A 57671-nucleotide genomic window follows, 5' to 3' on the forward strand; every position below is an offset into this window, starting at 1 on the left:
ACATATGGATGCAAGCGATCCGATCACCTCAAAAGCTCTTGTGCCACGGGGGCCGTCCACATATGGGTCCCGCTTTCGCGGGGACGACAATCGTAGGATGGGTAGAGCGCAGCGAAACCCATCATTCGCGCCGCTTGCTCCATGGCGATGGGTTTCGCTGCGCTCTCCCCGTCCCACGGACTGCGGACACAGCGCTGCACTTTGAAAGTGTTCTAATTGCCTCGGCAACGGTTGAGAGGCAGATAGACTCAAGGTTCGCTGGCCGGCTCCAGGCAAAGGACGTGACGCACATTTATCATCGCATCTTCGATCAGTTCCGCGTCCTCGATTCCGAGGGTGCATCAAGGGAGGACGACTTCGCGGAGACCGCGCGATGGCTCGAATTTCCCGGCTGCTTGTTCCAGCGAAACAATTTCATCCTTGATCGCATCATACGCAGCGAAGGCGTGATCAAGGCCGGATTGTTCGCCACCATCGTGTTGAAGGGCTCGGGGCAGGGAGGTCCGCACCGCGATGTCACGCGGTTCCGCTACTCGGAAAATTCGATTGTCGTGATGGCCTTGCGAAAGCCGCAGCTCTGGACCGGCGAGACGTCCGGCGGCGGGCGCATGTTCGCCGCTGGCCTGGCGTTTCCCAAGGCATCGATCGATCGCCTCGGCCTGCAGCGCGAGTTCCTCGAGCTGTTTTCCTCGGCGGAATCGGATGAATTCGTGGTCACGCTGAAGGCGCCGCCACGCATTCTTGCGATGGCAACCGAAATGCTGTCTCCGACACTGGATGGACGCGCCGAAGAGCTGCTGCTGTCCGCGCATGCCATGGAGATCCTCGCGCGGGTCATATCGATCGCGGGCAAGCGCGCGAGCATGGAGATGGCGGGCGATCACAAGCAGCGGCGGCTGCGCGCGATCCGCGATGCGATCGACGCGGATCTGCGGCGTCCGTGGAAAGTTTCCCAATTGGCGCGCGAGGCAGGCATCAGCCGCCGCTCCTTCAACACCCACTTTCGACGGGCGTTTGGCGTCAGCGCCTCCGAATATCTGCGGACGCGTCGGCTCGAATCGGCGCGCGATGCGATCATCGAGCAGGGCGTATCGATCAACGAGGCGGCCTATCTCGCGGGTTATGGTAACCCCGCCAACTTCGCGACCGCGTTTCGCAAGCACTTCGGATATGCCCCCAGTCGCTGCCGTCCACCGAATTAGAATAAGAATAATTCTACACAGCGGGCCAGACGATCGCGACGTGTGCACCAATCTAGCGGAGCGTGTACTGCGACGGAACGTCTCGACGGAAGTCTGGAGCTTGTCGACAACAGATCAAAGAGTTTTTGCGCAATCGCAAAGGCGTGAGCTTCGCAATTCTTGCACTCAATCCCCTGAGTCTGCGGGCGTTCCGCGACGGGGGATGAAGCGATGGAATTCAAGCGAAAGAGCGAGTGGGGACTCGCCCTGATGACGATTTGTGGGATCGCCGCGGTGGCACTCACGGACACGCCGGCACTGGCGCAGAGTCCGTCCGGCGCGGAGCAGCCGAGATCGAACAGCGAATTGCCGCCGGTCACGGTCGATGCGCCACGCCAGCAGCGCAGCCGCGTGGCTCCGGTGCGATCGACGCGGGCGGCGCGATCCGGCCGCAACGTCGCGCGGCGGACGCCGGCTCCAGTGACGCAGGAAGCCGCCGCGCCGGGCGGAGCAGCGGGACGCTCGACCGGGGAGAGGGGCACTGGTCCGGTGGTCGGCTATCTCGCCAAGCAAAGCGTGAGCGCGACCAAGACGGACACGGCGATCCTGGAGACGCCGCAGTCGATTTCGATCGTCACCCAGGACCAGATCCAGGCGCAGGGCGCGCAGAACGTCGCGGAAGCCTTGCGCTATACGCCTGGTGTCACGGTGCAGAGTTTCGGCGCCAACGCCTTCTTCGACAATTTCAAGCTGAGGGGGTTCGATGCGCCCAGATATCTGGATGGCCTAAGGCTGCCGCAGGACAATACGACCTTCGCCGTGCCGCGGATCGAGACCTACGGATTGGAGCGGATCGAAGTGCTGAAGGGGCCCTCTTCGGTGGTCTATGGCCAGTCGGATCCGGGCGGTCTGCTCAACATGGTCAGCAGGCGGCCGACAGCCACGCCGCAATACACGATCGAGGGTACGTTCGGCTCATTCGATCGCTTCCAGGGCGCGTTCGACCTCGGCGGTCCGATCGACAAGAATGGCGAGTTCCTCTACCGCATCGTCGGGCTCGCACGCGACAGCAATACCCAGACCGACTTCGTGCAGGACAACAAGCTGTTCATCGCGCCGAGCTTCACCTGGGCCCCGACGACGGACACCAGCTTCACGCTGCTCTCGCAGTACCAGAAGGCCGACAACAGGGGTTACCAGCAATACGTGACGGGCCAGGTGTCGTTCCTGCCCAACCCGAACGGACACGTTCCATACAGCCGTTATCTCGGCGTGCCCGGGGCTGACGGCTACAATCTCGAGCAGTTCATGGTCGGTTATGCCTTCGAGCACCGCTTCGACAACAACCTGCAGTTCCGCCAGAATCTGCGCTACACGGACGTCACCAATGATCTCTCCTCGGTTCGGACGGAAGGCATGGCAACCGACCGTCTCGTCAACCGCAGCTATAACTATGTGAAGGCAAGCGCCGCCAACATCACCGTCGACAACCAGGTGCAGGCGGATTTCCTGACCGGACCGCTCGCCCACAAGGTGCTATTGGGCTTCGACTACTTCAATCTCTGGTCCCGCACCGACTATCGTTCCGCCGGCATCGCTCCGATCGATGCCTACGCTCCGGTATATAATACCGCGATTCCGTCCTTCGCATCATTGGCGCCATTCATCCTGCGCGACGACAAGCTGAGCCAGGCCGGTCTCTATTTGCAGGACCAGATCAAGCTCGACCGCTGGACGCTGACGCTGAGCGGACGCAATGACTGGGCCAGCACGGATTTCAAGAGCTTCGCAGTCTTTCCGCTCGCCGGCAGCTATTCCCGCGACGACCGGGCGCAGACCGGACGCGTCGGCCTCAACTATCTCTTCGATTTCGGACTGTCGCCCTATGTGAGCTATGCGACGTCGTTCACGCCGAACCTCGGCGCCGATCTCGCCGGCAATTCGTTCAGGCCGACGACCGGTGAGGGGACTGAAGCCGGCGTCAAATTCATGCCGAACGGATCGAACCTGATGCTGACGGCGGCCGTGTTCGAGATCAAGCAGCAGGACGTCCTCACCGCAAGCCCGATCAATCCGCTGTTCAACGTGCAGACCGATGCGCTACGCGTTCGCGGCTTCGAGTTTGAAGTGAAAGGCAACATCACCCGCGAACTGGAGATCGTCGGCGGCTACAGCCATCTCGATCCGAAGGTCTCGGCGAGCATTGCCGGATATGCCGGCAAATACATGATGAACACGGCCCAGGACCAGGCTTCGCTTTGGGGCAAGTACACCTGGTACGATGGTCCGGTTGCGGGTCTTGGGCTCGGGTTCGGCGTGCGCTATGTCGGTGAGACCTACGGGGACAGCTTCAACACGTTCGTCATCCCGGCCTATACGCTGTTCGATGCCGCGGTGAGCTACGATTTCGGCTATCTGCGGCCGGACTGGAAGGGATTGAAGGCGCAGGTCAACGTGACCAACCTGACCGACCATTTCTACGTCGCGTCGTGCTTGACCGGCTTGCCCTATTGCGGATTGGGGAATGGGCGTACGGTGCTCGGCACATTGAAATACAGTTGGAACTAGGAAGGCAAAGTGACGGCGGCGACCAGGTCTCTTCGGCGATGGGGTTTCGTCCACAAATGGACGAGCCTCATCTGCACGGTGTTCATGCTGCTCCTGTGCGTCACGGGGTTGCCGTTGATCTTTCATGAGGAGATCGACGACCTCCTGCACAGCCAGGTGAAGCCGGCGGAGGTGGCAGCGGACGCGCCGCTGGCCGATCTCGACCATCTGCTTGCCAATGCAATCGCCAATGCAGCGGGACAGGTCCCGCATTTCCTGATCTGGGACCGTGACGATCCGAACGCGATGTTCGTCAGCGTCGGGCCTTCGATCACGTCCGATCCGAGCAAGAACCTCTTGATCCGGATGGACGCGCATACGGGCGCCTATCTGGACGCGCCTGATGTCACCGGCCGCTTCACTTACATCATGCTCAAGCTGCATACGGACATGTTCGCAGGCCTGCCGGGCAAGCTCTTCCTTGGCCTGATGGGCATCCTGTTCTGCGTCGCCATCATCTCCGGCATCGTCGTCTATGCCCCCTCGATGCGGAAGCTGAGCTTCGGCACGTATCGCGCGGGCCGAACCCGCGTGGTGCGCTGGCTGGACGTCCATAACCTTGCCGGCATCCTTCTCGTTGCGTGGACGCTGGTGGTCGGCTTCACCGGCGTCATCAACACATGGGCCGATCTGGTCCTGAAGATGTGGCAGTATGGCCAGCTTGCTGAGATGACCGCGCAATATCGCGATCGCGCCCCGCCCGCGAAGCTGACGTCGGTCAATGCGGCGGTCGAGGTGGCGGCCCATGCGGTGCCGGGGATGACGCCTAGCTTCGTCGCGTTCCCCGGCTCGATCTTCAGCAGCAAGAGCCACTACACCGTGTTCCTGCGCGGCAATACGCCGCTCACCTCGCGCCTCTTGAAGCCGGCCCTGATCGACGCCGAGACCGGCACGCTCACCGATAGCCGCGACATGCCCTGGTACGTCTCGACGCTGTTCGTTTCCCAGCCGCTGCATTTCGGCGACTATGGCGGCATGCCGCTCAAGATCCTCTGGGCACTGCTCGACGTGCTTACGATCATTGTCCTCGTCACCGGGATCTATTTGTGGGTGCGGCGGCGAAGGGCAGGGGTCAGCGTCGATCGCGTGATCGCGCGCTCCTCCAGCATCGAAAGTCCCGCATTATCGTCCTGATGATGTCGCGCAAATCCATGCATCGTACGCTTCGGCAGATCTTCATCGCGCCCCTGCTGGTCGCGATCGTCAGCACGCTCGGCCTCGTCGGCGCGCTCGTGGGAGACGGCTGGTGGGATACCCTCGCATGGGTGACCCTGGCCGTCCCGGTTGTCCTCTACTCGCTCTTCATCTGGTGGCGAAAGCCGAATTGAGCGGCCGGCGCCTCAGACGATCTGCGTCGCCATGACAGACAACTTCATGGCCGCGGCGAGCACCTGCATGGCCTGGCTGACGTCGGCGCGGTTGCGCGCCGCGCCGAGGGAGACGCGGATCCCGCGCGGCGGCTTGTCGATGACGGCGAACGCATCTTCGCCGACAACGGCAAGCCCGTGACGCAGCAGATGCGAAAGCAGGTCCATCCGATTCCAGGATGGCGGTATCTCCAGCCAAAGGTGATGGCTTGCGGGACGGGATGCGAAAGCGATGCCCTTCAGGATACGGCCCGCCAGTTGCTGTCGTCCCTTGGCTTCGTTGCGTACCGCCTCGATGATCTCGTCGGCGATGCCGTTTCGAATCCAGTGGGTGACCAGCGCGACCATCAGGGGTGGTGACATCTGCATCGTCGCCTGCAATCCGCTGCGCATGGTCTGCGCTGCGATGGAATCAGGTGCCTGCAGATAGGCGACGCGCAGTCCTGGTGCGATGCATTTCGACATGCTGGCAGCGAAATAGCTCCGCTCGGGGATCAGGTTTGCGATCGGCGACGTCGACGGCTCGAGCGCACCATAGGCGTCGTCCTCGATCAGGAAAGTCCCTGCATGGCGGATGATTTCGGCGATGGCCTTGCGGCGCGCCGGACCCGCCGTCGCAGTCGTCGGGTTCTGCTGCGTCGGCACCAGATAGACGGCCTTGGGCTTGTGCTTGCGGCATGCGTCCTTGAGCGCGTCCGGCCGCACGCCTTGCTCGTCCATCGGCAAGCCGATCAGGCGAACGCCCAATCGGGCGGCCGCCGTCTTCAGGCCGGGATAGGTCAGCGCCTCCGTCAGAACCACATCACCGGGCGAGGTGAGGACGAGAAGCGCATTGAAGACGATAGCCTGCGATCCCGGAAAAATCACGAGATGCTCGGCGTTCGCATCGTGCACGCGATGGCGCAGCCAGTTTGCCGCCGTCTCCAACTCGAGATCGCTGCCGCCGGGTCTTGAGTAGGTCAGGAATGCGCCGAAGCCGCTTTCCCTGCGAATGGTCTCCAATCCCTGCGCGATCCGAAGATCCAGATTGGCTTCCACGGGTTGAGGCGGAAGATTCATCGAGAGGTCGATCGTGACTTGCGAGGGAACGTGCGACGGCGAACGCACCGTCGTCTCCGAAACGAACGTTCCCTGGCCGACCGTGGCGTCCAGCAGCCCGCGCCGGCGCGCTTCGCCATAGGCGCGGGTGACGGTGGTGAGATCGATGCCGAGTTCGGTCGCGAGCGCGCGGTGCGTCGGCAGCCTTTGCCCGCGAACAAGCCGGCCGCTCTCGATATCGGCGGCCAGCGCATCGACGATGCGCATGAACAGCGGGCCTTGCCATTCGGAAAGTGTAGGGACCCAATCCATACAATAGACCTGTTTGTCTTTGATTGTATCCATACATTCTCCTACTGTATGGACATGCCTCAGGTCAAGGAATTCAGCCATGACACAGCCAGTTTCGCTTGCCCAAGCCGTGCGGCGCGGCTTCACCATGCGATGCCCCAATTGCGGGAAGGGTCATCTTTTCCGCCGCTTCCTAAAGGTCGTGGATCACTGCGAAGTCTGCGACGAGGATTACACGCCGCAGCGTGCCGATGACTTTCCCGCCTATCTCGTCATCGTCGTCGTCGGACATGTGGTCGTGCCGGCCTTGCTCGCCGTCGAGATAGCTTACGCGCCGCCGGCGTGGCTTCAGCTTGCGATATGGCTGCCCGTGACGCTGTTCGCATCGCTCGGGCTGCTTCAGCCGACGAAGGGCGCGATCGTCGGTCTGCAGTGGCAAACGGGAATGCATGACTTCGCGCAATCGAAGGAGCGCAGGTCCGCCAATTCCACACAATCCGCCCAGCTCGCCAAGGCGAACACCAACACGACGTCGCTGAAGCCACGCACTCACTTGAGCTCTGCTCAGAGCAGCCGTCCGAGCAGAGCAGTTCCGTGAGCCACCCTCACACAATGAGCCCAAGATCAAGATCGCAGTGACGATCCGCGCAGCCATCGTGCTGACAATTTGAAGATTCATTCTCACGCTCGGAAGCGCGGGCTCACGTCAATGCGTGATGTGACCGGCGGCGGGCGTGTTGTGGCTTGCTGAAGGCAAGTCCATTCGTCCACCACACAGAACCATCTTGCCCCGCACGCGTTGGCTTGTTGCGTCGCACAGGCGCCGCAATTTGCATCAAAAAATCGAGACACAGTTAGTTCCTAGGGCGGAACCCAGGAACATCGCTTGAACCAAGGGGCCTCATTGGATTCCTCTGTCACCGACCGATTGGACACATGGGCGCAGACTGATTGGTGGCGGCGCGCGGTTCGCTGTCCCCGCTGTGCGGCGTCGCTGCGCGAGATCGACGCGCGACCGTTCTGTTCCAACGTGACGTGTGAATACTCTGGAAGCGGGTTTCCGGTGGTCGAGGACCAGCCGGTGCTGATCGATTTCGCCGCCAGCGTCTTCGAGCGCGGAATGTATCGCGGCGGCAATGGTTCGGTCTTTCACCGCGATGTGTCGCGCCGCTCGATCAGTTCGCGCCTCCATCAGCTCACCTTCGGCGGCAATCAGGTGGCACAATCCAACTGTGCACGCTTTATCGAGCTCCTGAAGCAGGAATCCGAACGGCCGGTCGTGCTCATCATCGGCGGAGGTGCGGTTGGCGACGGCGCCGACGAACTCTACGCGGATGACTGCCTCGAGTTGATCGGGACGGATGTCTACGCGTCGCCCTACACGCTGCTGGTGGCCGACGCGCACCGGCTGCCGTTCGAGGACGGCGTGTTTGACGGCGTCTGGGTCCAGGCCGTGCTCGAACATGTCCTTGAGCCTGCGTCCGTCGTCAACGAGATTCACCGCGTGCTTCGGCGCAGAGGCCTCGTCTATGCCGAAACGCCGTTCATGCAACAAGTGCATGAGCGCGGCTATGATTTCTCGCGCTTCACGCGGAGCGGCCACCGCTGGCTGTTCAAGCAGTTCTCGGAAATCTGCGCGGGCCGCGTCGGTGGCGCAGGCGTCGCGCTGGTGTGGTCGATCCGCTATTTTGCCCGTGCGCTCGGTGCCGGCGACAAGCTGTCGCGTCTGATCGCGCTACCGTTCTTCTGGATCCGCCTGCTCGATCCGTTGACGCGCGGCCGCCCCGGATCGGATGCGGCGAGCGGCTTCTTCTTCCTCGGACGCCGGACGGAGCGCCCGCTCGATCCGCACGTCATGCCGCGATATTACGACGCGCAGAGATGACGCTCGGCGACTTCGGCTTCAGGTGAGTCCTTTGATCTTCTTGCAGGGTGTCGCCGAGGTCGACGAAAGCTGCACGATCCCGACGACGGATTTTATCGTCAGTACTTCCTTGCTGGTGAGGAAGCGCAGCGTCGCGCTCGGATAGGCGTCGCAGAATTGCGACAATGTCGACGCCGTGGCAGGAATGGTGTCCTGCTTGGGAACGACCGCGATGCCGCCGTCCTTGAGGATATAGGCGTCCTTGACATTCGTCATGCTGCTCGCCGCCAGGCAGATCTTGAACAGATCGGTGTAGGATTGGGGCGGCAACTTCAGATCGCCGCCGAGGCTACCCAATAGATATTCGCGGCTTCGGCGGCAGTTGTCGGCGCCGGCGTGTGCCGCGCCGGTGGCGAGCACAAGCAGGATCGCGGCGGCGGCGATCCGCCTCATGCCGTCACGACCTCGGCCTGCGGTGCAGGCAACTCGTTTCGTGACAGTCCGTAGGTCGTGGCGGCGCAGCGTTCCCAGGACAATGCGCGTGCATGGGCCAACGCGCCTGCGGCAAGGCTCGCACGCAGTTCGTCATTCTCAGCGACCCTGGTGATCGCCGCGGAAATGCTGTCGATATCGGGCTGAACGAGGATGCCGCTTTGATCCGGCAGCACCGCGTCGGGAACGCCGCCGACAGCCGTGGCAACGCTCGGCACGCCGCCGGCACCGGCCTCGAGATAGACCAGTCCGAATCCTTCGACCCTGCCGGAGGAATCCGGAAGCCCCGTCAGGCTAAACAGATCGGCCGCGCCATAGATGTCGCGGATCTCTTCGTTCGGTAGTGGACCGAGCAGGCGAACATCGCAGTTCGCCGTTTCGATCAAGCGCTGAAGTTCGTTGACGTAGTCGGCCTCGCCGTTCGGGCCGATCACGAGCCAGGTGATACGCTGGCGCAGCCGCTCGGGGAGGCGCGCCAGTGCCGCGAGCGTCAGATGATGTCCCTTGCGGTGGGTGATCCGCGCGACGGTGACCATCACCAGCCGCTCCGGCGCCAGCCCAAGCCCTGCGCGGATGTCCGCCCGATCGCGTCGATCTCCGAACCAGAAGTCGGAAACGCCGAGACTGATCGCGCTGATCTGTCCTGCGTCGACGGAAAACCGCTCGCAGAACAGATCCCGGGTATAGCGGCTGTTCGCAACGATCTCGGTCCGAGGTCCGAACACGCCGGCGCTGCGGATTGCCAGCCGCTTCAACGGCGTCTGGGTTTCGTTGATCTCGGTGCCGTGCACCGTCATCAGCACGCGTGCCCGCGTCTGCCAGCGCGACAATGCGACAGGAATGAAGAACGGCCAGTCGGCCGCATGAATCACATCGTATGGGCGCTCGCGAACCCTATTGCGTGCCAGTATCATTTTCGCCGGCAAGTCCTTCATCGAATGCAGGCCACCGACAAAGCGGGCCACTTCGAACGGCAGCGTGCGATCGCGGCCTGCATTGTCCTGTCCGTAGTCCGGCGCCACCACGGTGACGCGCGCGCCGAGCCGCGCCGCGGCGGCGGCGATCTCCCCTGCGTAGGTGCCGATCCCGCCCATGGCGGGCGCAAACTCACTCGTCAGCAGCAGGATGTCCACGTCGATGCCTCAAGAGGCCGTGGCGGCGGCGAAGCCGCGGGCGTCCTGAATTTCCTGATGGTAGCGGTACACGCGCGCCAGTTGCGTGGCCGGCGTGAAGTCCTGGATCGCATCGGCGACCTGCTCGGGCGTGATCTTGCCGCTGTCGATGGCATCGCGGACATCGATGAAGCGCTGTGCGAGAGTCTCCACCATATCGTCACGACTGCCATCGCGTGTCACCAGATAGCCGCTCTGGCCGTCATGGATGACGGACTCGAGCTGCGGCAGATGCATCGCGACCACGGGACGGCCGACCGCGAGCGTTTCCAGCACGCAGCGCGGCATACCCTCGAATTCGGAGGTGAGAATGCCCGCATGCGCGTCCGCCAAGGTCTTCGCCATGCCCATGGCATCCTTGAAGCCGTGGCGAACGGTGATGTCCTCGATCGCGGCAAACTCGCTGAAGCGGTGCGGATCGCTCGTGCCGATATAGTGAAAGCGGATCGTGCCGTTCAGCCGCTGCCGCAAACGATCGATGGTGCGGAACATCAGCGGCGGATCCTTGAATTCGTCGAGCCGGCCGGCGAACACGATCTGGAACGGCGACATGCTGTCCGGGAACGGCTGCGGCTGGAAGATGTCGGTGTTGACCCAGGTCCACAGCGTATCGATCTTCTCCTTGCTGCGCGGATAGGTCTTCTGCATCCGCTCGGTGATGAACGGATTAACGCAGAGGAACTTCTCGCTCATCGTCACCGCGAACCGCTCGCCGGTATTGTGCACGAAGGAATATTTCCGGAGCAGCGAATCCATCTGCAGCTTCGGCGCGCCCTCGCCGTGCAGCATCTGCACGAAGGGAAGACGAAGTACTGCCGGCAGCCAGGAGAACTCCACCCGTCGCAGGTCGATCGAACACCGCCGTGTCCGTACCAGCCGTGCGATCTGGCCGAAATGACGCAGCAGCGCCACGAAGAACTGGCCTGTCAGCGAGGAACGAATGGTGCGCGCGGCTTCACGCGCCTGCGCGTCGCTGTAGCGCAGGATCGGAAGGAAGTCGAAGGTGCGGCCGCGGAACGTGACCCGGTGCACTTCACCGAGGGTGAGGTCACCGATCGAATCCACGCCGACGAACAGGATGTCGGTGTTGTCAGGATGGAACGTGATGAAGTCGCGGATATAGGTCTCGAGCCCTCCGACCTTTTGTCCGCGCGGGTCGAACGGATGGAGCAGGCAAATCTGATAGCGTGGCCGAACGCGGCTTGCATTGCGGGCGCGCAGCGCCAGTGTCACGGTCGAGGTCATGCGGTCTTCCGGATTCGTGCGTTGATGATCTGGGGCAGGGTGCGCGCAACGAGTCCCGGAACGGCGGCCATGCAGCGAGCATAGCGCGGTCCGAGCCGGCCTGGGTTGTTCAGCATGCGCCACGCCCATTCGAGCCCGGTCTTCTGGGTAACCGATGGCGCGCGCTTCTGCGTGCCGGCGATGAAATCGAGCGCGGCGCCGATGCACAACACGCCGGTGCCATCGAGCTCGTCGAGACAGCGCGCTGCAAATACTTCCTGGCGTGGCGCTCCAAGCGCGACAAAACAAAGTCTTGCACCGGACTCTCGGATCAGTTCGATCGCATGATCGGCCTCGGCAGAATAAGGATCGAAGTTAGGGCCGGGCGCATACCATCCCACAACTTGCAGACCCTGGAACCGTTCCGACAAACGTTGCGCGGTGACTTTCAATGTCTCGTCATTCGACCCGAGCAGGAACACAGGAAGGCCTCTCTTCTGCGCTTCCTCGCAGAGCGGTTCCACAAGATCGGCGCCGGTGGTCCGTTCGATATGCGTGCCAAGCAGACGCGACAGCACAACGATCGGGAACCCGTCAGCCGTCACAAACTTGGCACGACGATAAGCCGCTCGGAAGTCGGGCCGATGTTGCAGTTGAACGACATGATCGAGATTCAACGTGCACACGCTGAAATTCTCGCCTCGTTGCGCAGCCGATACGATCGAGTTCACCGCTTCGGGAAGTGAACCAATGTTGATGGCGATGCCATCAACATTGAGATTGGATGTCGCAGGCTGCTGCGTCTGTATTTCCGGCATGTCGATCTCCAGGTGAAAGAGAAGCCGAGGTGCACTGATGGAAGTCGTCGGCATGCTCAATGCTTGTGCGATGGGAACTCGCATCTCGAAGACTCTTCCTCGACGAGCAGCGCCACGAAATAGAACTATTGCGTCGCAACGATGGCGTTGCCGCTGTGCAAAAATGATTCAGCGCAACGAATGCATTCACTTGATGGAGAGCAGCCATGCAGATGTCGCGACGAAATGCACTCGCCATTCTCGCAGGGGCAGGCGTGGCGGCGCGTGCCGAAATTTCAACTGCCGCACCGGCGCAAAGTCAGAGTCTCGGTGCGATCGCTGCACAACATGGATTTGCTTTTGGTGCGGCCGCTGGTCCTGTCATTGACAAGGATCTTGCCTATCGCGAGCTGTACACGACACAGACGCGCATCATCACGACCGACATTGCGATGAAAATGGGCACGATCGCGCCACAACCTGGCCCCAAACGTTTCGAGAGCGCGGATCGTCTGTTGCAATTTTGTGCGAGTAATCGCATTCCGATGCGCGGCCATTGTTTGATCTGGAACGAATGGGTTCCGCAGTGGATCAAGAACAGGAGCAACACAGAGCGGCAGGCGTTCTTCGACTCTTACATAGAAGAAGTAGTCAGCCGTTATGTCGGCAAGCTGCATTCCTGGGATGTCGTCAACGAGCCGTTCTGGCCGGGCCACAAGGCGCCCGGCGGCTACAGACTGGGGCCGTGGTATGACGCATTTGGCGGAACCGGCTACATCCGCCGCGCTTACGAACGTGCGGCCATGGTCGACAAGAAAACCAAATTTGTTCTTAACGAGGCGCAGACCGAGCGCGATGACGAGGTCGGGCACATCGTACGTAGCGGATTGTTGCGGCTTGTCGATGAATTGAAGCAGGCCGGTGTGCCGCTCGCGGCGGTCGGCCTGCAGGGTCACCTGCAACCGCGCTACCCACATGATCCGGGACGGTTTGCCGAGTTCCTGCACCAACTCGCGTCACGCGGCGTGGACATCTACATCACCGAATTCGATGTGCGCGACGACACGTTCCCGGACGATATCGCTACACGCGACGCGATGATCGCCGAGACTGCCGAGAAGTTCCTTACGAACACGTTACAGGTACCTGCGGTCAAGATGGTGATCGCCTGGGAGCTCGCGGACAATTATTCGTTCTACACGGACGCGGCGAAGAAAAAGGATCCGCTCGCGCAACGCCTACCGCGGCCATTGCCTTATGATTCATCGATGCAGCGAAAGCCGCTATGGTTCGCGATCGCGCGCGCGTTCGAGAATGCAAAGAAGGCGTAACAGAATCGTCATGCGCCGGAATGTTGCGGGCGTGCCCGCAACATCTTCAAGAGTGACGGTGTGTACAGCAGCGCCAGCATTGTGAGATAGACCGCCGCACCTGCTGCGATATGCGCGGCGAGCTTGATCGCGTTTTCCGCTTCCGGGAATTCGCGCAACAGCGCCGCCATCGCGACGGTCGCAACTGCGATGCGTGCGAGGTGCGCGAACGGCAGCGTCAGCCCGAACAGCGAGAAGCCGATGCTGAAGCTTGTGGCGGCTGCCGCAGTTGCGGCGAGAACTGTGGCGCCGGCCGCGCCGGCAAGTCCCCAGTAGCGCAGGCACACCACGCTGAGGATCACCGTCAGGGTGGCATCGATGGCGGAAATCGCCATCATCCAGCGCGTGCGGTTGTGCAGCAGGAAGACCTGGTCGCCGAAATGGGCACGAAGGTTACGGATCGCGCCGGCGAGCGTTGCGAGCGGCAGTACGCTCAGCGTTGCCTGCTGAAATGGCGCGGCGATCAGAAGATGCACGATCTCGAACCGCAGCATGAAGATGCCGGTCAGGCTTGGCGCGAGGATCGCAACGAGCAGCGCGGTGTTGTCGGCAAGCTGCCGCATGGCGGCCTTGCTGCCGCTTTGCTCCATGCTCTTGACCGCAAGCGGAAAGGCGGCCGCCGTCACCAGCATGGCGGCGACCGCAGCGGCGCGCTGGCCGAGGCCGTAGCCGACGGCGAACAGGCCGGCGGCGGCCACGCCCGACATTTCGTTGATGATGAAGCGTGAGGCATTGAGGCCCACCCAGCCGAGCCCACCGCCGATGATCAGGGGAACGCCGTAATGCAGCGCGTGCACGACGATCTCGCGATCGACCGGCCACAGGCGGCGGCCGCAGGCGATCTTCGGCAGCACCACCAGCGCGGCCACGAGTTGTGCGACGGCGTATCCGGCCAGCGGCCATTCGGCGGATTGACCGAACAGCTTGATCATCACAAGGCCCACGGCGAAGCCAACCGCGGGCCCGGTCACCTGCTGTATCGTGTAGACCCAGATCTGCTGCTGGGCGCGAGCGCGCTCGCCGATATAAAGGTTCAGCGAACGCGTGACCACATAGGCGATGGCGGCAAGCAGCATGCCGAAGTGCGCATCGGGGGAAATGACGAGGCGCAGCACGACGACGATGACGAGGCTCTGCAGCAGGACCGACGCCAGCAGCACCGCATTTTCGGTGCGGTAGAAGCGAGGTGCGTCGTCATCCTTGTAGCGGCCGGAGAAGCGCAGTGCGTATTGCGACCACCAGGCGAGGAAGGCGATCTGCAGGAATTCGTGCGTGGCGGTGACCAGCGTGATGATGCCCAGCGTGTGATCGTTGACCACATGGGTCCACACGATCATCGCGATCAACTGGAACAGCGGCCCGACGAACTGCGCAGGGAGATAGAGCAGGGTGTGGCGCAGCAGCATCGTTACGCTCCCAGCCAGCGGGCGACGCGCGCGGAGGAGAACTGCCTCACCGCGCCGAGTGCAGCGATGCTGACCATCGCCGTCAATCCGAAGGTGATCGCAAAACTCGCGGCCGGGCCGAACTGGCGCAATCCGGCGTGGTCGCGCAGCAACATCACGATGAAGATGTGCCAGAGATAGATGAAATAGCTGCCCGAACCGAGGCCCGCGAGCAAACTGGAACTCGGTTGCAGCACCATCAGCGCGACGCTGAACAGCGCCGCGTAGAGGAAGAATGCCGTCGAGTCGTAGACCGCGGCATCGCCGATTCCGGACAGGCGGACGGCCAGATACAGCGAATAGGCAAACAGCATGGCACCGACGAGGATCGCGCGCATGTTCCGCGCGGTCGCGCCGGCGAAGGATGCCGTCAGCGCGCCGAGTGCCATGAACGAGAACCAGAAGGGGATATCGCGCATCCGGGCTTCATCAACGAAGGGCTCGGCAAAGCCGAGACGGAACAGCAGGGGATCGAGGTAGCTTCCGACGACCAGCCCGAAACCGATCGCAAGAGCAAGCAGGATTGTCATCCGCTGCTCCATGTCCTGCCGGTCCGTTCCGCCGGCAGCATAGATCAGCCACAGTACGATGGTGCAACCGACATAGACGAACACGTAGTAGTACACGAACACATAAGCGAGCGCGAACCGCGCCACCGTCGTGGTTACGCGATGATCCATCGCGGGATTGTGCAGGGTCATGTAGAGATAGGCCGCGATGAAGGCGATTGTATAGGGGATCACCGCAGCCTTCAGCCGCTTGAACAATGGCACACGTCCGGCGCGCGCGGTCAGGTAACCGGACGCGAACAGGAAGATGGGTACGCAGGGCCGCAGCGCGGCATCCATCGCTTTGGTCCAGGCGAGATCGAGCGGCTGCGGCAGGGAATGGATCCCGATCACCATCAGGATGGCAACGCCCCGCATGGTATCGATCACGGCGTCGCGGCCCTTCGCCCGCGTGTCCGCGCGGGCGTGAACGATTTCTGCCTGAGCGGATGCCGCGAGCGTCATCATGCGATCTCCCGCTGCGAGATCGGTGCCGCCACTGCCTTGACGAAGCGGCGATCGTAGAGGTCGGTCAGGTAGCGCCGCGCCGGCGTCTCGAAGCATCGGTAGGACAGCACACTGGTGATGCCAAGGACGATGAACGACACCGGCGCCAGGATCAGCTTGGCTTCTGAAGAGGCGAAGAGCACCAGACGCGAATCCAAGGTGATGATGACGGTCGCGATGGGCATGTGCAGCATATAGCTGGAATAGGTCAGCGGTGCGAAGCGATCGAGCCTGAGCATCGATAACAACGTATCGCTGCCGCTGCAGTCGAGTTGGATCGCAAGTACAGCGATCACGTAGACCGTAACCAGCGCAGCCATTGGTGTTAGCCACGAACCGAACAGGGTGAATGCGCCGAGCGCTAATATCAGCGCGCCGCGCATTGCGGGCCAGCGCGCGATCTGGTCGCGGTAGACCGAACAGGCAATGCCGAGGCTGAACGCGGCCACCGCGCGGAAGGCACCGCCCTCGTTGATCCACTCGGACCATGGCAGGGTTTCCATGGTCGCGACCCAAACGCTGTTGGCGAGCGCAGATAACGCCACGATCGCGATGATCAACGTTTTGCGCCGCAGTGTCAGCGCAACGATCAGCGGAAACAGCAGATAGCAGAACATTTCCGCCGACAATGACCAGCTCGGAAAGTTGAACGTCAACCGTTCGCCGACGAAGGCATGCAGCAACAGAAACTGCGCCGGCAGATCGGAGAACGAATAGCGCGCGGGATTGTCCGAGCGAGCCATGCCAAAGGAAAGCGCGAGGGCAATACAGATATAGAACGTCAGCGTGGCGAGATGCAGCGGATAGATGCGGGCGACGCGCCGCCAGAGGAAGCGTCCGATTGCTGCGCCGTCGCCGACGTGATCGAAATATTGGCGCGCGATGACGAAGCCGGAAACCACGAAGAACAGGTCGACGAACAGGTTGAAATGCCAGAGATGGGCGATGATGATGCGCCCGAGCGGCAGATCCCTGAAATAATCGGAATAGTGCAGAATCACCACGGCGCATGCGGCGATGATCCGCAGGCTGTCGAGGTGCCGGATCGCGTTGGTGGTCTTTTGCAAAAGTCTAGATCCGCTTCGGGTTGAACTGGCTGGAAGTGTGGGGGTGGGCAGCAAGGCGTGAGATCAGGTCGATCACAGCTTCGCGGTCGCCATGGGCAAGCGCATTCCAGCGAGCAAGATTCTGCTCGGCGAGCGCGACGTAGCGCGCGCGCCAGTTCTGGATCGACAGCGCGGCCGCGATTTGCGCCGCGGCGGCGGCGGGCTCGGCGGGATTGATGAAGATGCCGGAGGTGTCGAGCACCTCGCGGAAGATCGGCGCATCGGGTGCTGCAATCGGCAGCCCGGCATATTGCGCTTCGAGCAAGGGCAGGCCGAGCCCTTCGTCATGTGACGTGCAGACGAACAGGTCGGCCGTATCAAGCAATTCCCTGACGCGCTCGGTCGGCTGATAGTCGTGCAGCGTAACGCCCGGCATGGCTTCCAGCGCTTGCCAGTCGTCGCCCCAGCCGCGCCGACCGACAATATCCAGCGTGGCGTCGGAAAAACCTCTTCCGCGCAGCACCCCAACGAGCGCGGCGGCCGCCTTGAAATTCTTGCGCGGCTCGACGGTGCCGAGTGCGACCAGTCGCAGCGGTCGCGGCGCAGTCGCGCGGCCGGCGCGCTGCTCCGACTGTAATCCGAACACGTTGCGCACGGAGGGACGATACAGCGTGATCTCGGCATCGGGTCGGGTATAGGCGGCGATCCGGCGCCTTGTATCGTTGGAATTGGCAAGGAAGCGGGGATAGTGCCGCAGCGCCAGCTTGAAAGGACGCGCCATATAGATGCGGGCACGTGCGTTCAGTTCGGCGGGCCGCGTCACCAGGAAATCATCGTGGATGTAGGGCAGCACGCGTGAGGCGAACGGCAGCAATAGCGGGCTGGGCGGAAAGCCGGGGCAAAGCAGCATCGCCGACGAGGTCGCAAGCCGCATCGGCAAGCCAAAGGTCTGCGTCGTCACCATCTGGCGTGTGCCGCGCGCGGTGACCGGCACCACATTGAGCGGAGCGAGCGCGGACGCCGAAAACAGTTCGAGCGTGATGCGCTCGAGCCCGGTGACGTGACGTCCGAGATGGGTGTTGTCGACGTAGATATCCATACGATGTCCTGACGCCAGATTTACGCGGGAACAGGCCGGTAACGGCGCTGGGCGACGGGAGGCGGAGCGGCTGTCCGCCGATATTCGTCGCGCGGCAGCAGCACGGTGATCAGGACGATGAATTGCGCAAGCTGGATATTCTTGGACGAGAAGCTCACCGAGCTCGCAGCGATCGTCAACATCAGCAGCAGCATCGCCCAGACGCCGCGATCGGCGCGCCGGATGATCTCGGTGAAGAGGCAAGCGAGCCCAACTGTCAGCGCCACGGTGTGGATGACGCCGAACTGCGCGATGCAAGAGATCCAGAAATTCTCGATGCCATAGTCGAGGCCGAGCTGGCTCTGCAGTGAAGTCACCCGGACCGGATTGGGACCGAGGAGCAACTCTTGCCAGTCGAAATGCGACAGCAGGTTGAAGGTGGCATAGCGCGCCAGCGTGCTGCCCTTGTCGGAGGAGAAGCGCAACAGCATCTTGTCGAAGATGCCGAGATCGAGCGCCGCAAATCCGACTGCACCCGCTGCGAACAGCAGGCAGATGGCGAGGATCGCGGCCGAGAGCGGGATGCGCTTGCCCTGCAGCATGCGCAGCATCTCGAAAGCGACAAGCAGTCCCATCACGATCAGCACGGTCACCAGCGCGGTCCGGCCGCCGAACGCCATCAACGAGGCCAGGCTGAAAGCGATCAGTGGCACCCGTATCAGAATCGGAGGGCAGAGCGCCGGCCGCAGCAGCAGGGCTAGCACATAGCCGGCGACCACGCCGGATGCCGTAAGGGGATGGCCGAGAAACGCCGAGGAGCGCCATTCGCCGAGGACGACGATGTCGCCCATCGTCAGCGGAATCAGGCGGTGACCCGAGAAATACTCATAATAGCCGACCACGATATTGATCAGGATCGTGACATGGATCGCCCACGCCAGCGGCCGTCGTTGCGACGGCGAGAGCTGCCAGATCGCAAGGCACAACACGACCGGCGTCAGGAACGTGTCGAAGATCACCGTGAACGGCCGTTCCAACACGAACATCTGCACCAGCAGGAACAGCCAGCAGAGCAGATAGAACAAGAGAAGTTTCGACTGCGAGAACATCCGGTCGATCTCGCCAATCGGCCCGCGGCTGCGCATCAGCAGCAGGAAAAAGGCGAGGAAGGTGAAGTACGTCGCTGGATGCAGCTTCTCGTAGAAATTGCCGCCCGCTGTCAGATAGTGGATCTTCACGTTGGTGAGCATGCCCGCCGAGAGCATGAACATCGCTACGATTGCGAGCACAAGAAAGCCTGTCGCCAGCCACTCGACAAAAGTGTCGAACGTCATCCCACGCGTCCGCGTTCCGGACGGAGCGTGCGACACCGCGCCAGGCAGGCTTAAAGGTTGGCTGGCAAAGCTGCGCGTGTTCACCGCGCCGCTCCGGGGCTCAGGTTCGCGGTTCCGTATGGCTTGAGATAGGCGGAACTGCGGTAATAGTCGTAGAACTGCAGGCGGCTGAGGTCGACGCGCGTGAGCACGGTGCCGAGGATGCGATCGGAGACCGGCGACAACAGGTCGATGGTGTGGCTCAGGACCTCGCGCGGGGTCTGATCCCAGGCCAGCGCCAGGATGATGCGGTCCGCAAGCTCGGCCAGCGCCCGGCCGTCGACCAGCGGCACCAGCGGCGGCGAGTCGACGATGATCAATTCGTAGCGATGGCGCAGATGATCGAGCACGTCGACGATGCGGTCGGAGAACATCAGCTCGGTGATGATCTCGGCCTGCTTGACCGCGGTCGACGGCAGCACGGACAGGCCGGTGCTTTCGTCGGTCAGGATCGCCTGCTCGATGGCCGCGCGTCCCAGGGCCACGTCCAACAGTCCGATGTCGGCGCGCGGGCAGAGCGAGCGGGTGAGTTGCGGGTTGCGGAGATCGCCGTCGATCAGAAGCGTCCGTATGCCCAACGTCGCCAGCGACTGCGCCAGATTGCCGGCAAGCGTGGTCTTGCCTTCGCTGTCGAGGGCAGAGGTGACGAGCACGACCCTGACCGGCTGCATCCGCATCGTCCGTTGCAGCGCCAGGCGAACCGAGCGAATCGCCTCCGCGAAGAATGTGGCGGGCTCGTCGATCGCATAGCGCATCAGGGGCGGTTGCAAGGCGGCAGGCAACAGCTTGACCGTTCTCGGATCATGATTTTCGAGTTCGCCGCGCCCGCGCCGCCGCGCCAATCCTGCAAGTTCCCTTGTGCCGATCAACGGCACGGCGGCCAGCGCCGGCACGCCCGATATTGATTCCGCCTGCTCCAGCGTCTTGATGCGGCCGTCGAGATAGTCGGCGCCGAAGGCGAGCACGCTGCCAAAGCCGAGGCCGAGCATCCCGGCAAGGCCCAGGATCAGCATGGTCTTCGGCGAGGAGGGACGGATCGGAACGCTGGCCTTGGTCACCACCCGCGAGTCCGGCAGCTCGAGGCTTTCCTGCGACGTCGCTTCCTTCGAGCGCGCCAGATAGGATTCATAGAGAGTGCGGTTGGCTTCGGCCTCGCGCTGCAACTCATGCAGCCGCACCTGGGCCTGGCTCGACGTATTGGATACGTTCTGCAACTGCTCCAGGCTCTGGCTCAGCGAATTTTCGCGGGAGAGCGCCACGTCGTAATCGTGCTTGGTGCTCTCGAGGATCCGCTTGATTTCCTCGTTGATCAGCCGCTGGGTGTCCTTGAGCTGCGCGCGCACATTGGTGACGAGCGGATGCCGCGAGCCGTATTTGCTGGAGAGATCGGCCTCGTTCTTGGCGATGTCGGCATATTGCGTGCGCAACTTCGTGATCATGTCCGACGAAATCGCCGCATTGATGCCGCCGGGGTCACCACCGGATTTGGCGATCTGCTGCACCTGATCATATTTGGCGCGCGCCTCCGCGGTCTGCACCCGCGCGGCGATCAGCTTGTTGTTGAGATCGGTGATCTGCTGGTCGTTGACGGTCACGCCCTGCGAAACCGTCAGATTGTTGGCGGAGCGGAAATCCTCGACCGCCTTCTCGGAGGTGACGACTCTCGATTTGAGATCGTTGATCTGGCCGCCGAGCCAGTTCGCGGCGATGCGGGTCGCGTCATTCTTGGCGCGGACCTGATCCTCGAAATAGGCGTCCGCGACCGCGTTGGCGATAATAGCGGCCTTCGACGGCGATTCCGAGCTGACATTGATGTCGACCAGGAAGGTCGTGCCTTGCCGCGTCACCTTCATGCGCTTTTGCAGGATTTCGATCGAGCGCGCGCGCGCGGCGTCTTGCGGGTCCGCGGCCCCCTCGGGTGCGGCCGAGGCGAACAGCCGCTTGATCGGATCGAGGAGGCCCGGTGTTGGGATGAATTCCGGATCTTGCGTCAGCTTCAGCCTGCGGACCACGCGGTCCAGGATCGCGATCGACTGGATCAGCAATGACTGGCTTTCGATGGTTGCATCATCGGTGCCGTAGTTCGAAAGCGCGGTCTGGCTGTTGGTCTCGACGGCCGCGGCTCGGCGTGGATCGACCAGCACGGTCGCGGTCGCCGTATATAGTGTAGTGGCCAACAGACAGTAGCTCAGCCCGAGTGCGACCAGCACGACAGCGGGCAGGACGGCAAACTTGTAGCGGCGGCGCAGGATGCGCGCCATCTCGCGCAGATCGACGGTCGGAGCCTGCCAGCGACTTGCGGCAGGTTCCCTGGTCTCTTCCGGGGGGCGAGCCAGGTGCTCAGAACTGCGTTGTAACATTCAATCCCACCAGGTGTTTGTCGTAGCTGAAAGTCGGGATGTTGCTTTCGCGTGACGTGAAGCGGTAATAGACCGCGATCGCGGCAAAGCGATTCAGCAGATATTTGACGCGGGCGTCGGAGGTGGTGACCTGATCCTTGCGCGGCTGCCCGAAGAAGCGGTCGCTCTCATAGCCGCCGTAGAACGAAACGATGACGTTGCGGCGCAGCTCATAGTCCAGTCCGAGCTGCACGGCATTGGCGAGCACACCGGTTGCGCTGGTGTCGGAAGTCTCCGTGACGATCTGTTCGGCGTTGAAGTGAACGTCGACCATCCGCGTCGGGCTCCAGGTCAGCCTGGCGCGATAGGTCGGGCCTGCGATCGTGCCGACGGTCGGATCGACGAACTGTTGCTGCACATAGCCGAAGCCGATTTCGCCGGTGAGCAGACGCGTCAGTCCGAGGGTGACGCCAGTGAGCGCACGATAGCCCTGGGAACTCAGCGGCTGGAGCGGCTGGCCGCGGAGCTCGCGCACATTGCCCTCGGCGCTGCCGAACCAGCCAAGAGTGTCGGAAAACGCATAGTCGATCCGGCTATGGAGCGAGTAGATCTGGCCGTCGCGGGCATCCTGGTTGATGGTCCTGCCGTCCTGCGAGACGGTCGAGCCGAAGTCGTAGGAATCGGTACGGAATCCGACCGAGGTGGTCAGCCGGTTGAATTCCTTGCGCAGGGTCACATCGCCTGAATACAGATTATAAGGTGTCGGCGCGATGGCGTTGGCGGGCGAACTCAGCGAACCAACGCCCTCGTTGAGATGCGCGATCTGGAAGCTGCCCAGCAGCGCCATGTCATGAGCAATGTCGATCCAGCCATTGCCCTTCAGGCTGGCATTGGTCTGGTTGAGGCTGGAGTTCTGCTTGTAGACCGTCTCCTGGGCATCGAGCTTGAGGTCGAGGCCGTGCCGCTCCCATAGGGAATGGGCGCGCAGCGACGGCTCGACCACCGCCGCGACGTCACTGCGGATGTCGGTATTCGACGCGAACACGTTGCTGTCGAAGAACCCGCCGGTGATCAGCGACGGATTGAACATCCAGGAGCCCGAACGAATGCCCACAGGCTCGTAGCCAGGCTGCAGGCGGCCTTTCACGGGCGTGTCCTCCGGCGGTATGTCCTCACGGGTGTCAGGATCGGTCAGCTTGGGCAGCGGGGATGGCTCGAAGATTTGTTGCGCGTTCCATGGCGGCGCCACCTCCTCATTTGGCCAGGGGAGCACTTGCGCATCCGCCGGTGATCCGAGTCCAAGAACAATCGCAGTCACCGGTGCGGGTACGATCTTCAGTCCGCGGCGACCGAACGCGACGACCGAACGGGTTTGCGGCCCTCTCGTTCCAATCGCATTCAACCAGCCAAATGCAGTCGTGCGTCCCATAATCCATCCCTTGCGGGAACTCTGGAGGCGGCGAAGTCCTGAGGCTCGGTTGCCCGTGCTCACAAATTCACCGCGGACTGCGCATCGACATGACAGTCCATGCACTTGTTACGCGCGCACTACGGAGCATTGCTGGTTCGATCAGAGAACATCTCCCCGCGCATTAACGTGCGTCGCGGGAAAAAGTTTTCTGCATTGCAAAATAATACTCACCGCAAATCGACGACACTATGGCAGCGCGCATGACGTAAATGTTTTACGCGCGTGATTTGCGAGCGAGACCGCTCCGTCGAACGAGCCACTCAGAAGTAGCGCTCGGGAACCCGGATGTTGTCACCAGGAAACACCAGGATCGGCGCATCAAGCGGGTAGATCTCTTCCGCTGTGCTGCCCGATCGACGCAAATAGACCTTGCCCTCGTTGGCGCGATAGGTGAATCCGCCGGCGCTGGCGACCGCATCCATCACGGTCAGACCAAGGCGGTACGGATACTCGCCGGCCTTCTTGACCTCGCCGAGAATGTAATAAGGTCTATACGCGACGATCTCGACGTTCACTTTCGGATCACGCACGATGTCCTTCGATAGCGCGGATGTGATCGCGCGTTCCAACTGCTTGGTCGTCATGCCGGACGCCCTCATGCGTCCTGCAAGCGGAATCGAGACCTGACCGCTCGCGTCGATTTCATACTCTCCCGTGATGTCGGGCTCCCCATACACCTTCACACGCACTCTGTCGTTCGGACCGAGCACGTAGGTCCCCGTCGAGAACGCATGCGAGCCGGTTTGCGTTTGAGCCGATGCGAAAGTTGCGAAACCCGCGATACTCGCCAAAGCAAACGCAAATAGAATATTGCGTGGCGCCACGCGGGCGACACGGATTGATTGTTGCTGCATGACTGCATCCCCACGAAAGTCCGTCAGTAACGGCGCGGAGCATAAGTGAGCAAACAAGGCGAAAGAATGTGGGTGGTGGTTCCGCGACAGTTCCATGCGGTTCCATGATCGCGCAGCGTTAATGGCGCCTGCGTCTGTCACAGGACCAGAATCGCAGTTCCTTCGATGGCGATGCAGGTCAGGGTCCCGCTTCTCCACGCGCCGGTGTCGATATTGATGCGATTGTGCCTGATGTCGGGATGGGGAACCGGGGTGTGGCCGTGCACGACATATTTGCCGTGATCTTCATCCGAATTGAGAAACTCCTGGCGGATCCAAAGCAGATCCTCCGGATGCTGCTGCTCGATCGGAACGCTGGGGCGCACCCCGGCATGGGCAAACAAGAAGTCACCACAGATAAAGCTGTCGCGCAGGCATTGCATGAACAGTGCATGCGTACGTGGGAAGACGTTGAGAAAACGGCGCTGCAGGTTGACTTCGGAGACGGGCATGTCGCGCGGAAACACGCCATAGGAGGCGAGCGTCTGCATGCAGCCGAGCCGCCGCCACTGCGCGAACACCGCCGGGTCGTCAAGGAAGTGCTGCAATAGCTCTTCATGATTACCACGCAGGCAAACTGCGTGATTCCTGACGAGGCGAACTGCCAACAGATCGAGCACGGTCTTGGAATCGGGGCCGCGGTCGATATAGTCGCCGAGATAGATCTCGAGCACGTAGCGGATCGGCCGCCGGCTTATGTCGTCGTCGATACGCGCAATGGTGTCGGCGAGCAGGTCGGCGCGTCCGTGAATGTCGCCGACCGCGTAGATGCGCGTGTCTGCGGGAGCCGAAGGTGCAACATAGTGCGGATATGCAACTGGCGGCCGCATCATCGATTGCTTCGATCATGGAACCGTCATGAGGTCAATCGGCGGCGACGCCGCCGGCACCTGTTCCCGACTTCTCTAAGTATATAAGGTCTAGAAGAAGATCATTCGGATGAGCAGAATGATCGCGATCCAGGCAAGCATGTTCGCCAGGATGATACGGTTCCTCAATTTGCGCCCCGCAGGATCGAGTCGTTTTGTTTCAGGGCGATCCAAACGCGCTGCGATCATTGGCGCCTCCCTGGAAAATTTTTCCGAGACGAGCGGCTTCTTGGTTAAGGCCGTTTCCCCGTGTTGACGTCTCGCAATCATCGACAAAACCACCAATTGAAACGATCGCATCGGGCAGAATACGACTAGCCGTTTAGTATGCAGTGAAAAAAATCCTTCAAAAATGATCGCACAGATTAAGCGCTTGATGTAGCGGGTGCACGGTCGATTCCTGAATCGAATCCGATTCGCGCGCGGTTCCAGGTTTGCGTTAATGCATGGCTGCATCGAAAAACACGCAGCGCATTTCGCGTGCAGTTCAATCTAAGCGCTTCCGAACAAAACGGATTCTTTGCATCGCACAAACCTCACGATGCCGCGATGCAAAACCGCGCGCAACATTTTCGTTTTGCTGCCCCATTTCGCCCAAAGAGTTCGTAGAGTTATACCGCCGCGCGATCGAGACGCGTCTCTGCTACGCAGGAAAATTCGCAATTGCGAAGGTGCCCGCGAGATGGGCAGTGGCGCTCTGCGTCGTCGCGCTTGTGACCTCTTTGGGTTCAACAGAGAGAGCGAGAGCAAATGGCCGCCATCGTCACAGCCAACTTCGACCAGGACAGTATCAGGTCGCTCCGCAACAAGCGGAGCATCATCTCGATGCGGCCGGTCGAATATGCCGGCAGCAATTCATATAGCCCCTATCGGGCAAAGCGCCCGCGCGGCTCGGTTCGCACCGAGCCGGGCTCCTCCATCGCAAAGCGCATCTTCGATATCGTGGTTGCAAGCGTAGCGCTCTTGTTCTTCGCGCCGCTCTTGATCGCGATCGCCATCGGCATCAAGCTGACGTCGCGAGGGCCGGTGTTGTTTCACCAATACCGGTACGGCTATCGAAACCGGCGCTTCAAGATCTACAAGTTCCGCTCGATGCGGACCGATGCCGGTGACGTGCGCGGCGTGAAGCAGACCGTGCAGGGCGACTCCCGGGTCACCCCGATCGGCAGGATCCTGCGCAAGACGAGCCTCGATGAAATCCCGCAATTGATCAATGTCATCAGGGGCGACATGTCGCTGGTCGGCCCGCGCCCGCATGTCCCGGGCATGCTGGCCGCCGAGCTGCCTTATGAGGACCTCGTGCCGTATTACTTCCAGCGCCACAGCGCTCGGCCCGGCATCACCGGCCTCGCGCAGGTGAGCGGCTGCCGCGGAAGCACGGTTGAGGCCGGCCGAGCGATCTCGCGGATCGATTACGACCTCGACTACATCGAGCGCTGGTCCTTGCGCATGGACGTCATGATCATCGTGCGCACCGTCCGCCGCGAATTCCTGTCCGGCAGCGGCTTCTAGCCCGCCGGCATATAACCATCACATGAAGGGGAGCGACAGAATGCTGCAGCCACGCGGCCGCATAGTCCCAGTTCTTTTGTCAGGCGGAACCGGCTCGCGGCTCTGGCCGCTGTCGCGCGAGAACCAGCCGAAGCAACTGCTCGCGCTGCTCGGCGAGAAGACCTTGCTGCAGCAGACGGCGAACCGCGTGACGGAGCCGTCGCTGTTTGCCGATCCGATGGTGATTGCCAATGCCGAGCATCGCTTTGCCATTGGCGAGCAACTGCGCGCGGCCGGCATCGCCAATCCGACCATGGTGCTGGAGCCGTTCGGACGAAATACCGCGCCGGCGGTGGCGATCGCGGCGCTTCTCGCCAGCGAGGTCGATCCTGGCGCGGTGATCCTGGTGACGCCGGTCGACCACTGGGTACGCGATCACGCGGCGTTCCGCGCCGCGATCGCGAGCGGGCTTCCGGCAGCGCGCCGCGGACAGTTTGTCCTGTTCGGCCTCAAGCCGACCGGGCCTGCGACCGGATATGGCTACATCCGCATGGGCGGCGGGATCGCCGATCTTCCCGAAATCCGCAAAGTCGCAGGCTTCGTCGAGAAGCCCGACGTTGCGACCGCGGAGCGCTTGTTGGCCGGCAATGATCATCTGTGGAACAGCGGGATCTTCCTGCTGCCCGCACGCGCCTTCATCGATGAATTGGCGCGGCACGAGCCCGCCATTCTGGACGCCTGCCGCGCGGCGCTGGCCGGCGCGACGCGCGATCTCGATTTCCTGCGGTTGGAAGAAAAGGCATTCGAGTCCTGCCTATCTATCTCCGTCGACTACGCGGTGATGGAAAAGACCGACAAGGCCATGGTGGTGCCGGCCAGTTTTGACTGGAGCGACGTCGGAAGCTGGTCGGCGCTGTGGACGATGGGCGAGAAGGACTCCTCCGGCAATGTCGTGATCGGCGACGCGGTGGCCGAAGACAGCTCCGGCTGCTACGTGCGGGGAGACGGCCCGCTGGTTGCCGCCCTCGGCGTCGAGGATCTCGTCATCACCGCTTCGCCCGACGTGGTGCTCGTGACCAAACGCGAGCGCGCCCAGGATGTCGGCAAGCTGGTGGAGCGGTTGAAGGCCAACGGCCATCGCGCCGCGACGCAGACCCACAGCGTGCACCGTCCGTGGGGTTACTACACGTCGATCCATGCCGGCGACCGCTTCCAGGTCAAGCGCATCACCGTCAACCCGGGTGCCAAACTGTCGCTGCAGAAACATTTTCACCGCGCCGAGCATTGGGTGGTGGTGAACGGCACCGCGATCGTCACGCGAGACGACGAGGAGGTGCTGCTCCGCGAGAACGAATCGATCTTCGTTCCGCTCGGCTGCATGCATCGCCTGGAAAATCCGGGCAAGGTTCCGCTGAACCTGATCGAGGTGCAGTCGGGCACGTATCTTGGGGAGGACGACATCGTCCGGGTGCAGGACATCTACCACCGGGTGTGACGCGGCGACCGCAAGCCAATCCGGCAAGCGGCGTCTCGGAGTACCCGATCCGCATCAACACATAACGGAGGGAATGGACATGGGTGCCAAGCAGCAGGCCAAGGATCTCTTGAAGGATGCATTCCCATCGATCTGGCTGCAGTGGCACTTCATGCATCGCCCGAAATCGGCGGAGCGGGAGCTTTCCTATCTCGACAAGATCATCCCGGAAGATGCTGTCACGGTCGACATCGGCGCCAATTGCGGGCTCTACACGCGAAAGCTGGCGCGGCTTTCCCGCGAAGTTCACGCCTTCGAGCCTTCGCACGATATGGCGCGCCTGCTGCGGCGTACGTCTGCTTCAAACGTCAGCGTGCACGAGATCGCGCTGTCGGACCACGAAGGCGACGCTGAGCTCTTTATTCCGCGCGGCGACACGGGCCTGGTCCACGGCCTTGCCTCGCTTGAGCGGCGGGTGATGGCGTCGGCCGATCCGATTGTGGCCGCCCATGTGCCGATGGCGCGGTTGGATTCGGTGATGCATCAGGAGGTCGCCTTCGTGAAGATCGACGTGGAAGGACACGAGCTCAACGTCCTCAACGGCGCCGTCGAGCTCCTGGAGCGCTGCCAGCCGGTGTTCCTGGTTGAGGCGGAGGATCGTCATCGGCCGGCCGCGACGGAATCGGTGTTCGATTTCTTCCGGCAACGGTCCTACCGTGGTTTCTTCCTGAAGGAAGACGATGTGGTCGACGTCGAAAAATTCGATGTCGAGGAGCTGCAGGATGCAGCGGCGCTCGAGGCGGATGGTGGCCGCAAGGAAGGGCTGTTCTACATCAACAATTTCTTCTTCTTCCCGCAGCATCTCGACGGCGAGTCGATGCTGGTCAAATGATGGCCAGTGCGACCGCTGCGATCATTTGGTCAGACAGGATAAGTCATGCATATCACGATGGTCGGCGCCGGTTATGTCGGACTGGTGTCGGGGGCATGTTTCGCCGACTTCGGGCACTACGTCGTTTGCGTCGACAAGGATGAAAAGAAGATCGCAGCGCTCAACAAGGGCGAGATACCGATCCACGAGCCCGGGCTTTCCGAGTTGGTGGCGAGAAACATCGCGCAGGGCCGCCTGGCCTTTGTGACCGACTTGAAGGGGGCGGTCAGCCGTTCCGAAGTCATCTTCATCGCGGTCGGCACTCCGTCCCGCCGCGGCGACGGCCACGCCGATCTTTCCCATGTCTACGCCGCGACGCGCGAGATCGCTACGGCGTTGCCGGAATCCGCGGTCGTGGTGACGAAGTCGACCGTTCCGGTCGGCACCGGCGACGAGGTCGAGCGCATCATCCGCGAGGAGAAGAAGGACGCGAAATTCGCCGTCGTCTCCAATCCGGAATTCCTGCGGGAAGGGGCCGCGATCCAGGATTTCAAGCACCCCGACCGCATCGTCATCGGCACCGAGGATGCATTTGCGAAGGAGGTGATGGCGGAAGTCTATCGTCCACTGCATCTCAACACCTCGCCGATCCTCTATACCAGCCGCCGCACCGCGGAACTGACGAAATATGCCGCCAACTCGTTCCTCGCGACCAAGATCACCTTCATCAACGAGATCGCCGATCTTGCCGAGAAGGTCGGCGCCAATGTCCAGGAGGTCGCCCGCGGTATCGGGCTCGACAACCGCATCGGCTCGAAATTCCTGCATGCCGGTCCGGGCTTCGGCGGCTCCTGCTTTCCCAAGGACACGCTGGCGCTGATCAAGACAGGCCAGGACAACGAGGCTCCGCTGCGGATCGTCGAAACGGTGGTGGCGGTGAACGACCAGCGCAAGCGCGCAATGGCGCGCAAGGTGTCGAATGCCTTCGGCGGCAACATCCGCGGCAAGACCATCGCCGTGCTCGGCGTCACCTTCAAGCCGAACACCGACGACATGCGCGACGCGCCATCGATCCCGCTGATCACGGCGCTGCAGGACATGGGCGCGGCGATCCGCGCGTTCGATCCGGTCGGGATGGAGCAGGCCGAGAAGGTGTTCGAGAATGTCACCTTCTGCCGCGACGCCTATGATTGCGCGCGAGGAAGCCATGCGATCGTGATCGTGACGGAATGGGAGCAGTTCCGCGCGCTCGACCTGAAGAAGATGGCGACGATCATGGCAACGCCCGTGATCGTCGACCTCCGCAACATCTATTCGCCCGAGGATGTGACGCGGAACGGTTTTCATTATTGCGGCGTCGGCCGGCCGAAGCCGCTGGCGTATTAGAGACCCCCGAGCTCCGTTCACCTCGCCCCGCTTGCGGGGAGAGGTCGAAATTCGAGCGCAGCTTGAATTTCGGGTGAGGGGGAGTCTCCACGAGTCCGGTTGCCGCCGTATTCGCGGATAGAGCCCTCACCCCAACCCTCTCAGGGCGAGCTTTGCTCGTCCCGGCCCCGTAAAGAACGGGGGAGGGAGAACCGCCGTCAACCGATCCGATCTGTCTAACCGGTTGCCGCGCCTAAGAGCGCGGCGAGACCGCTTTTTTGCCCGACCGGGCCGGGGCTCGCTTGACAAAATTATTTTAAGCATAAAATATTCCCATGTCGGTCCGGGAGCTGTCCGCGGAGATGCCCCGACGGCCGAAGGTGAGGAGACAGCCATGCGCATCGTCTGCATCGGGGGCGGGCCGGCCGGGCTCTATTTCGGCATCCTGATGAAGATGCTCGATCCGGCGCACCGGATTTCGGTGGTCGAGCGCAACCGCCCCTACGACACCTTCGGTTTCGGCGTCGTGTTCTCCGACGCGACCATGGACAACATGCGCAAATGGGATCCCGTCACGGCGGATGCGATCGAGGAGGCTTTCAACCACTGGGACGATATCGAGGTCCTGATCAAAGGCCGCCGGATGCGCACCACCGGCCACGGCTTTGTCGGCATCGGCCGCAAGCGCCTGCTCAACATCCTGCAGGCGCGCGCCGAGGAACTCGGCGTCGAACTTGTCTTTGAGCGCGAGGTCGATTCCGATCTCGAATTTCCGGATGCCGATTTGATCGTCGCGGCCGACGGCGTGAACTCAAAGATCCGCACGCGCTATGCCGACAGCTTCCAGCCCGACATCCTGATGCGGCCGAACCGCTATATCTGGCTCGGCACCAACAAGCGCTTTGACGCCTTCACCTTCGATTTTCGCAAGACCGAGCACGGCTGGTTCCAGGCGCATATCTACAAATTCGAGGATGGGGCGGCGACGTTCATCGTCGAGACCACGGAAGAAGCGTTCCTGGCGCATGGCCTCGACAAGCTCGACCAGGCCGGCTCCATCGCCTTCTGTGAGAAGGTCTTCGCAGAAGTTCTCGAGGGCCATTCGCTGGTCTCCAATTCGCGCCATCTGCGCGGCTCGGCCTGGCTTTCCTTCCCGCGATTGATCTGCGGCAAATGGACCGCGTTCAACGGCAACAGCCATGTCGTGGTGATGGGCGATGCCGCGCATACCGCGCATTTTGCGATCGGATCGGGGACCAAGCTCGCGCTCGAGGATGCGATCGAGCTGACCAACCAGTTCAAGCAGCTCGGCGCGACGCCGGACAAGATTCCGTCAGTGCTCGCAGCCTACGAGGAGCTTCGGCGCGTCGATGTCGCGCGGATCCAGAATGCCGCGCGCAATGCGATGGAATGGTTCGAGGTGGTCGGCGCGCGCTATGCCGACACGCTGGAGCCCGAGCAGTTCATGTATTCGCTGCTGACGCGCTCGCAGCGCATCAGCCACGAGAATTTGCGTCTTCGCGACAAGACATGGCTCGAAGGCTATGAGCGCTGGTTCGCCGAACGCGCCGGGCTGCCGGATTCGAATGATCGCGTGGCGCCGCCGATGCTCACGCCGTTCCGCATCCGCGGCTTGTCGTTGCCCAACCGCATCATCTGCTCGCCGATGGCGATGTATTCGGCAGAAGAGGGCGTGCCGAACGATTTCCACCTGGTGCATTTCGGCGCCCGCGCGCTCGGCGGCGCCGGACTGATCTTCACCGAGATGACCTGCGTGTCACCAGAGGCGCGGATCACGCCGGGCTGCTGCGGGCTGTGGAACGACGAGCAGGCGAACGCTTACAAGCGTATCGTCGATTTCGTCCACGGCAACAGCGCGGCCAGGATCGGCATCCAGCTCGGCCATGCCGGCCGCAAGGGGTCTACGCGCGTGGCTTGGGAAGGCATGGACGAGCCGCTCCGGGACGGAAACTGGCCGCTGGTGTCGGCCTCCGCCGTTCCCTATCTGCCCGACGGCCAGACGCCGGAGCCGATGACGCGCGCCGAGCTGGATGAGGTGCGCGAGCAGTTCGTCGCCGCAGCCCGGCGCGCGGTGCGGGCCGGCTTCGACATCCTCGAACTGCATTGTGCCCACGGCTATCTGTTGTCGAGCTTCCTCTCGCCGCTCACCAACCGCCGACCTGATCAATATGGCGGCAGCATTGAGAACCGTGCGCGCTATCCGCTGGAAGTGTTTCGCGCGATCCGGCAAGTGTGGCCGCAGGACAAGCCGATCTCGGTGCGCCTGTCGTGTCATGACTGGGCCGAGGGCGGCAACACGCCGGATGATGCGCTTGAGTTCGCAAGGCTGTTCAAGGAAGCCGGCGCCGACTTGATCGATTGTTCCTCGGGGCAGGTCTGGGCCGACGACCATCCGGTCTATGGGCGGCTCTATCAGACGCCGTTTGCCGACAAGATCCGCAACGAGGTCGGCATTGCGACCATTGCGGTCGGCGCGATTTCCGAGGCCGATCACGCCAATTCCATCATCGCCGCCGGCCGCGCCGATCTCTGCGCGATCGCTCGCCCGCATCTCGCCGATGCTGCCTGGACGCTGCACGAGGCCGCCAAGATCGGCGTGAAGTCGATTGCCTGGCCGAAGCAGTATCTCTCCGGCAAGCCGCAATACGAGGCCAATCTGGAACGCGCGGCAGCGGGAGCGAAAGCATGACCCGGAATTTCTGGCCCAATGCGCATGCGCTCATCACCGGTGGCGGCTCCGGCATCGGCGCCGCGGCCGCACGCGCGCTGGCCGAAGTCGGCGTACGCGTGAGTATTGCAGGCAGGAGGCCGGATGCGCTTGCCGAGACGGCGGCGTCCATTGGGGCGCGTGCAGGCGCGGTGCTGCCTGTCGATGTGACCGACGAAATCGCGGTCACCGAAGGCATCAAGCGGATCGAGGCTGAGGCCGGCCCGATCGACATCCTCGTCAACAATGCAGGGAAGGCGCTGAGCGCGCCGTTCGAGAAGACGGATGCCGCGCTGTGGTCGGACATGCTGGCGAGCAACCTCTCCAGCGTCTTCCTGGTGACGCATGCGGTGCTGCCCGGCATGGCGCAACGCGGACGCGGGCGCGTCATCAATGTTGCGTCCACGGCGGGCCTGACCGGCTACGCTTACGTCTCGGCCTATGTCGCCGCCAAGCACGGCGTCGTCGGGCTGTCGCGCGCGCTCGCGCTCGAATATGCGCGCCGCGGCGTCACCGTGAATGCGGTCTGTCCGGGCTATACTGATACGCCGTTGGTGGCCGAGGCGGCCGCCAACATCGTCGCCAAGACCGGCCGGAGCGAAGCGGAAGCGCGCGCAGCCCTGGCAAAGGTCAATCCGATGCAGCGGCTGGTGACGCCTGAGGAGGTCGCGGACACCATTCTTTGGCTCGCCTCCTCAAGCGCATCGTCCATCAACGGACAGGCCATCGCGGTTGCCGGCGGCGAGGTCTTCACGGGATAAGGGAAACGCCCAAGGAAACGCCCAAGGAAACAACATCATGTCTGAGATGAAAGCAAAGCTGCGACCGTTCAAGAATTATCCGGCGCGCCATTTCAAATGGTCCACCGATGACCATGCCCGCGTCGCCACCATCACGCTGAACCGGCCGGACAAGAAGAACCCGCTGACGTTCCAGTCCTACGAGGAGCTGCGCGATCTCTTCCGCGATCTTGCCTACGCCTCCGACGTCCGCGCCATCGTGCTGACCGGCGAGGGCGGCAATTTCTGCTCCGGCGGTGATGTGTTCGAGATCATCGAGCCGCTGACGCGGATGGCGATGCCCGACCTGATTGCGTTCACGCGCATGACCGGCGATGTCGTGAAGGCGATGCGCAAATGCCCCCAGCAGATTGTCGCGGCGATCGACGGTATCTGCGCCGGCGCCGGCGCGATGCTGGCGCTCGCGTCCGATCTGCGGCTGGCGACGCCGCAGGCCAAGACCGCGTTCCTGTTCACGCGCGTGGGACTCGCTGGCGCCGACATGGGCGCGTGCGGACTGTTGCCGCGGGTGATCGGGCAGGGGCGCGCCGCTGAGTTGCTTTACACCGGCCGGGCCATGAGCGCGGAAGAGGGATTTGCCTGGGGCTTTCACAACCGCCTGGTGCCATCGGCGGAGTTGTCGGCCGCGGCTCATGAACTCGCCCGTTCGCTCGCCGACGGCCCATGGTTCGCGCATGGCATGACCAAGACGATGTTCAACCAGGAATGGGCGATGGGCATCGACGAGATGGTGGAGTCGGAAGCGCAGGCGCAGGCGGTCTGCATGGCGACCGGTGATTTCCGCCGCGCCTTCGAGGCTTTCGCCGCCAAGAAGAAACCGGTCTTCGAGGGGAATTGAACCCGTGACGGGAACAAACACATGATCGAACTCCTGCAACCGAACGGCTGGGCCCAGCCGGTCGGCTATGCCAATGGCGTTGCCGCGCGCGGCAAGATGATCTTTGTCGCCGGCCAGATCGGCTGGAACGCGCAATGCGTGTTCGAGACCGACGATCTCGTGGAGCAGATCGCCCAGACCCTGCGGAACGTCGTCGCGGTCGCCGCCAGCGGCGGCGCAACGCCGGAGCATATCGTGTCGATGACCTGGTTCCTGCTCGACCGCCGCGAATACTCCTCGCGGTTGAAAGAGATCGGCGCGGTCTACCGCGACATCATGGGCCGCCGTTTCCCGGCGATGACGGCGGTGCAGGTCTCCGGCCTGATCGAGGATCGCGCCAGGGTCGAGATCCAGGCCATCGCGGTGGTTCCGGATTGAGGTGGTGAGAGCGTTAACCTAAGTCGCGGGCGGAGTGGATGCTGAGACCATAAAGCGTCTTGCGAGCGGCTCTGACGCCGTGCGACCCTGCCACCTCTCACAACGTCCGGGTTTCGAGCGGAGTAGGGCGATGAAGGCGATTATCGTCGGCGGCGGGATTGGCGGGCTCACGACGGCGCTGATGCTACGGGCTCGCGGCATTTCCTGCGAATTGTTCGAGCAGGCGGAAACGATCCGCGAGCTCGGCGTCGGCATCAACACCCTGCCGCATGCGATCCGCGAACTCGCCGGGCTTGGCCTGCTTGACGCGCTCGACAAGGTTGCGATCCGCACCTACGAGCTGTTCTACCTGACGCGCCATGGCCAGCAGGTCTGGCACGAGAAGCGCGGGCTGGACGCCGGCCATGAGGTGCCGCAATTCTCCGTTCATCGCGGCCGCCTGCAGGGCGTCATCTATCAGGCGGTGGTTGAGCGGCTCGGCAGCGAGGCGATCTACACCGGTTGCCGGCTCGGCGCGTTCACGCAGGATGAAGGCGGCGTCGCGGCCTACTTCTTCGATCGTGCAGGCCAGCATGTGCACACGGCGCGCGGCGATATCCTGATCGGCGCCGACGGCATCCACTCGAAAGTGCGCGAGACGCTGATTCCGAACGAGGGGCCACCCTGCTGGAACGGCCTGATGCTGTGGCGCGGCGCCGCCGACTGGCCCGCGTTCCTGACGGGCCGCTCGATGATCATCGCCGGCGGCCTGAACGCCAAGGCCGTGATCTATCCGATCGCGGAAGGCTCGAGCCCGGCCGGCCGTCTCACCAATTGGGCGGTGATGGTGCGGATCGGCGACGGCGCGTCACCGCCGCCGCGCCGCGAGGGCTGGTCGAACCTCGGCAGGCGCGAAGAGCTGATGCCGCATGTGGCAGGCTTCTCGATCCCGCAGGTCGACTTTGCAGCGCTGGTCGGCGCCACGCCGGAATTCTGGGAATATCCGTGCTGCGACCGCGATCCCTTGCCCTATTGGACCAGCGGGCGCGTCACCTTGCTCGGCGATGCCGCGCATCCGATGTATCCGGTCGGCTCCAACGGCGCTTCGCAGGCCATCCTCGATGCGCGATGCCTCGCGGATGCGCTGGCGCGTTCGGAGCATCCGCGTCAGGCGCTGGTCGCCTACGAACGCCAGCGCCTGCCGATGACCGCTGACATCGTCGCCTCCAACCGTCGCGGCGGGCCCGAGGGCGTGATCGATGCGGTCGAGCAGATCGCGCCGCAGGGGTTCACAGATATCGAGTCTATTCTGAGCTATGAGGCGCGCGAAGCGATCGTGCGCGGCTACGCCGCCAAGGCCGGCTTCGCCGCGCGCGTGGTGGCACGGCAATCGTGACGGGCGTCGCGGGCTTCATCCTTCGAGACGGCCGCTGCGCGGCCTCCTCAGGATGAGGTCTAACGGCGAGGCGAGTCTCAGACCCTAATGGTGAGGAGCGCGGCTTGCCGCGCGTCTCGAACCATGAGGCCCCAGACCTCTCATCCTGCTCTTGCTGCGTAGCCCGGATGGAGCGCAGCGCAATCCGGGACACCGTCGATTGGGGCGATCAACCCCGGATTACGCTGCGCTCCATCCGGGCTACGTGCTACGCCGGGGGCGGCGGCAGGAAGTGGATGTTGTGCTCAGCGGCGAGTTTCACCACATCGTCCGGGTTCTGCTCCCGCATATTGTGGATCGCCCAGAACAGATCATAGAGCCGGCGCGTCGGCGACACCCAGAACAGCGTCTTCGCGGCCTGCTGCGACTTGTTGAAGATGCCGTGCGGCTTGCCCATGGGCAGGCGCACGAGATCGCCAGGAGTAGCTGACTCGTCCGCGCCGTCGAGCATGAAGTCGAGCTTGCCTTCGAGGATGTAGAGATATTCGTCCTGGTCGGGATGGATGTGCGGCGGCACGAAAGTGCCGGGCGGAAACGTCGCATGCCAGGAGAACGAGTGCTCGGTGCGGTTCTTCGGCACATAGGTCTGGCCGAGGATGTTCCAGGTGATGCCTTGCATGCCCTCGTTGGCGCGCGTGATGCCCGCGATCTCGTCGTTCATTGTTCCACTCCCTCGCTTACTTGCCCGTTCACTTGGCTGAGCAATCCTTGGCGTAACGGTCGCCGTAATTTTCAAACACTTTCTGTACGATCTCGGTCTGGAACTTTCCATCAGGACGTTTCGCGACCTGGGTCAGATAGAAGTCCTGGATCGGATAGCCGTTGGTGTTGAACTTGAATCCGCCGCGAAGCGAGACGAAGTCCGCCTTCTTGAGCGCCGCCGCGACCGCCTCCTTGTTGGAGAGATCGCCGTTCACCGCCTTCACCGCGCTGTCGATCAGCAGCGCCGCGTCGTAAGCCTGCATGGCGTAGGTGCCGGGCACGCTCTTGTAGGCGGCTTCATAGGCAGCGACGAACTTCTTGTTCTGGGGATTGTCGAGGTTGGGCGCCCAGTTGGCGCCGCCGAACATGCCGACCGCCGCGTCCTGCTGCGCCGGCAACGTCGATTCATCGACCGTGAAGGCTGACAGCACGGGCACGGTGGCGCCGGCCTGCTTGTACTGCTTCACCAGATTGACGCCCATGCCACCCGGCATGAAGGTGAACAGCGCATCCGGCTTCAGCGAGGAGATTTTTGTCAATTCGGGCTGAAAGTCGAGCGTGTTAAGTGGCGTATAGGATTCGTCGACGATCTCGCCCTTGTAGTCGAGCTTGAAGCCGGCCACGGAGTCGCGCCCTGCCTGGTAGTTCGGCACCAGGAGATAGACGCGCTTGTAGCCGCGGTCCTGCGCGACCTTGCCGAGGATCTCGTGCACCTGGTCGTTCTGATAGGAGGTGACGTAGAAGAACGGGTTGCATTCCTTGCCGGCGTAGCTCGAGGGCCCGGCATTGGGCGAGATCAGGAACGTCTTGTTCTCGGTCACGGGGCGGTGGATTGCCTGCAGGATATTGGAGAAGATCGGCCCAACCACAAAATCGACCTTGTCGCGTTCCAGGAGCCCGCGCACCTTGGTCACCGCGCCATCCGGCTTGAGTTCATCGTCGACATTGACGACCTCGACCTCGCGGCTCGCCATCTTGCCGCCGAGATCCTTGATCGCCAGCGCAAAGCCGTCGCGCACCTGTTGGCCGAGCGCGGCGGCCGGGCCCGACGTCGTCACGATGACGCCGATCTTGATCTTCTCCTGCGCCAACGCAGGTCCGGCAGCAAGGGCGAACAGCGCCGCCAATCCTGCCAACTTCAATGCCCGTTTCATGGTCTCTCCCCGCGCCAACAAAGATCAAAATCTCGCGCCACAGCTTATTCTGACGACGGCAAGCGCCGCAAGCGAATGCCTCGCCGGGTCTGGGCCGCCCGCGGACCGTTCAGCCGCCCGCGGTCTGTATGCAAGCGCCGCGCCAAATTGCTTGAAGCTTAAAGAGATCCCGCGATATCATGGAGCATCGCTCATTCGGCTTGCGATATGCCGCGAATTGTTTGAAGGTCAAAACGATCGGCTGCGATTGGCGCCGCGAAAGGCGTGACTGCCCATGATGCTTGATTCCGAGACAAAAGCGGTCGAACTGCCGGAAGATCATGGCACGGAGCTCCGGCTCTGGCTTCGGCTTCTGACCTGCACCACCCTGATCGAGGGCGAGGTGCGCAGCCGCCTTCGCGAGCGCTTCGACGTCACGCTGCCGCGCTTCGACCTGATGGCCCAGCTCGACAAGGTGCCTGACGGCATGACGCTATCAGACCTTTCCAAGCGCATGATGGTATCGAACGGCAATGTGACTGGTCTGGTCGAGCGGCTGGTGGAATCGGGTCATCTCGACCGCCGCACCTCGGAGACCGATCGGCGCGTGCAGTTCATCCGATTGACAAAGCTCGGCCGTGCCGAGTTCCGCAAGATGGCGGCCGAGCACGAGACCTGGATCGCCGATATCTTCGCCGACCTCTCGCGCAAGGATATCAGTGAATTGATGCGGCTGCTCGCCAAGACAAAAGCATCGGCGCAGCGATCGGCCAAGGCGCGGACGCCGTGAGTGGTGTCGACTATGAAGTCGAATACAACAATCGCGCGCGGGTGCCGGAACATCCGGCGCTGATCGAGGGCTGGGCCAGGGACGCATCCGCCTATCGCGCGCAGCATGCGCCGCGCCGCATCGCCTACGGCCCCGGCAATCGCCACACCATTGATTTGTTTGAAAGCGGCGAAGGGCCGATCGTCGTCTTCATCCACGGCGGCTATTGGCAGGCGCTCGACGGCTCCTTCTTCAGCCATTGCGCGCGCGGGCTCAATACCCACGGGGTCACGGTCGCTGTGCCGAGCTACGATCTCTGTCCTGCCGCCACCATTGCCGATATCATCGGCCAGATGCGCGATGCGTCGCGCGAATTGGCGCGCCTCGGACGACTGCTGGTGATGAGCGGTCATTCTGCGGGCGGGCATCTCGCCGCCTGCATGCTCGCGACCGATTGGATGGCGTTCGATAGGTCGTTGCCGAAGCGGCCGGTCATATCGGCCTATTCGATCTCGGGCCTGTTCGAGCTCGCGCCGCTGGTCGAAACCTCGATCAACAAGGCGTTGCGTCTGGATGCTGCGGCAGCCGAGGCCGCAAGTCCGCTGTTCTGGCGGCCGCCAGCCGGAACAGCGCTGGATGCGGTGGTCGGCGAAACCGAAAGCGCCGAATATCATCGGCAAAGCCGCACCATCGTCGAGCAATGGGGCGCGGCCGGCGTTGCCACCCGGTTCGGTGTCGTCGCCGCTGCCAATCATTTCACCGCGATCGCGCCGCTGGCCGATCCGCACTCGGCGATGGTTACGCGCCTGCGCGAATTGGCGCAGGGCTGAATTCTCCTCACGTTCCGGCGAAGCGCAAAATCGGCCCTTGCGCGGAATTGTTTTAAGTATAAAATTGTCGCCGGATACGCTGCCGGGCGTCCTCGATGTGTGATCGTGAGCATTCTTGCTGGAAAGCGAGGGGCGATGGATATGGCAGTTCTTGCACCGAAGCTGGGCCCTTCCGCCCATGTCGATACGTTCACGCGCGACAATCTTCCGCCGCTCCATCAGTGGCCGGACCTGCTGCTCGACCGGCCTGAATTTCAATATCCAGAATATCTCAACGCCGCGGTCGAACTGACCGACCGCATGGTCGAGAAGGGGTTTGGCGACCGCATTGCGCTGATCGGCAACGGTCGCCAGCGCACCTACAAGGAATTGACCGACTGGTCCAATCGCCTTGCGCATGCGCTGGTCGAGAACTATGGCGTCAAAGCCGGCAACCGTGTGCTGATCCGTTCCGGCAACAATCCGGCCTTCGTTGCCGTCTGGCTCGCCGCGACCAAGGCTGGCGCCGTCGTCGTCAACACCATGCCGATGTTGCGCGCCGGCGAACTGGAGAAGATCGTCGACAAGGCCGAAATCTCGCTGGCGCTGACCGACAGCCGTATCGCCGATGAGCTCGTCGCCTGCGCGAAGATCAGCAAATTCCTCAGGCAGGTCGTCAATTTCGACGGCACGCAGAACCACGACGCCGAGCTCGATCGCGTCGCGTTGAGCAAGCCGGTGCGGTTCGAGGCGGTCAAGACCGGCCGCGACGACGTCGCGCTGTTGGGATTCACATCGGGCACGACCGGCGAGCCGAAGGCGACGATGCATTTCCACCGCGATCTCCTGATCATTGCGGATGGTTATGCGAAGGAAGTGCTTGATGTCACCGAGGACGACGTCTTCGTCGGGTCGCCACCGCTGGCCTTCACCTTCGGCCTGGGCGGGCTCGCGATCTTTCCGTTGCGGTTCGGCGCTACTGCGACGCTCCTGGAAAATGCCGCTCCGAACCAGATGGTCGAGATCATCGAGACCTACAAGGCGACAATCTGTTTCACTGCGCCGACGGCGTACCGCGCGATGATGGCCGCGATGGACAACGGCGCCGACCTGTCCTCGCTGCGCATCGCAGTTTCTGCCGGCGAGACACTGCCGGCGCCAGTATTCGAAAGCTGGACCAGGAAGACCGGCAAGCCGATCCTCGACGGCATCGGCAGCACGGAGATCCTGCACATCTTCATCACCAACCGGATCGGCGATGCCGTAGCGGGCACGACCGGACATCCGGTCTCAGGCTATGAGGCAAAGATCGTCGATGACGACATGAACGAGTTGCCGCCCGGCAAGGTCGGCAAGCTCGCGGTGCGTGGCCCGACCGGGTGTCGCTATCTCGCGGACCCGCGCCAAACCAAATATGTGCGCGATGGCTGGAACCTGACCGGCGACGCGTTCGTACGCGACGAGAATGGCCGGCTCTCTTTCGTCGCCCGCGCCGACGACATGATCATTTCTTCCGGCTACAACATCGCGGGTCCCGAGGTCGAGGCCGCGCTATTGACACATCCCGACATCGCGGAGTGTGCGGTGGTGGGGCAGGCCGATGAGGAGCGCGGGCAGATCGTTTCGGCCTATGTCGTGCTGAAGCAGGGCTGCCGCTGTGACGATCTGCAGGTCAAGCTCTTGCAGGATCACGTCAAGGCCAAGATCGCGCCGTACAAATATCCTCGCGCCATCAGCTTCGTCGACGCGCTGCCGAAAACGCAGACCGGCAAGATCCAGCGCTTCAAATTGCGCGAAGCGAGCTGACCTAGAGCGTAGTGCCATTTGGTTGGACTGGCCACGAGTCCGCTTCACCTCTCCCGCTTGCGGGGGAGGCATAGGCCGCCTTTGGCGGCCGTTCCTCAGAACGCCGAAGCGGAGCTTCGGCTATGGCGTCAGCGTCGGGTGGGGCTCTCTCCACACGATCGGACAGTGTGAATCGCGGAGAAACCCCCACCCTGGCCCTCCCCCGCAAGCGGGAGAGGGAGCGCAGCACCTGTCCCGGACGCAATCGAGCTGACCTCAGTCCTGCTCTTCCCGCATCCGGCCGATCAGGAGGTCGGCCACCAGCCGGCAGGACGGCGACAGGTTTCGGCTCGCCAGCCGGACCATGGTGACCTGCGTTGCTTCCAGCCGCTTGTCGCGTAGCGGCACGGCGACGAGCAGGCCGGCCTCCAGCGCCGACACTGCGGCGACGCGCGGCAGGAAGGTGGCGAGATCGGTGCGGGCGGCAAGCCTTTGTGCGAAGGCGAGCGAGTTGGTCTCGGTGCAGACCTCGAGCCTGACCTTCGCTTGCGCGCAGGCCCGATCGACTTCCTGGCGGATGCCGAAGGACGGATCGGGGACCACGACGCGTAGCCCTGCGAGTTCCTTCACTGTGCAGCTCGCCTTGTTCGCCAGCGGGTGGCGCGGCGAGACGATCAGGCACAGCGACTGCCGCATCCGCCCGAGCTCGATCAGATCGCTGCGCGGCGCGCGGCCGAACACGAAGCCGAGGTCGACATCGTTGTGGCCGACTCTCTCGGCCACGTCGCGCGAGCCCACCATCGTCATCGAGATCGAGATGCCCGGATAGTCGCCGGCAAGGTCGACGGCGAAATTCGACAGAAAGCTCATCAGCATGCCCTCAACGGTGGCGATCCTGACCTGCCCACGCCGCGAACTATCGAACTCCTGCACCTTGACGCGGATGCCGTCGAGCTGATTGCGGTTCTCGACCGCGTAGCGGTAGAGTAGGTTACCGGCGCCGGTGAGCTGCATCCCGCGCGGGCCGCGCTCGAACAGTTTTGCCGAAAGCTCCTCCTCGATCGCCTGCATCTGCCGGCTGATCGCGCTCGGCGCGATCCGCAGCGAAGCCGCCGCCTGCTTGATCGAGCCGCATTCGGTGACCTCGCGGAAATATCGGATGGCGGCTGACTCGATCATGCGGCTTTCGTCCTCCCCTCGCGGCCTGCCCAACAAGGCGGCAGGCGCTGACCAGGGGTCGAATTATTCGACCTCAGACCTCTAATTTCAATGCTTTTATTCGAATGCGGGATTTGCCATCATTTTTATGTTTCAGTCTCTGGCCGCCATGGAGAAGTATTCTATGAATAAGTCTTGGGTCGCTCGTTACGCGCGTCTTGCAGCCCCGCTATGGGCGGCAGCGGTTCTCTGCGGCGCGCAGACTTCTAACGCGTCGGCCGAGGACGTCATCCGTTTCGGCGCGCCGCTGCCGATCACCGGCCCGCTCGCGCCCGAAGCGATCAAGCAGCAGCAGGGTTATGACCTCTGGGCCGAGGAGGCGAACAAGGCCGGCGGCATTTCCGTCGGCGGCAAGAAATACAAGGTCGAGATTGTCTACGCCGACTATCAGTCGAACACGCCGCGCGCGGTGCAGGCGACCGAGCAGATGATCAGCCAGGACAACGTCAACTTCATGTTCGGCGCCTTCGGTTCCGGCGCGGCCAAGGCGGCGAGCACCGTGTCCGAGAAGTACAAGGTACCGACGCTGGCGGCGACCGCGTCCTCCGTCCAGGTCTATGACCAGGGCTACAAATATCTGTTCGGCACCTTCACGCCGAACGACACGCTGACGACGCCGCTGACCCAGATCATCAAGGCCAAGGTGCCCGAGGTGAAGAAGGTCGCGATCCTCGCGCGCAACGATTTGTTCCCGCTCGCGATCGCGCAGGAAATGGAGAAGTCGGCCAAGGCCAACGGCTTTGACCTCGTCTATTTCGAGAAATATGCGATCGGCACACTCGATCACTCGGCGACGCTGTCGCAAATCAAGTCGCTCGCGCCGCAATGGATATTCGTCACCGGCTACATCAACGACCTGCTCCTGATCCGCAAGCAGATGGTCGACCAGGAGATGAAGGCGCCGATTGTCACGATGATCGCCGGTCCGGCCTATCAGGAATTCATCGAGTCCGGCGGCAAGACCGCCGAGAACATCACCAGCGCCTCCTGGTGGCATCCGGCCGAGCGGTATGAGGGTAAGGACATCTTCGGCTCGACCGAGAATTTCGTGAAGCTGTTCAAGGCCAAGTACAAGAGCGAGCCGGACTACGGCCAGGCTTCCGCGGCACTCTGCGGCGCGCTGTTCCAGATGGCGATCGAAAAGGCCGGCTCGCTCGATCGCGACAAGGTGCGCGATGAGCTCGCCAAGCTCGACGTGGTGACCTTCTTCGGCCCCGTCAGGTTCGGTGCCAACGGCCAGATCAACTCGCTCGATCCGCCGGTCTTCCAGATCCAGGGCGCCAAGCCCGTGGTGTTGTTCCCGGAAGCGATCAAACAGGGCGATCTCAAGGTTGGCGTCAACTGATGACCAACCGTCATTGCGAGCAGAGCGAGGCCGCCAGAAAGAATGGATTGCTTCGTCGCTGCGCTCCTCGCAATGACGCACGGCAATAAGCGCGATTAGGCATCACACATGCACGCAGCCCAGATCCTGGTGAACGCGGTGGTCCTCGGCTGCCTCTATGCCTGCATCGCGATCGGCTTCTCGCTGGTCTGGGGCGTGCTCAACGTCATCAACCTGATCCACGGCTCCTTCATCGTGCTCGGCGCCTATCTCGCCTTCGGGCTCTACAACGCGCTGCACATCTCGCCCTGGTATTCGATCGCGGTCGCCGCGCCACTGTTCTTCGTGCTCGGCTACCTCCTGCAGCGACTATTGCTCAACCGCGTGATCACGGCGCCCGTGCTGGTGACGCTGACGATGACGTTCGGACTCGACCTGATCCTGAACAACGCGATGATCTATTTCTTCAAGGCCGATTACCGCAAGCTGACGCTGACGCCGTCGCTGGGATCGGTCTCGATCTTCGACGTGGTGGTGCCGGTCGACCGTCTCATCGCGACGGTTTCCGCGCTGGCACTGACCGGATTGCTCTATCTCCTGCTGCGGCGCTCGCGCGTCGGGCGCGCCATCGTCGCGGTGCGGCTGGACCGCGACGCGGCCGTGCTGATGGGCGTCGACGTCAAGTCGATCTACGCGATCGCGTTCGGCCTCGGCGCTGCGCTTGCCGGCTGCGCCGGCGTGCTGATGGCGCTGATCTTCCCGATCTCGCCATTGACCTCGTCGGGCTATCTCGGAAAGGCCTTCGTGGTCTGCGTGCTCGGCGGTCTCGGGAGCGTCTCGGGCGCGCTCGCGGGCGGCCTGCTGCTGGCGCTGGTCGAAGGGATCGGCTCGACCTTCTTCGGCCCGGCGCACGCGACGACGCTGTCCTTCATCCTGCTCATCGTCTTCCTGATCCTGCGCCCGCAGGGGCTGCTTGGCCGGAAGGGTTTCGAATGACGAAGTCGAATGTCGCGCTGCTTGTCCTGCTCGCGGTCGTTGCATCGCTGCCGCTGTTCGGCGGCGCCTATGCGCTGCGGCTCGGCACCATCGCCTGCATGTATGCGATCATGGCGCTGTCGTGGAATGTGGTCGGCGGCTTCGCCGGCTATCCCTCGTTTGCGACCGCGGCCTTCTTCGGCTTCGGCGCCTACACCGCGGGCGTGCTGCTCAACAAGGGATTGCCGCTCTGGCTCTGCGTCGTCATCGCGGCGGTCACCGCCTTGCTGATCGCGGCTGTACTCGGCGCGGCTCTCCTGCGCCTGCGCGGACATTACTTTGCGATCGCAAGCCTCTCGCTGGTCGAGGTGCTGCGCGAGCTCGTCAACAATGCCACCGATCTCACCGGTGGCGGCATGGGACTCAACATCCCCCTGGGTTCCGGCTCCGGCGTGCTCGCCGAAGCGATGTTCTTCTTCTACGCGATGTGGATCCTGCTGCTGCTCACCGTGCTGATGGTGATGGCCGTCGCCGGCTCGAAGCTCGGCTTCGGGCTCGCCTGCATCCGCCAGAACGAGACCGCCTCCAGCATGGTCGGCCTCAACACCACTCTCTATAAGAGCATCGCCTTCGGCCTGTCGGCCTGTTTCGTCAGCGCGGCCGGCGGCGTCTATGCCGCCTGGGTGCACTATATCGACCCGTCCGATGTCTTCGATATTCTCTATTCGGTGAAGCCGATTGTGATGGCGCTGATGGGCGGGCTCGGCTCGCCGCTCGGCGTTGCCTGCGGTGCGTTCCTTTATCTAGGGCTCGAGGAGGTGGTCTGGCGCAACTACATTCAAATCCACACCGGCGTGCTCGGGCTGATCATCGTCCTCTTGCTCCTGTTCCTGCCGCATGGCCTGATCTCGTTGCGGCCGGCCAACCTCTGGCGACGGGTCAAGCATGTCTGAGATCCTTCGCCTCGAAAACGTATCCCGGCATTTCAGCGGCCTGCAGGCCCTGCGCGATGTCACGCTCACCGTCAACAGGGGCGAGGTGCTCGGCCTCATAGGACCAAACGGCGCGGGCAAGACCACGCTGGTCAACACCATCTGCGGCGTCACGCCGGCCAATTCCGGCAAGATCACTTTCGATGGCAAGGACATCACACGCATTAAGACCTATCAGGCGGCGCGGCTCGGCCTGTCACGTACCTTCCAGATCGTTCAGCCCTTTGCCGAATTTACCGCGCTGGACAATGTCGCCGCAGCCGCGCTGTTCTCGCAGCCGGGCCAAAGCCTGAAGATGGCGCGCGAGCAGGCAATGGCTCATCTGGTCTATGTCGGTCTCGAGCTGCAGGCCAATCACCCTGCCGCTACGTTGACGCTCGCGATGCGCAAGCGGCTGGAGCTTGCGAAGGCCCTCGCGATGAAACCAAAATTGCTGTTCCTCGACGAGGTCAATGCCGGCCTCAACAGTGCCGAGGTCGAGCGCGCGACCAAGCTGATCCATGAGCTTGCCGCCAGCGGCATCACCATCGTGATGATCGAGCATCTGATGAAGGTCGTGCTCAATGTCTGCACCCGCATCACGGTACTGCACAACGGCGCGCTGATCGCCGATGGCGCGCCGCGCGAGGTGATCGAGAATCCCGCGGTGGTCGAGGCCTATCTCGGCCAGCAATATGCCAAACGGAATGTCGCCCGTGGCTAACTCCCTGATCCTCGAACTGAAGGGGCTGTGCGCCGGCTATGGCGAGATCCAGGTGCTGTGGGGCATCGATCTCGACGTCCGCCACGGCGAGATCACCGCATTGATCGGCTCCAATGGTGCCGGCAAGACCACGCTGATGCGGGCGCTGTCGGGCCTGATCCCGACCACCGCGGGCAATTATTTCTCGGAAGGCCGCGATCTCACCGGCGACACCGCCGCCGGGATCCTCGCGCACGGCATCGTGCATGTGCCGGAGGGACGGCGGCTGTTCGGCGCCATGAGCGTCGAGGAGAACCTCCTGATGGGCGCATATTTGCGCGACGCTGGTCGCGCCGAGATCAATCGCGACCTCGAGCAGGTCTATGCCACGTTCCCGAAGCTGCGCGAGCGGCGGCGGCAAGCGGCGGCGACCCTGTCAGGCGGCGAGCAGCAGATGTGCGCGATCGGCCGCGGCCTGATGAGCGCGCCGCTGCTGTTGATGATCGACGAGCTCTCGCTCGGACTTTCGCCCTTGCTGGTCGAGCAGCTCGTGGCGGCGCTGCGCGAACTCAACGCTGGCGGCACGTCGATCCTGCTGGTGGAGCAGGACGTCACCATCGCGCTCGATCTCTGCCACCGCGCCTTTGTCATGGACATGGGCCGTATCGTGCGGAGTGGCTCGGGAAGCGAACTGCTCGCCGATCCGATCGTCCGCGATGCCTATCTCGGCGTTCTCCACGAATGACCGAACCCGGGCTTTCCTAACCCCTTTACGTTGCAAAGAGGTATCATGATTACGACCATCGAGGTTCAAGACGGCGGTTATCGCTTCATGCCGGGCGTCAGCCAGTATTCCTGCGGTATCGGCGCGTTGCCGGGTTTCACCATCGAACGCGTCCGTTTTGCCGATCCGGTGCCGCTGAAGGCAGGCTTTGCGCGGATTGCCGAAATCCTCAACAATGCCGGCCGTCCGCTGACGGCGTTCGGCGCCTGCGAATTGCGCTCGCCCGCGCCGTTCACCGAAGAGGGCTTTCGCGCCTTCAACGACATCTACATCAAGACCCTGATCGAATGGGGCATAATGAAGGACGGCGTCAATCCGGTGGCGCGCAGCAATGTCTGTCCGAAGATCGGTCCGCCGGCCGAGCCCTGCTTCCACGCTTTCTCCTACGCGGTGCCGGCGCCCCAGGCGGCGCCGTCTTTCGTGATCGCCGGCAGCGGCGAGTCGGCCGAAGGCAAGGCGAACTATCGGGATCACATCATCAGTCCCGGCGACGTCAGCCCGGCGGGCATGCTTGCCAAGGCAAAATGGGTGCTGGATGAGATGGAACGTCGCATGAGCGCGTTCGGCGGCACCTGGAAACAAACGACCGGCGTGCAGCTTTACACCGTGCAGGACGTCTATTCGATCCTGGAAAGCGAGCTCGGCCGCCGCGGCGTGTTCAGGAATGGCCTGACCTGGCATTTCAACCGCCCGCCGGTGGTCGGTCTCGACTACGAGATGGATTGCCGCTGCGTTCACATCGAAAAGGTGATCTGAGTTCTTCTCCTTCTCCCCGTTCTTACGGGGAGAAGGTCGGGATGAGGGGCTCTATCCGCGAACACCGTGGCAGATGGGTTCGCGGAGGCTCCCCCTCACCCGAAATTCAAGTTGCGCTTGAATTTCGACCTCTCCCCGCACTCGGGGCGAGGTGAGGCGGAGTTCGCCTCTCGATCTCGCAGCATCATCACATCCAGTTCGCATCAAAAGCGCGTGTTGGCCCGTGTTCAACCAAGCCGCTTCCTTGACAGGTGAGGAGCCAATCGTTTCCTTTGCTGCTCCAGATCTTGCTCCGGCTGGGACGTCAATGCAAAGCGAAGCGGCAGTCATCAGGCGGCGTGATCTTTTCTCGTTGATCGGCGCGATGGCCGGCAGCGCGGCGATGTATCACGCGATGACCAGCCTCGGCTTCGCCTCCGAGTCGAACTACAAGGGGCCGGTGAGGCTCGAGGGCGACCCGAAGGGCGCATCCGTCCTGATCCTCGGCGCGGGACTTGCCGGCATGACGGCGGCGCTGGAGCTGCGCAAGGCGGGCTACAAGGTCCAGATCCTCGAGTTCAACAATAGGGCAGGCGGCCGCAACTGGACGCTGCGCGGCGGCGACACGTTCGTCGAACTCGGCGGCTACAGGCAGACCTGCGAATTCGATCACGGTCTCTACATCAACCCAGGCCCGTGGCGGATTCCCTACCACCATCGTGCATTGCTTGACTATTGCAGGCGGCTCGGGGTTGCGCTCGAACCCTTCATTCAGTTGAACCACAACGCCTATCTGCACGCCTCGCGTGCGTTCGGAGGTACACCGCAGAAGATCCGCGCGATCAAGGCGGATTTCCAGGGCCAGGTTTCCGAACTGCTCGCGAAAGTGACTCAGCAGGGCAAGCTCGACGAAGCGGTGTCCAAGGAAGACCAGGAAATCCTGCTGCAGGCGCTGCGCTCCTGGGGCGCGCTCGATTCCGACTACAGATACAATGCCAATCTCGTCTCGGCCGAGTTCCGCGGCTATGCGCGCGAGCCCGGCGGGGGCTTAAGTTCCGCGCCGCTGCCGAGCGACCCCGTCACTTTGTCGGAGCTCTTGCGGTCGCGGGTCTGGCGCTACTTGCAGAGTTTTGCGCGCTACAATTTCCAGACCACGATGTTCCAGCCGGTCGGCGGCATGGACATGATCGGCAAGGCCTTTGCCAAGGAGGTCGGCGACCTCATTCGCTATAACGCCAAGGTGACGCAGATCCAGCAGAACGACCGCGGCGTCACGGTGAGCTATGTCGACACGACAAGTCCCTCGACGGTGCTGCACGCAAAAGCGGATTGGTGCATCTGCACGATCCCGCTGTCGATCCTGAGCCAGATCCCGATCGACGTCGGTAGCCGCATGGAGGCCGCGATCGACGCCGTTGCCTATGCCGGCGCGGTCAAGATCGGCCTGCAGTTCAAGCGCCGCTTCTGGGAGGAGGACGAGGCGATCTATGGCGGCATCAGCTATACCGACCTGCCGATCCGGCAGATCGCCTACCCCAATGCAGGCTTCAATCGCGCCGGCCGCGGTGTGCTGCTCGGCGCCTATCTGTTCGAGGGTGCGAATGCCTATGAGTTCACCGCGATGACGCCGGCGGAACGGATCGCAAGCGCCGTCGAATTCGGTTCCATGATCCATCCGCAATACAAGCAGGAGTTCGAGAACGGCGTTGCGGTCGCCTGGCACCGCGTGCCCTTCACCCTCGGCTGCAGCGGTGAATGGACCGACGAGGGCAGGGCGAAACACTACAAGAATCTGTGCCAGATCGACGGGCGCATCGTGCTGGCCGGCGAACACGCATCCGATCTGCCGTCCTGGCAGGAGGGGGCGATCCTGTCCTCGCTCGACGCCATCGCGCGACTGCACGAGCGGGTGGTGAAAACATGAGGCCGACGAGAGCCCATTTCGTTGCGCCAGCGGCAGGCGCCGTACTGCTCGCGTTCCTCCCAGCGGCCGCGGACTTCGCGCAGGACAACACCGCCACGCGCCCGACTTTCAGCTCGGGCTACCGCTTCGTCGAAATGACCGGCGAGGAACTGTTCGCCAATGTCTGCCAGGGCTGCCACATGCCCGATGCCTCGGGTGCCGGCGGCGCCGGGGCCTATCCCTCGCTGATCGCCAACCGGAATCTTGCAACCTCTAGCTATGCCGTCCATCTCGTCGTCAACGGCCGGCGCGGCATGCCGGCCTTCGGCGACATGATGACCGATGGTCAAGTCGCCGCGGTTGTGAATTATCTCAGGACGCATTTCGGCAACAGCTATACGGATGCGGTGACGGCCAGGGAAGTCGCCGAAGCGCGCCGCTAGAGCATGATCCGGAAAAGTGGAAACCGGTTTTCCGAAAAGATCATGCTCAAACAAATTAAACGGGGGAGCACATGAAATTTCGTACAATGCCGCTGATTGTCTTGCTCGCGGCGATGGTTTCCGTGCCTGCGCAGGCCGAGATCGTCAGGCATCCAATTCCCAATTCGACATTTCCGATCGCGCAGTCGGTGCAGGTCACCGGCAACGCCACGATCTATTATGTCAGCGGCCAGGTGCCGCCGGTGATCAACAAGGACGCCGATCCTTCGAGCCGGGAGGCCTATGGCGACATCAAGGCCCAGACCGTCGGCGTGCTCAACCGGATCAAGGGTATCCTTGAAGGGCTCGGCCTCGGCATGGGCGACGTCATCAAGATGCAGGTGTTCCTGGTGCACAGCCCGACCGCGCCGATGGATTTCAAGGCCTTTATGGAAGGCTATACCCAGTTCTTCGGCAGCAGCCAGCCGAACCTTCCGGCGCGCTCGGTGGTCGGCGTCGCCTCGCTCGCCAATCCCGGCTTCCTGGTCGAGATCGAGGTGGTCGCGGCAAAAGACGCGAAATAATTCACCGCTGCGCGATTCACTCGCCCGGAACCAGGCTCCCGAGCGGCGGCCGCGAGAGACGCCGATGCCTTCGGCGCGAAAGATACAGCAGAAAGCCGGTGACCACGAAGAGCGGCATCAGCGCCGCGGCGACCATGAACAGCAGCTTGCCCGGCCAGCCAAAGATGCTGCCGCGGTGAATATCGAGCACGCTCGAAAGCATCCGCTCCCCGAGGGGCTTGTCCGCGTAGATTTCCGACGACAGCAGCCGGCCGGTGATGGCATCGATGCGGAATTCATCGCGCGCGCCCGGATGCGAGGCATCGCGCGCCCAGGACCGGATGCGCACGACGGTCCCCGCGTCGGCGGGCGGCGCCAGCAGGGCCGTCGCGTAGCGGCTGCCCTGTTCGTGCAGGAAGGTCGACCATACGCGATCGAGCGTAAGCGGCTTGGCATCGGCTGCGCTGACGTCTCGCGCCGGCTTGGGCTTCATCGGTGCAGCAGCGGTCGAAGGACGCGACAGCAGCCAAGTGGCGCCGCTCTTGTACCAGTCGAACGAATACCACAGGCCGGTGAGCACCATCACGAGGTAGATCGGCAGCACCCAGGTTCCAACGACGGCATGGAGCGACCTGTGGAAGCCGCGACCGCGCAACGCCAGGTTCGGCTTCAGCCACATTCTCACGCTGCGGGCGCGATGAGGCCATCGCAGCACGATCCCGGAGATCAGCATCGCGATCAGGCCGATTGCAGCCACGCCGGTGATCTGCCGGCCATAGCCCTTGGCATCGCCGGGCAACAGCAGCCAGCGATGCAGCTTGCGGACGGTGACGAAAAACTCCTCGCCTCGCGGCGAGCCGAGCACATGCCCGTCATAGGGATCGACATAGATCGAGGAAGGCCGGGAGCCATCCGTGCTGCGGGTAAACCGGATCCGCACCGCCGCGGACGGGTCACTGGCCATCGTCACGGACGCAACTTTGCCAAAATCGGGATTGGTCTGCAGTCGCGCGATCAACTGGTCCGGCGTCAGCGTCGGGGCCGCGCGAGCCTCGACCTGCGTGATCGCCACATTCAGGCTGGCCTGGATTTCATCCTCGAAGCTCATGATCGCGCCTGTCATCCCGACCACGGCCAGCACCAGTGACAGCGCAAGGCCAATGACGGAGTGGACCTGCAACAGGGCGGCCTTGATCGGGTATTTGCTCATAAATTGGAAGGAACAGGTCGCGGGATCAGCGTCGAAATCGGCGAGGCCTGGTGATCACCGCCCACTCAACAGCGTCATCGGAACGATACCGAAAAGATATTCGTCCCGCCACCCAAGCGAGGCTTGCACAGTTTGTAATAGTTCTATGTTGTGTGCCGACGCGCCATTGAGCACGCTCCACAACACTTGCCGCGAAGAATAATGTCATCTTCGCGGAGTATATGAAAATTTTGTTTTCGCCTTCCGATCCGGCGGTCGCTGCGCTTTCGGCGAGGGCGCTCACTCGTCGAAGCCGACTTTCTTGACCAGGGCAACCGCAGTCTGCTGATGCGCGGCGATCTGATCGATCAGCACCGCATCGGCTCTGAACGATCCGATTTCCGCGAGGATCGGATCGCGGTCTGCCGAGGCGAGCACGGGATATTCCAGTTCGGCTGCGGCATAGATTCGTTGTGCCGCCGGCGTCACAAGGAACTCGATGAATTTCAGCGCGGCGGCCGTGTGGGGCGCATGCTTCGCAATGGCAGCGCCCGTCAGGTTGACATGGTTGCCGCCGCCCTTGAACGTCGTCGGGACGGCCTTGACGGTTCGGGCCCATTCGCGCCAGTCGCCGCCTTCCCGTCCGTCCCGCAATTGCGCCAGTGCCACGGTATTGGCAATGCCGATCTCGCACGTTCCCTGCGCGATCTCGCGGATCACATCATTGTCCTTGCCGGCCGGTTTGTGGACGAGGTTGTCTTTCAGACCCCTGAGCCAGGCCTCTGTCGGTCCTTCTCCGTGATGAACGAGGTAGGCAGCGATCAGCGCAATGTTGTTCTGGTGCAGTGGCGAGCGCATGCATAGTTTGCCGCGCCATTTCGGATCGGCGAGGTCCTCATAGTCGATTGCAGCGAGCGGGCTGTCCCCGCGCGCCATCACGACGCGTGGCCGGATGGAGAGGGTGATCCATTGCGAAGACCGGTCACGCAGGTTCGGCGGCGCGGCTCGCTCAAGGAGCGGCGATGCCGAGGCCTGCGTCAAACCCTTGTTTGAGAGCTGGGTGGTCTTGTCCAGTCCGATCGTGATCAGCACGTCCGCTGGCGACGCGTTACCTTCCGATGTCAGGCGCTTGACCAGGCTGTCTTCAACAAAGACAGGATTGACCTTGATGCCGCTGTTTTTCGTGAAAGCCGATATCACCGGCTCGATCAGATTTATCTCTCTGGTCGAGTAAAGGGTAATCTCATCGGCGCGGCTTGCCGCCATGCCGGCAACGAAGATGGAGGCCAGCGCGACCAGCAACCCGGTGGCTATCCGCGGCATGCTCATGCCTAGAACTTCACCGTCGCCGAGAGCGAGACGCGCCGTGCGTCGCCAAGAGCGACGGCCAGATTGCTCACGGCCGAGGGATAGTAGACGGTGTCGAACAGGTTCTTGACGTTCAGTTGGTAGATGACCGGCAGGTTGTCGTACTTGGTCTCATAGCTCGCGAAAACGTCCGCGACGACATAGGACGGCAGGACGAAGGTATTCGCCGCATCGCCCGGCCGGTCGCCGACATAATGCGCTCCACCGCCCAGCCGGAGCCGGCCCGGAAGGGCGGTGCCGAAATCGTAGACCAGGTAAAGCGAGGCCGTGTTCAGGGCGACATTCTGCAGCGCCATGCCGGCCAGCGTCGGATCTTCGATCACCCGCGCGTCGGTGTAGCCATAGCTCCCGATCATGCTCCAATTGTCGGTCAGCCTTCCGGTGACGTCGATCTCGATGCCGCGCGAGCGGACCTTGCCGGCGGTGCGAAATTCGACGATTCCCGTGGCGCTGTTGAGCTGCGATACCAGCACGTTCTTCTTCTCGATATCGTAGAACGCCACGGTTCCCGAGAGCCGGTGGTTGAAATCGAACTTGGCGCCGGTCTCCCACGAGACGCCCTCTTCGGGCGCGATATTGGAGCCGATCACCACGCCGCCGGTGAGCGGCGCGATGGTCGAGGTCGGCTTCAGCGATTGCGTATAGCTTGCGTAAAGGGACAGCTCGTCGGTGAGCTTGAGGATGGCGCCGCCGAGCGGGAGCACCTTGTCTCCGGACAGATCGGTGTTGGTCTTGAACGGGCGTCCGCGCCCCGCCAGTTGGTCGAAATCCATGTAGCGCACGCCGGCGACCACCGCGACCCGATCCGTCACATGCAGCGTGTCCTGGAAGAACAGGGAGTATTGGCCAAGCTTGTCGGTCTGGTCGCTGTCGCCAGGGGAGACCGTCGTGCCCGGGAAGACCAGCCCATAGACCGGATCATAGAAATTGAACGAGGGAGTCGCCTGCCGGATCAGGTTCTTGCGATAGATCGTGCGATACTGGCCGTCGCCGCCGAACAGCACGTCGTTGCGCATGCCGCCGATCCAGAAGCCGCCCTGCAGGTAGGACGTTCCGTAGCTCACATTGCTGAGCGAACCCTGCGTGCCGTCATTGCTGCGCGTCTCGATGCCGGTCAAGGCATTGACGCCGGTGATGCGGAGCTGGTTGGCGCTGAACGTCTCGGTGTTATAGCTGTAGCCGGCGTAGAGCTTCCAGTCCTCGTTCAGCCGTTGCTCGACCGAGCCCTGCACCAGGTCGGATGTCCCCCACATATTGTTGAAGGGCTCGTCGAGCCGGCGCGTCGCCGGAATAGGCAGCGGCGCCTTGGTGATGGGATCGAATGCCGTGCCGCGATCGAACGGGTAGATGAAATCGCGATGCTCGTAGCTGAGTTGGACCGTGGTCGTGTCGCCGTACCACGCCAGCGACGGCGCAAGCAGCGTTTCGCGGTGACGCCCGAAATTGCGCCAGTAGTCCTCGTTGACGCCATAGCCGATGAAGCGATAGGCGAGACCGCCTTGGCCGATCGGGCCGGTGATATCGAAGGTCGCATCGGCGCCGTTCTTGCTGTTGCCGTAGGTCGAGCCGAGCACGGTGATCGATCCGTGCTGATAGAGTTCCGGGCGCTTGCTGATCGTGTTGACGATGCCGCCGGGATCCATGATGCCGTACAGAAGTGATGCAGGTCCTTTCAGCACCTCGACGCTTTCGACGGCGGGGTTGAAGCTGCGGCCCTGGACCAGCGGCATGCCGTTGCGCATGATCGAACCATCGCGATTATCGCCGAATCCGCGCCTGATGACGGCGTCCTGGGTGCCGGCGAGCGTATTGGTCTGGGTGATGCCGCTGACATTGACGAGGGCGTCGTCGATATTGCGCGGCAATTGATCCTTCAGCACCTGCTCGGGCACGACGTTGACGACTTGCGAGGTGTCGAGCGGCGAAGCGCCGGTGCGCAGCGTGGTCGAACTGGGCATCGCGCGATAGCCCAGCTTGGCTGGATACAGCGCCGCCGCCGCCGCGGCAGCGCGCTCCGATGGCGTAGGCTCCGCAGGCGTAACATTTCGATTTCGTTGCGGCGCCGTCGCTGCTTGAGTCCGCCGCGTGGAAGGGACCGCCGGGCGCGCCGGCTTGCGCTTCTGCGCCGGCGATTCGACCGTCACGGATGGCAAGGTCATGCTCGATTGCGCCCGCGCGATCGTGATCGAAGAGGAGCAACCAGCCAGCAAGGCGACGGTGCCGATGAAAAAATGCGCGCGGCTGCCGCCGGCTCGGTTTCGATTGTCTCCGACGAGACGGCCAACAGCACTGACGTTCACTTCGATTCACTTCCAGGACGCGAGATTAGCGCGGTGCCTTTAGCAGCCGCCGCGAACGGAAAGAACAGCGCTGGAATTGAATCTCTCTAAGGACGTGTTTCGCAGGAGTGATTTGCAAATCCGTCACGCGATACAGCGAATGCCTGTTGCTGCATCGAGCCGCTTCATCAATTTGTAGCGAAGGAGCGGTGGAATGCTTGACAGTCGGCTCCGGATAAGCCGTCGCCGGCACCAGGCTTTGCCATCTTGCAAAACCTCTGCGTCCCTGTCTGAATGTCTCGCAACTGGGGCGGGTGGAATCGGAGACCCAAGATGGTTGGAAACGTCAGACCAAGGCTTTCAATCCTGCTGTCGACCGTGCTCGCTGCGGCTCTGCTGGGAGCCCCCACAGTCGCCGCGGAAGGGCTGAGCCCGGATCGGCAGTTCGCGCGCGACGTCTACCAGGAGCTGATCGAGATCAACACCGTCACCGCGACCGGCGACACCGCCAAGGCGGCGGAGGCGATGGCGGCCCGGTTGCGCGCTGCCGGCTTCGCGGACGGCGACGTGCAGGTCTTCTCGCCGGCGCCGCGCAAGGGCAATCTGGTGGCACGGCTGCGCGGCAGCGGCGCGCGCAAGCCGATCCTCCTGCTCGCCCATATCGACGTGGTCCCGGCCAATCGCGAGGACTGGTCGTTCGATCCGTTCAAGCTGACCGAGCAGGACGGCTATTTCTATGCCCGCGGCAGCGGTGACGACAAATACATGGCTGCGGCCTTCGTCACCAACCTCATCCGGTACAAGAAGGAGGGTTACAAGCCCGACCGCGACATCATCCTGGCGCTGGAGACGGATGAGGAGATCCTTGATAGCAACGGCCTCGGCATCCAATGGCTGTTGAAGAACAAGCGTGACCTGATCGATGCCGAATTCGCGCTCAACGAAGGCGGCGGTGTCGGTCTGAAGGACGGCAAGCCGATCCGTAACAGCGTGCAGACCTCCGAAAAGGTCTCGCTGAGCTATCTGCTCGAAGTCAAGAACAGGGGCGGCCACAGCTCGGTGCCGGTCAAGGACAATGCGATCTATCGCCTCGCCGAAGGATTGGTCCGCCTGTCGAAGTTCAGTTTCCCGATCAATTTGAACGAGACCACCCGGGCCTATTTCGACCGCACGGCACAGTTCGAGAGCGAGCAGACGGCATCCGACATCCGCTCGGTGCTCTCGGACAAGCCCGACCCGGCCGCGATGTCGTTTGTCCGGCTCGCGGCCAATCCTGCCTATAACGCCCAGCTCCGCACCACCTGCGTCGCGACGATGCTCGAGGCAGGCCATGCCGTGAACGCGCTGCCGCAGCTTGCGACCGCCAAGGTGAACTGCCGGATCATGCCGGGCGAACCGGTCGACGGTGTCAAGGCGACGCTGGAGCGTGTGCTCGACGACGATCAGATCAAGGTCACGCAAATGGGCCAAGCCGTGTTGAGCGCGCCGTCGGCCCTGCACGAGGAGATCATGGGCGCGATCGACAAACTGTCGCACGAATTCTGGCCGACGGCGGCGGTGATCCCGACCATGAGCACCGGGGCCACCGACGGCAGCTATCTGCGCAACGCGGGCATCCCGACCTACGGCCATTCCGGCCTTGCCGCCGATATCACCGACATCCGCGCCC

At 62.7% G+C, this 57671-nt stretch carries 50 protein-coding genes (1 of these 50 running past the window's edge); 29 read left to right on the top strand and 21 right to left on the bottom strand.

Going from position 1 to position 57671, the window contains the following annotated elements; all coding sequences use genetic code 11:
• The first annotated feature begins 281 nt into the window (after positions 1 to 281).
• The 4 genes from OZ411_RS19080 to OZ411_RS19095 all read left to right on the top strand — a co-directional run bounded on the left by OZ411_RS19080 (position 282) and on the right by OZ411_RS19095 (position 5116).
• A complete protein-coding gene (locus tag OZ411_RS19080; RefSeq protein WP_282529184.1) occupies positions 282 to 1202 on the top strand; it encodes an AraC family transcriptional regulator in 921 nt (306 codons plus the stop codon).
• Positions 1203 to 1412: 210 nt separating this feature from the next.
• Complete coding sequence (locus OZ411_RS19085; protein ID WP_282529185.1) at positions 1413 to 3749, top strand: TonB-dependent siderophore receptor; 2337 nt, start codon at positions 1413 to 1415, stop codon at positions 3747 to 3749.
• Positions 3750 to 3758: 9 nt separating this feature from the next.
• Positions 3759 to 4922, top strand: a complete 1164-nt coding sequence (locus tag OZ411_RS19090) for a PepSY-associated TM helix domain-containing protein (RefSeq protein ID WP_282529186.1) — start codon at positions 3759 to 3761, stop codon at positions 4920 to 4922.
• Between the two features lie 17 nt (positions 4923 to 4939).
• The gene (locus OZ411_RS19095) at positions 4940 to 5116 is read left to right on the top strand and encodes a hypothetical protein (protein WP_282529187.1); all 177 of its coding nucleotides are present in this window, start codon (positions 4940 to 4942) and stop codon (positions 5114 to 5116) included.
• A gap of 12 nt (positions 5117 to 5128) precedes the next feature.
• Here the strand turns inward: OZ411_RS19095 and OZ411_RS19100 are convergent, their stop codons facing one another.
• Positions 5129 to 6538, bottom strand: coding sequence for a PLP-dependent aminotransferase family protein (locus OZ411_RS19100; RefSeq protein WP_282529188.1), 1410 nt, complete (start codon positions 6536 to 6538; stop codon positions 5129 to 5131).
• Positions 6539 to 6584: 46 nt separating this feature from the next.
• Here OZ411_RS19100 and OZ411_RS19105 point away from each other — a divergent pair, with 46 nt between their 5' ends.
• Both OZ411_RS19105 and OZ411_RS19110 read left to right on the top strand, forming a co-directional pair.
• Positions 6585 to 7082 carry a DUF983 domain-containing protein gene (locus OZ411_RS19105; RefSeq protein WP_282529189.1) on the top strand — a complete coding sequence of 166 codons (498 nt, stop codon included), beginning with the start codon at positions 6585 to 6587 and terminating at the stop codon, positions 7080 to 7082.
• Between the two features lie 465 nt (positions 7083 to 7547).
• Positions 7548 to 8369: a class I SAM-dependent methyltransferase gene (locus tag OZ411_RS19110; RefSeq protein WP_282529190.1), complete on the top strand. Its 822-nt coding sequence runs from the start codon at positions 7548 to 7550 to the stop codon at positions 8367 to 8369.
• Between the two features lie 18 nt (positions 8370 to 8387).
• On the opposite strand, the gene OZ411_RS19115 is transcribed toward OZ411_RS19110, so the two are convergent.
• Genes OZ411_RS19115 through OZ411_RS19130 form a run of 4 tightly spaced genes read right to left on the bottom strand, consistent with a single transcriptional unit; the run spans position 8388 to position 12138 of the window.
• On the bottom strand, positions 8388 to 8801 hold the full coding sequence (locus OZ411_RS19115) for a hypothetical protein (RefSeq protein ID WP_282529191.1): 414 nt from the start codon (positions 8799 to 8801) through the stop codon (positions 8388 to 8390).
• On the bottom strand, positions 8798 to 9973 hold the full coding sequence (locus OZ411_RS19120) for a glycosyltransferase family 4 protein (protein ID WP_282529192.1): 1176 nt from the start codon (positions 9971 to 9973) through the stop codon (positions 8798 to 8800). The genes OZ411_RS19115 and OZ411_RS19120 overlap by 4 nt, the downstream gene beginning before the upstream one ends.
• Before the next feature lie 9 nt (positions 9974 to 9982).
• Entirely contained in the window at positions 9983 to 11257 is a 1275-nt protein-coding gene (locus tag OZ411_RS19125; RefSeq protein WP_282529193.1) for a glycosyltransferase, read from the bottom strand.
• Complete coding sequence (locus OZ411_RS19130; RefSeq protein WP_282529194.1) at positions 11254 to 12138, bottom strand: WecB/TagA/CpsF family glycosyltransferase; 885 nt, start codon at positions 12136 to 12138, stop codon at positions 11254 to 11256. The genes OZ411_RS19125 and OZ411_RS19130 overlap by 4 nt, the downstream gene beginning before the upstream one ends.
• 122 nt (positions 12139 to 12260) lie before the next feature.
• Between OZ411_RS19130 and OZ411_RS19135 the strand changes: the two genes are divergently transcribed.
• Positions 12261 to 13364 (top strand): endo-1,4-beta-xylanase, encoded by a 1104-nt coding sequence (locus OZ411_RS19135; protein ID WP_282529195.1) that lies wholly within the window; start codon positions 12261 to 12263, stop codon positions 13362 to 13364.
• Positions 13365 to 13372: 8 nt separating this feature from the next.
• On the opposite strand, the gene OZ411_RS19140 is transcribed toward OZ411_RS19135, so the two are convergent.
• The 10 genes from OZ411_RS19140 to OZ411_RS19185 all read right to left on the bottom strand — a co-directional run bounded on the left by OZ411_RS19140 (position 13373) and on the right by OZ411_RS19185 (position 25161).
• On the bottom strand, positions 13373 to 14809 hold the full coding sequence (locus OZ411_RS19140) for an oligosaccharide flippase family protein (protein WP_282529196.1): 1437 nt from the start codon (positions 14807 to 14809) through the stop codon (positions 13373 to 13375).
• 2 nt (positions 14810 to 14811) lie between these two features.
• Positions 14812 to 15864, bottom strand: a complete 1053-nt coding sequence (locus OZ411_RS19145; protein WP_282529197.1) for an acyltransferase — start codon at positions 15862 to 15864, stop codon at positions 14812 to 14814.
• Positions 15861 to 16970, bottom strand: coding sequence for an acyltransferase (locus tag OZ411_RS19150; protein WP_282529198.1), 1110 nt, complete (start codon positions 16968 to 16970; stop codon positions 15861 to 15863). Before OZ411_RS19150 ends, OZ411_RS19145 begins: the two co-directional genes overlap by 4 nt.
• Before the next feature lie 4 nt (positions 16971 to 16974).
• Positions 16975 to 18048, bottom strand: coding sequence for a glycosyltransferase (locus OZ411_RS19155; protein ID WP_282529199.1), 1074 nt, complete (start codon positions 18046 to 18048; stop codon positions 16975 to 16977).
• Positions 18049 to 18068: 20 nt separating this feature from the next.
• Positions 18069 to 19361, bottom strand: coding sequence for a VpsF family polysaccharide biosynthesis protein (locus OZ411_RS19160; RefSeq protein WP_282529200.1), 1293 nt, complete (start codon positions 19359 to 19361; stop codon positions 18069 to 18071).
• An 80-nt stretch (positions 19362 to 19441) separates the two neighbouring features.
• The gene (locus OZ411_RS19165) at positions 19442 to 21760 is read right to left on the bottom strand and encodes a polysaccharide biosynthesis tyrosine autokinase (RefSeq protein WP_282529201.1); all 2319 of its coding nucleotides are present in this window, start codon (positions 21758 to 21760) and stop codon (positions 19442 to 19444) included.
• A complete protein-coding gene (locus tag OZ411_RS19170) occupies positions 21741 to 23012 on the bottom strand; it encodes an outer membrane beta-barrel protein (RefSeq protein ID WP_282529202.1) in 1272 nt (423 codons plus the stop codon). Before OZ411_RS19170 ends, OZ411_RS19165 begins: the two co-directional genes overlap by 20 nt.
• A 458-nt stretch (positions 23013 to 23470) precedes the next feature.
• Positions 23471 to 24160: a polysaccharide biosynthesis/export family protein gene (locus tag OZ411_RS19175; RefSeq protein ID WP_282529203.1), complete on the bottom strand. Its 690-nt coding sequence runs from the start codon at positions 24158 to 24160 to the stop codon at positions 23471 to 23473.
• Positions 24161 to 24201: 41 nt separating this feature from the next.
• A complete protein-coding gene (locus OZ411_RS19180; protein WP_349017022.1) occupies positions 24202 to 24936 on the bottom strand; it encodes a metallophosphoesterase family protein in 735 nt (244 codons plus the stop codon).
• Between the two features lie 87 nt (positions 24937 to 25023).
• Positions 25024 to 25161: a hypothetical protein gene (locus tag OZ411_RS19185; protein ID WP_282529204.1), complete on the bottom strand. Its 138-nt coding sequence runs from the start codon at positions 25159 to 25161 to the stop codon at positions 25024 to 25026.
• A gap of 561 nt (positions 25162 to 25722) precedes the next feature.
• On the opposite strand from OZ411_RS19185, the gene OZ411_RS19190 reads away from it, so the two are divergent.
• From OZ411_RS19190 to OZ411_RS19230, 9 genes are all read left to right on the top strand, one after another.
• On the top strand, positions 25723 to 26484 hold the full coding sequence (locus OZ411_RS19190; RefSeq protein WP_282529205.1) for a sugar transferase: 762 nt from the start codon (positions 25723 to 25725) through the stop codon (positions 26482 to 26484).
• A 40-nt stretch (positions 26485 to 26524) separates the two neighbouring features.
• Entirely contained in the window at positions 26525 to 27958 is a 1434-nt protein-coding gene (locus OZ411_RS19195) for a mannose-1-phosphate guanylyltransferase/mannose-6-phosphate isomerase (RefSeq protein ID WP_282529206.1), read from the top strand.
• A gap of 79 nt (positions 27959 to 28037) precedes the next feature.
• On the top strand, positions 28038 to 28829 hold the full coding sequence (locus tag OZ411_RS19200) for an FkbM family methyltransferase (RefSeq protein WP_282529207.1): 792 nt from the start codon (positions 28038 to 28040) through the stop codon (positions 28827 to 28829).
• 45 nt (positions 28830 to 28874) lie between these two features.
• Positions 28875 to 30194 (top strand): UDP-glucose/GDP-mannose dehydrogenase family protein, encoded by a 1320-nt coding sequence (locus OZ411_RS19205; RefSeq protein WP_282529208.1) that lies wholly within the window; start codon positions 28875 to 28877, stop codon positions 30192 to 30194.
• 373 nt (positions 30195 to 30567) lie between these two features.
• Positions 30568 to 32883: a bifunctional salicylyl-CoA 5-hydroxylase/oxidoreductase gene (locus OZ411_RS19210; RefSeq protein WP_282529209.1), complete on the top strand. Its 2316-nt coding sequence runs from the start codon at positions 30568 to 30570 to the stop codon at positions 32881 to 32883.
• Positions 32880 to 33662, top strand: coding sequence for an SDR family NAD(P)-dependent oxidoreductase (locus OZ411_RS19215; RefSeq protein ID WP_282529210.1), 783 nt, complete (start codon positions 32880 to 32882; stop codon positions 33660 to 33662). Before OZ411_RS19210 ends, OZ411_RS19215 begins: the two co-directional genes overlap by 4 nt.
• A 37-nt stretch (positions 33663 to 33699) precedes the next feature.
• A complete protein-coding gene (locus OZ411_RS19220; RefSeq protein WP_282529211.1) occupies positions 33700 to 34539 on the top strand; it encodes an enoyl-CoA hydratase family protein in 840 nt (279 codons plus the stop codon).
• Positions 34540 to 34560: 21 nt separating this feature from the next.
• Positions 34561 to 34956, top strand: coding sequence for a RidA family protein (locus OZ411_RS19225; RefSeq protein ID WP_282529212.1), 396 nt, complete (start codon positions 34561 to 34563; stop codon positions 34954 to 34956).
• Positions 34957 to 35086: 130 nt separating this feature from the next.
• Entirely contained in the window at positions 35087 to 36331 is a 1245-nt protein-coding gene (locus tag OZ411_RS19230; RefSeq protein ID WP_282529213.1) for a flavin-dependent oxidoreductase, read from the top strand.
• A gap of 247 nt (positions 36332 to 36578) precedes the next feature.
• Here OZ411_RS19230 and OZ411_RS19235 read toward each other — a convergent pair whose 3' ends face one another.
• Together OZ411_RS19235 and OZ411_RS19240 are read right to left on the bottom strand one after the other, a co-directional pair.
• Positions 36579 to 37031, bottom strand: coding sequence for a cupin domain-containing protein (locus tag OZ411_RS19235; RefSeq protein ID WP_282529214.1), 453 nt, complete (start codon positions 37029 to 37031; stop codon positions 36579 to 36581).
• A gap of 28 nt (positions 37032 to 37059) precedes the next feature.
• Positions 37060 to 38226, bottom strand: a complete 1167-nt coding sequence (locus tag OZ411_RS19240) for an ABC transporter substrate-binding protein (protein WP_282529215.1) — start codon at positions 38224 to 38226, stop codon at positions 37060 to 37062.
• A 274-nt stretch (positions 38227 to 38500) separates the two neighbouring features.
• Here OZ411_RS19240 and OZ411_RS19245 point away from each other — a divergent pair, with 274 nt between their 5' ends.
• The 3 genes from OZ411_RS19245 to OZ411_RS19255 all read left to right on the top strand — a co-directional run bounded on the left by OZ411_RS19245 (position 38501) and on the right by OZ411_RS19255 (position 41589).
• On the top strand, positions 38501 to 38995 hold the full coding sequence (locus OZ411_RS19245; RefSeq protein ID WP_027582003.1) for a MarR family transcriptional regulator: 495 nt from the start codon (positions 38501 to 38503) through the stop codon (positions 38993 to 38995).
• Positions 38992 to 39804, top strand: a complete 813-nt coding sequence (locus OZ411_RS19250) for an alpha/beta hydrolase (RefSeq protein ID WP_282529216.1) — start codon at positions 38992 to 38994, stop codon at positions 39802 to 39804. Before OZ411_RS19245 ends, OZ411_RS19250 begins: the two co-directional genes overlap by 4 nt.
• A 141-nt stretch (positions 39805 to 39945) precedes the next feature.
• Complete coding sequence (locus OZ411_RS19255; RefSeq protein ID WP_282529217.1) at positions 39946 to 41589, top strand: benzoate-CoA ligase family protein; 1644 nt, start codon at positions 39946 to 39948, stop codon at positions 41587 to 41589.
• Between the two features lie 255 nt (positions 41590 to 41844).
• Here OZ411_RS19255 and OZ411_RS19260 read toward each other — a convergent pair whose 3' ends face one another.
• Positions 41845 to 42747, bottom strand: coding sequence for a LysR family transcriptional regulator (locus tag OZ411_RS19260; RefSeq protein ID WP_130580067.1), 903 nt, complete (start codon positions 42745 to 42747; stop codon positions 41845 to 41847).
• A 163-nt stretch (positions 42748 to 42910) separates the two neighbouring features.
• On the opposite strand from OZ411_RS19260, the gene OZ411_RS19265 reads away from it, so the two are divergent.
• From OZ411_RS19265 to OZ411_RS19305, 9 genes are all read left to right on the top strand, one after another.
• The gene (locus tag OZ411_RS19265; protein ID WP_282529218.1) at positions 42911 to 44131 is read left to right on the top strand and encodes an amino acid ABC transporter substrate-binding protein; all 1221 of its coding nucleotides are present in this window, start codon (positions 42911 to 42913) and stop codon (positions 44129 to 44131) included.
• Positions 44132 to 44239: 108 nt separating this feature from the next.
• Positions 44240 to 45106 (top strand): branched-chain amino acid ABC transporter permease, encoded by an 867-nt coding sequence (locus OZ411_RS19270; protein ID WP_130580065.1) that lies wholly within the window; start codon positions 44240 to 44242, stop codon positions 45104 to 45106.
• Positions 45103 to 46038, top strand: coding sequence for a branched-chain amino acid ABC transporter permease (locus tag OZ411_RS19275; RefSeq protein ID WP_282529219.1), 936 nt, complete (start codon positions 45103 to 45105; stop codon positions 46036 to 46038). Before OZ411_RS19270 ends, OZ411_RS19275 begins: the two co-directional genes overlap by 4 nt.
• Entirely contained in the window at positions 46031 to 46780 is a 750-nt protein-coding gene (locus tag OZ411_RS19280; RefSeq protein ID WP_282529220.1) for an ABC transporter ATP-binding protein, read from the top strand. The genes OZ411_RS19275 and OZ411_RS19280 overlap by 8 nt, the downstream gene beginning before the upstream one ends.
• Positions 46764 to 47504 carry an ABC transporter ATP-binding protein gene (locus OZ411_RS19285; RefSeq protein WP_130580062.1) on the top strand — a complete coding sequence of 247 codons (741 nt, stop codon included), beginning with the start codon at positions 46764 to 46766 and terminating at the stop codon, positions 47502 to 47504. The genes OZ411_RS19280 and OZ411_RS19285 overlap by 17 nt, the downstream gene beginning before the upstream one ends.
• 45 nt (positions 47505 to 47549) lie before the next feature.
• On the top strand, positions 47550 to 48299 hold the full coding sequence (locus tag OZ411_RS19290) for a hypothetical protein (RefSeq protein WP_130580061.1): 750 nt from the start codon (positions 47550 to 47552) through the stop codon (positions 48297 to 48299).
• A gap of 307 nt (positions 48300 to 48606) precedes the next feature.
• On the top strand, positions 48607 to 50202 hold the full coding sequence (locus tag OZ411_RS19295) for a flavin monoamine oxidase family protein (protein WP_282529221.1): 1596 nt from the start codon (positions 48607 to 48609) through the stop codon (positions 50200 to 50202).
• A complete protein-coding gene (locus tag OZ411_RS19300) occupies positions 50199 to 50624 on the top strand; it encodes a cytochrome c (protein ID WP_282529222.1) in 426 nt (141 codons plus the stop codon). The genes OZ411_RS19295 and OZ411_RS19300 overlap by 4 nt, the downstream gene beginning before the upstream one ends.
• Before the next feature lie 71 nt (positions 50625 to 50695).
• Entirely contained in the window at positions 50696 to 51187 is a 492-nt protein-coding gene (locus tag OZ411_RS19305) for a RidA family protein (RefSeq protein ID WP_282529223.1), read from the top strand.
• Positions 51188 to 51203: 16 nt separating this feature from the next.
• Here OZ411_RS19305 and OZ411_RS19310 read toward each other — a convergent pair whose 3' ends face one another.
• From OZ411_RS19310 to OZ411_RS19320, 3 genes are all read right to left on the bottom strand, one after another.
• On the bottom strand, positions 51204 to 52376 hold the full coding sequence (locus OZ411_RS19310; RefSeq protein WP_282529224.1) for a PepSY-associated TM helix domain-containing protein: 1173 nt from the start codon (positions 52374 to 52376) through the stop codon (positions 51204 to 51206).
• Between the two features lie 279 nt (positions 52377 to 52655).
• A complete protein-coding gene (locus OZ411_RS19315; RefSeq protein WP_282529225.1) occupies positions 52656 to 53678 on the bottom strand; it encodes an extracellular solute-binding protein in 1023 nt (340 codons plus the stop codon).
• Between the two features lie 8 nt (positions 53679 to 53686).
• Positions 53687 to 55882 (bottom strand): TonB-dependent siderophore receptor, encoded by a 2196-nt coding sequence (locus OZ411_RS19320; RefSeq protein ID WP_282529226.1) that lies wholly within the window; start codon positions 55880 to 55882, stop codon positions 53687 to 53689.
• A gap of 453 nt (positions 55883 to 56335) precedes the next feature.
• On the opposite strand from OZ411_RS19320, the gene OZ411_RS19325 reads away from it, so the two are divergent.
• Positions 56336 to 57671, top strand: partial view of a M20/M25/M40 family metallo-hydrolase gene (locus OZ411_RS19325; protein WP_282529227.1) — the 5' portion only. Its footprint extends 92 nt past the window's final position; 1336 of the gene's 1428 nt are visible here — the first part of the coding sequence; the start codon lies at positions 56336 to 56338; its stop codon lies beyond the right edge, outside the window.

This window comes from Bradyrhizobium sp. Arg237L (genome assembly GCF_029990105.1).
In the GTDB taxonomy this organism is placed as follows: domain Bacteria; phylum Pseudomonadota; class Alphaproteobacteria; order Rhizobiales; family Xanthobacteraceae; genus Bradyrhizobium.

Coding starts and splice junctions, on each gene's coding strand:
- OZ411_RS19290 (WP_130580061.1), top strand. CDS start 47,550: ATGATTACGACCATCGAGGTTCAAGACGGCGGTTATCGCTTCATGCCG.
- OZ411_RS19245 (WP_027582003.1), top strand. CDS start 38,501: ATGATGCTTGATTCCGAGACAAAAGCGGTCGAACTGCCGGAAGATCAT.
- OZ411_RS19115 (WP_282529191.1), bottom strand. CDS start 8,801: ATGAGGCGGATCGCCGCCGCCGCGATCCTGCTTGTGCTCGCCACCGGC.
- OZ411_RS19135 (WP_282529195.1), top strand. CDS start 12,261: ATGCAGATGTCGCGACGAAATGCACTCGCCATTCTCGCAGGGGCAGGC.
- OZ411_RS19220 (WP_282529211.1), top strand. CDS start 33,700: ATGTCTGAGATGAAAGCAAAGCTGCGACCGTTCAAGAATTATCCGGCG.
- OZ411_RS19270 (WP_130580065.1), top strand. CDS start 44,240: ATGCACGCAGCCCAGATCCTGGTGAACGCGGTGGTCCTCGGCTGCCTC.
- OZ411_RS19265 (WP_282529218.1), top strand. CDS start 42,911: ATGAATAAGTCTTGGGTCGCTCGTTACGCGCGTCTTGCAGCCCCGCTA.
- OZ411_RS19095 (WP_282529187.1), top strand. CDS start 4,940: ATGCATCGTACGCTTCGGCAGATCTTCATCGCGCCCCTGCTGGTCGCG.
- OZ411_RS19100 (WP_282529188.1), bottom strand. CDS start 6,538: ATGGATACAATCAAAGACAAACAGGTCTATTGTATGGATTGGGTCCCT.
- OZ411_RS19105 (WP_282529189.1), top strand. CDS start 6,585: ATGACACAGCCAGTTTCGCTTGCCCAAGCCGTGCGGCGCGGCTTCACC.
- OZ411_RS19235 (WP_282529214.1), bottom strand. CDS start 37,031: ATGAACGACGAGATCGCGGGCATCACGCGCGCCAACGAGGGCATGCAA.
- OZ411_RS19185 (WP_282529204.1), bottom strand. CDS start 25,161: ATGATCGCAGCGCGTTTGGATCGCCCTGAAACAAAACGACTCGATCCT.
- OZ411_RS19255 (WP_282529217.1), top strand. CDS start 39,946: ATGGCAGTTCTTGCACCGAAGCTGGGCCCTTCCGCCCATGTCGATACG.
- OZ411_RS19310 (WP_282529224.1), bottom strand. CDS start 52,376: ATGAGCAAATACCCGATCAAGGCCGCCCTGTTGCAGGTCCACTCCGTC.
- OZ411_RS19190 (WP_282529205.1), top strand. CDS start 25,723: ATGGCCGCCATCGTCACAGCCAACTTCGACCAGGACAGTATCAGGTCG.
- OZ411_RS19230 (WP_282529213.1), top strand. CDS start 35,087: ATGAAGGCGATTATCGTCGGCGGCGGGATTGGCGGGCTCACGACGGCG.
- OZ411_RS19280 (WP_282529220.1), top strand. CDS start 46,031: ATGTCTGAGATCCTTCGCCTCGAAAACGTATCCCGGCATTTCAGCGGC.
- OZ411_RS19240 (WP_282529215.1), bottom strand. CDS start 38,226: ATGAAACGGGCATTGAAGTTGGCAGGATTGGCGGCGCTGTTCGCCCTT.
- OZ411_RS19225 (WP_282529212.1), top strand. CDS start 34,561: ATGATCGAACTCCTGCAACCGAACGGCTGGGCCCAGCCGGTCGGCTAT.
- OZ411_RS19260 (WP_130580067.1), bottom strand. CDS start 42,747: ATGATCGAGTCAGCCGCCATCCGATATTTCCGCGAGGTCACCGAATGC.
- OZ411_RS19155 (WP_282529199.1), bottom strand. CDS start 18,048: ATGGATATCTACGTCGACAACACCCATCTCGGACGTCACGTCACCGGG.
- OZ411_RS19085 (WP_282529185.1), top strand. CDS start 1,413: ATGGAATTCAAGCGAAAGAGCGAGTGGGGACTCGCCCTGATGACGATT.
- OZ411_RS19140 (WP_282529196.1), bottom strand. CDS start 14,809: ATGCTGCTGCGCCACACCCTGCTCTATCTCCCTGCGCAGTTCGTCGGG.
- OZ411_RS19180 (WP_349017022.1), bottom strand. CDS start 24,936: ATGATGCGGCCGCCAGTTGCATATCCGCACTATGTTGCACCTTCGGCT.
- OZ411_RS19145 (WP_282529197.1), bottom strand. CDS start 15,864: ATGATGACGCTCGCGGCATCCGCTCAGGCAGAAATCGTTCACGCCCGC.
- OZ411_RS19160 (WP_282529200.1), bottom strand. CDS start 19,361: ATGACGTTCGACACTTTTGTCGAGTGGCTGGCGACAGGCTTTCTTGTG.
- OZ411_RS19175 (WP_282529203.1), bottom strand. CDS start 24,160: ATGGAACTGTCGCGGAACCACCACCCACATTCTTTCGCCTTGTTTGCT.
- OZ411_RS19195 (WP_282529206.1), top strand. CDS start 26,525: ATGCTGCAGCCACGCGGCCGCATAGTCCCAGTTCTTTTGTCAGGCGGA.
- OZ411_RS19295 (WP_282529221.1), top strand. CDS start 48,607: ATGCAAAGCGAAGCGGCAGTCATCAGGCGGCGTGATCTTTTCTCGTTG.
- OZ411_RS19125 (WP_282529193.1), bottom strand. CDS start 11,257: ATGACCTCGACCGTGACACTGGCGCTGCGCGCCCGCAATGCAAGCCGC.
- OZ411_RS19130 (WP_282529194.1), bottom strand. CDS start 12,138: ATGCGAGTTCCCATCGCACAAGCATTGAGCATGCCGACGACTTCCATC.
- OZ411_RS19300 (WP_282529222.1), top strand. CDS start 50,199: ATGAGGCCGACGAGAGCCCATTTCGTTGCGCCAGCGGCAGGCGCCGTA.
- OZ411_RS19275 (WP_282529219.1), top strand. CDS start 45,103: ATGACGAAGTCGAATGTCGCGCTGCTTGTCCTGCTCGCGGTCGTTGCA.
- OZ411_RS19165 (WP_282529201.1), bottom strand. CDS start 21,760: ATGTTACAACGCAGTTCTGAGCACCTGGCTCGCCCCCCGGAAGAGACC.
- OZ411_RS19320 (WP_282529226.1), bottom strand. CDS start 55,882: ATGACCTTGCCATCCGTGACGGTCGAATCGCCGGCGCAGAAGCGCAAG.
- OZ411_RS19215 (WP_282529210.1), top strand. CDS start 32,880: ATGACCCGGAATTTCTGGCCCAATGCGCATGCGCTCATCACCGGTGGC.
- OZ411_RS19285 (WP_130580062.1), top strand. CDS start 46,764: ATGTCGCCCGTGGCTAACTCCCTGATCCTCGAACTGAAGGGGCTGTGC.
- OZ411_RS19205 (WP_282529208.1), top strand. CDS start 28,875: ATGCATATCACGATGGTCGGCGCCGGTTATGTCGGACTGGTGTCGGGG.
- OZ411_RS19200 (WP_282529207.1), top strand. CDS start 28,038: ATGGGTGCCAAGCAGCAGGCCAAGGATCTCTTGAAGGATGCATTCCCA.
- OZ411_RS19305 (WP_282529223.1), top strand. CDS start 50,696: ATGAAATTTCGTACAATGCCGCTGATTGTCTTGCTCGCGGCGATGGTT.
- OZ411_RS19210 (WP_282529209.1), top strand. CDS start 30,568: ATGCGCATCGTCTGCATCGGGGGCGGGCCGGCCGGGCTCTATTTCGGC.
- OZ411_RS19315 (WP_282529225.1), bottom strand. CDS start 53,678: ATGCCGCGGATAGCCACCGGGTTGCTGGTCGCGCTGGCCTCCATCTTC.